The sequence below is a fragment of the Salmonella sp. SAL00670 genome (genome assembly GCF_046552235.1).
GTDB lineage: Bacteria > Pseudomonadota > Gammaproteobacteria > Enterobacterales > Enterobacteriaceae > Salmonella > Salmonella enterica.
Genome location: NZ_JBGDUO010000005.1, coordinates 344,286 through 399,364 on the forward strand (window position 1 = coordinate 344,286; position 55,079 = coordinate 399,364).

General features: G+C 54.0%; 54 protein-coding genes (1 of these 54 only partly in view). 34 read left to right on the plus strand and 20 right to left on the minus strand.

Annotated features, from left to right (window positions below):
* A protein-coding gene (locus tag ACLJRS_RS17850; protein ID WP_000446468.1) for a DUF4153 domain-containing protein crosses the window boundary here: on the plus strand, nucleotides 1-373 show its final stretch. 1,337 nt of this gene lie to the left of the window's left edge; only the last 373 of its 1,710 coding nucleotides appear in the window; its start codon lies off the left edge, out of view; it ends in the stop codon at nucleotides 371-373.
* 110 nt (nucleotides 374-483) lie between these two features.
* On the opposite strand, the gene hslO is transcribed toward ACLJRS_RS17850, so the two are convergent.
* The 4 genes from hslO to igaA form a co-directional block, all read right to left on the minus strand.
* Nucleotides 484-1,362, minus strand: a complete 879-nt coding sequence (hslO, locus tag ACLJRS_RS17855; RefSeq protein WP_001135571.1) for an Hsp33 family molecular chaperone HslO — start codon at nucleotides 1,360-1,362, stop codon at nucleotides 484-486.
* Nucleotides 1,363-1,386: 24 nt separating this feature from the next.
* Nucleotides 1,387-1,788 (minus strand): ribosome-associated heat shock protein Hsp15, encoded by a 402-nt coding sequence (gene hslR, locus ACLJRS_RS17860; RefSeq protein WP_000660721.1) that lies wholly within the window; start codon nucleotides 1,786-1,788, stop codon nucleotides 1,387-1,389.
* A 10-nt stretch (nucleotides 1,789-1,798) separates the two neighbouring features.
* Nucleotides 1,799-2,467 (minus strand): GMP/IMP nucleotidase, encoded by a 669-nt coding sequence (yrfG, locus tag ACLJRS_RS17865; RefSeq protein WP_001520508.1) that lies wholly within the window; start codon nucleotides 2,465-2,467, stop codon nucleotides 1,799-1,801.
* A 64-nt stretch (nucleotides 2,468-2,531) separates the two neighbouring features.
* A complete protein-coding gene (gene igaA, locus ACLJRS_RS17870) occupies nucleotides 2,532-4,664 on the minus strand; it encodes an intracellular growth attenuator protein IgaA (protein WP_410957870.1) in 2,133 nt (710 codons plus the stop codon).
* A 322-nt stretch (nucleotides 4,665-4,986) separates the two neighbouring features.
* Here igaA and nudE point away from each other — a divergent pair, with 322 nt between their 5' ends.
* Nucleotides 4,987-5,550, plus strand: a complete 564-nt coding sequence (gene nudE / locus ACLJRS_RS17875) for an ADP compounds hydrolase NudE (RefSeq protein WP_000045725.1) — start codon at nucleotides 4,987-4,989, stop codon at nucleotides 5,548-5,550.
* A 95-nt stretch (nucleotides 5,551-5,645) separates the two neighbouring features.
* Here nudE and mrcA read toward each other — a convergent pair whose 3' ends face one another.
* A complete protein-coding gene (gene mrcA / locus ACLJRS_RS17880; RefSeq protein WP_000673820.1) occupies nucleotides 5,646-8,198 on the minus strand; it encodes a peptidoglycan glycosyltransferase/peptidoglycan DD-transpeptidase MrcA in 2,553 nt (850 codons plus the stop codon).
* 120 nt (nucleotides 8,199-8,318) lie between these two features.
* Here mrcA and ACLJRS_RS17885 point away from each other — a divergent pair, with 120 nt between their 5' ends.
* The 12 genes from ACLJRS_RS17885 to trpS all read left to right on the plus strand — a co-directional run bounded on the left by ACLJRS_RS17885 (nucleotide 8,319) and on the right by trpS (nucleotide 18,604).
* Nucleotides 8,319-9,098 (plus strand): hypothetical protein, encoded by a 780-nt coding sequence (locus ACLJRS_RS17885; protein ID WP_000874744.1) that lies wholly within the window; start codon nucleotides 8,319-8,321, stop codon nucleotides 9,096-9,098.
* Complete coding sequence (locus ACLJRS_RS17890; RefSeq protein ID WP_000951384.1) at nucleotides 9,098-9,637, plus strand: PilN domain-containing protein; 540 nt, start codon at nucleotides 9,098-9,100, stop codon at nucleotides 9,635-9,637. The genes ACLJRS_RS17885 and ACLJRS_RS17890 overlap by 1 nt, the downstream gene beginning before the upstream one ends.
* Nucleotides 9,621-10,094: a hypothetical protein gene (locus tag ACLJRS_RS17895; protein WP_000992503.1), complete on the plus strand. Its 474-nt coding sequence runs from the start codon at nucleotides 9,621-9,623 to the stop codon at nucleotides 10,092-10,094. Before ACLJRS_RS17890 ends, ACLJRS_RS17895 begins: the two co-directional genes overlap by 17 nt.
* Nucleotides 10,084-10,485 carry a DUF2531 family protein gene (locus ACLJRS_RS17900; protein WP_410957871.1) on the plus strand — a complete coding sequence of 134 codons (402 nt, stop codon included), beginning with the start codon at nucleotides 10,084-10,086 and terminating at the stop codon, nucleotides 10,483-10,485. The genes ACLJRS_RS17895 and ACLJRS_RS17900 overlap by 11 nt, the downstream gene beginning before the upstream one ends.
* Entirely contained in the window at nucleotides 10,400-11,638 is a 1,239-nt protein-coding gene (gene hofQ, locus ACLJRS_RS17905; protein ID WP_410957872.1) for a DNA uptake porin HofQ, read from the plus strand. The genes ACLJRS_RS17900 and hofQ overlap by 86 nt, the downstream gene beginning before the upstream one ends.
* A gap of 464 nt (nucleotides 11,639-12,102) precedes the next feature.
* Nucleotides 12,103-12,624, plus strand: coding sequence for a shikimate kinase AroK (gene aroK / locus ACLJRS_RS17910; protein WP_000818621.1), 522 nt, complete (start codon nucleotides 12,103-12,105; stop codon nucleotides 12,622-12,624).
* 56 nt (nucleotides 12,625-12,680) lie between these two features.
* Nucleotides 12,681-13,769 (plus strand): 3-dehydroquinate synthase, encoded by a 1,089-nt coding sequence (gene aroB / locus ACLJRS_RS17915; RefSeq protein WP_000439824.1) that lies wholly within the window; start codon nucleotides 12,681-12,683, stop codon nucleotides 13,767-13,769.
* A 97-nt stretch (nucleotides 13,770-13,866) separates the two neighbouring features.
* Nucleotides 13,867-15,144 (plus strand): cell division protein DamX, encoded by a 1,278-nt coding sequence (gene damX, locus ACLJRS_RS17920; RefSeq protein ID WP_000343157.1) that lies wholly within the window; start codon nucleotides 13,867-13,869, stop codon nucleotides 15,142-15,144.
* A 180-nt stretch (nucleotides 15,145-15,324) separates the two neighbouring features.
* Entirely contained in the window at nucleotides 15,325-16,161 is an 837-nt protein-coding gene (gene dam / locus ACLJRS_RS17925) for an adenine-specific DNA-methyltransferase (RefSeq protein ID WP_000742132.1), read from the plus strand.
* 17 nt (nucleotides 16,162-16,178) lie between these two features.
* The gene (gene rpe / locus ACLJRS_RS17930; protein WP_000816287.1) at nucleotides 16,179-16,856 is read left to right on the plus strand and encodes a ribulose-phosphate 3-epimerase; all 678 of its coding nucleotides are present in this window, start codon (nucleotides 16,179-16,181) and stop codon (nucleotides 16,854-16,856) included.
* Complete coding sequence (gene gph, locus ACLJRS_RS17935) at nucleotides 16,849-17,607, plus strand: phosphoglycolate phosphatase (protein WP_000359651.1); 759 nt, start codon at nucleotides 16,849-16,851, stop codon at nucleotides 17,605-17,607. The genes rpe and gph overlap by 8 nt, the downstream gene beginning before the upstream one ends.
* Nucleotides 17,600-18,604: a tryptophan--tRNA ligase gene (gene trpS / locus ACLJRS_RS17940; RefSeq protein WP_000165562.1), complete on the plus strand. Its 1,005-nt coding sequence runs from the start codon at nucleotides 17,600-17,602 to the stop codon at nucleotides 18,602-18,604. Before gph ends, trpS begins: the two co-directional genes overlap by 8 nt.
* A gap of 144 nt (nucleotides 18,605-18,748) precedes the next feature.
* On the opposite strand, the gene ACLJRS_RS17945 is transcribed toward trpS, so the two are convergent.
* The 7 genes from ACLJRS_RS17945 to tsgA form a co-directional block, all read right to left on the minus strand.
* The gene (locus tag ACLJRS_RS17945; protein WP_000472323.1) at nucleotides 18,749-18,919 is read right to left on the minus strand and encodes a YhfL family protein; all 171 of its coding nucleotides are present in this window, start codon (nucleotides 18,917-18,919) and stop codon (nucleotides 18,749-18,751) included.
* Between the two features lie 192 nt (nucleotides 18,920-19,111).
* Nucleotides 19,112-24,814: an autotransporter adhesin BigA gene (gene bigA / locus ACLJRS_RS17950; RefSeq protein ID WP_410957873.1), complete on the minus strand. Its 5,703-nt coding sequence runs from the start codon at nucleotides 24,812-24,814 to the stop codon at nucleotides 19,112-19,114.
* Nucleotides 24,815-25,142: 328 nt separating this feature from the next.
* The gene (gene cysG / locus ACLJRS_RS17955; protein ID WP_000349897.1) at nucleotides 25,143-26,516 is read right to left on the minus strand and encodes a siroheme synthase CysG; all 1,374 of its coding nucleotides are present in this window, start codon (nucleotides 26,514-26,516) and stop codon (nucleotides 25,143-25,145) included.
* Nucleotides 26,517-26,527: 11 nt separating this feature from the next.
* Nucleotides 26,528-27,337 (minus strand): nitrite transporter NirC, encoded by an 810-nt coding sequence (nirC, locus tag ACLJRS_RS17960; protein ID WP_000493576.1) that lies wholly within the window; start codon nucleotides 27,335-27,337, stop codon nucleotides 26,528-26,530.
* 265 nt (nucleotides 27,338-27,602) lie between these two features.
* Nucleotides 27,603-27,929, minus strand: a complete 327-nt coding sequence (nirD, locus tag ACLJRS_RS17965) for a nitrite reductase small subunit NirD (protein ID WP_000084814.1) — start codon at nucleotides 27,927-27,929, stop codon at nucleotides 27,603-27,605.
* Nucleotides 27,926-30,469, minus strand: a complete 2,544-nt coding sequence (gene nirB, locus ACLJRS_RS17970) for an NADPH-nitrite reductase large subunit (RefSeq protein ID WP_000049250.1) — start codon at nucleotides 30,467-30,469, stop codon at nucleotides 27,926-27,928. Before nirB ends, nirD begins: the two co-directional genes overlap by 4 nt.
* Nucleotides 30,470-30,730: 261 nt before the next feature.
* The gene (gene tsgA, locus ACLJRS_RS17975; RefSeq protein ID WP_000185212.1) at nucleotides 30,731-31,912 is read right to left on the minus strand and encodes an MFS transporter TsgA; all 1,182 of its coding nucleotides are present in this window, start codon (nucleotides 31,910-31,912) and stop codon (nucleotides 30,731-30,733) included.
* 277 nt (nucleotides 31,913-32,189) lie between these two features.
* On the opposite strand from tsgA, the gene ppiA reads away from it, so the two are divergent.
* The 5 genes from ppiA (at nucleotide 32,190) to ACLJRS_RS18000 (ending at nucleotide 35,528) form a co-directional block, all read left to right on the plus strand.
* Entirely contained in the window at nucleotides 32,190-32,762 is a 573-nt protein-coding gene (ppiA, locus tag ACLJRS_RS17980) for a peptidylprolyl isomerase A (protein ID WP_000920481.1), read from the plus strand.
* Between the two features lie 108 nt (nucleotides 32,763-32,870).
* Nucleotides 32,871-33,038 carry a YhfG family protein gene (locus tag ACLJRS_RS17985; protein ID WP_001620545.1) on the plus strand — a complete coding sequence of 56 codons (168 nt, stop codon included), beginning with the start codon at nucleotides 32,871-32,873 and terminating at the stop codon, nucleotides 33,036-33,038.
* Nucleotides 33,028-33,630 carry a putative adenosine monophosphate-protein transferase Fic gene (locus ACLJRS_RS17990; protein WP_001280669.1) on the plus strand — a complete coding sequence of 201 codons (603 nt, stop codon included), beginning with the start codon at nucleotides 33,028-33,030 and terminating at the stop codon, nucleotides 33,628-33,630. Before ACLJRS_RS17985 ends, ACLJRS_RS17990 begins: the two co-directional genes overlap by 11 nt.
* A 31-nt stretch (nucleotides 33,631-33,661) precedes the next feature.
* A complete protein-coding gene (gene pabA / locus ACLJRS_RS17995) occupies nucleotides 33,662-34,225 on the plus strand; it encodes an aminodeoxychorismate synthase component 2 (protein WP_000601882.1) in 564 nt (187 codons plus the stop codon).
* 85 nt (nucleotides 34,226-34,310) lie between these two features.
* Nucleotides 34,311-35,528, plus strand: a complete 1,218-nt coding sequence (locus tag ACLJRS_RS18000) for an aspartate aminotransferase family protein (RefSeq protein ID WP_000190023.1) — start codon at nucleotides 34,311-34,313, stop codon at nucleotides 35,526-35,528.
* Nucleotides 35,529-35,570: 42 nt separating this feature from the next.
* On the opposite strand, the gene ACLJRS_RS18005 is transcribed toward ACLJRS_RS18000, so the two are convergent.
* Both ACLJRS_RS18005 and crp read right to left on the minus strand, forming a co-directional pair.
* Nucleotides 35,571-37,658: a YccS/YhfK family putative transporter gene (locus tag ACLJRS_RS18005; RefSeq protein WP_000269311.1), complete on the minus strand. Its 2,088-nt coding sequence runs from the start codon at nucleotides 37,656-37,658 to the stop codon at nucleotides 35,571-35,573.
* 48 nt (nucleotides 37,659-37,706) lie between these two features.
* Nucleotides 37,707-38,339, minus strand: coding sequence for a cAMP-activated global transcriptional regulator CRP (crp, locus tag ACLJRS_RS18010; RefSeq protein WP_000242758.1), 633 nt, complete (start codon nucleotides 38,337-38,339; stop codon nucleotides 37,707-37,709).
* Between the two features lie 307 nt (nucleotides 38,340-38,646).
* Between crp and ACLJRS_RS18015 the strand changes: the two genes are divergently transcribed.
* Nucleotides 38,647-39,051, plus strand: a complete 405-nt coding sequence (locus ACLJRS_RS18015) for an OsmC family protein (protein ID WP_001148919.1) — start codon at nucleotides 38,647-38,649, stop codon at nucleotides 39,049-39,051.
* A 95-nt stretch (nucleotides 39,052-39,146) separates the two neighbouring features.
* Here the strand turns inward: ACLJRS_RS18015 and ACLJRS_RS18020 are convergent, their stop codons facing one another.
* From ACLJRS_RS18020 to ACLJRS_RS18030, 3 genes are read right to left on the minus strand one after another with little or no spacing between them, the layout of a single operon-like run.
* Nucleotides 39,147-40,016 carry a phosphoribulokinase gene (locus ACLJRS_RS18020; RefSeq protein ID WP_001274690.1) on the minus strand — a complete coding sequence of 290 codons (870 nt, stop codon included), beginning with the start codon at nucleotides 40,014-40,016 and terminating at the stop codon, nucleotides 39,147-39,149.
* 51 nt (nucleotides 40,017-40,067) lie between these two features.
* Nucleotides 40,068-40,286: a YheU family protein gene (locus tag ACLJRS_RS18025; protein ID WP_000586568.1), complete on the minus strand. Its 219-nt coding sequence runs from the start codon at nucleotides 40,284-40,286 to the stop codon at nucleotides 40,068-40,070.
* Nucleotides 40,283-41,350 carry a hydrolase gene (locus ACLJRS_RS18030; protein WP_001214109.1) on the minus strand — a complete coding sequence of 356 codons (1,068 nt, stop codon included), beginning with the start codon at nucleotides 41,348-41,350 and terminating at the stop codon, nucleotides 40,283-40,285. The genes ACLJRS_RS18025 and ACLJRS_RS18030 overlap by 4 nt, the downstream gene beginning before the upstream one ends.
* A gap of 196 nt (nucleotides 41,351-41,546) precedes the next feature.
* Here ACLJRS_RS18030 and ACLJRS_RS18035 point away from each other — a divergent pair, with 196 nt between their 5' ends.
* Complete coding sequence (locus tag ACLJRS_RS18035) at nucleotides 41,547-41,858, plus strand: monooxygenase (protein WP_000047690.1); 312 nt, start codon at nucleotides 41,547-41,549, stop codon at nucleotides 41,856-41,858.
* A 1-nt stretch (nucleotide 41,859) separates the two neighbouring features.
* Here ACLJRS_RS18035 and ACLJRS_RS18040 read toward each other — a convergent pair whose 3' ends face one another.
* Together ACLJRS_RS18040 and ACLJRS_RS18045 are read right to left on the minus strand one after the other, a co-directional pair.
* A complete protein-coding gene (locus tag ACLJRS_RS18040) occupies nucleotides 41,860-42,081 on the minus strand; it encodes a LysR family transcriptional regulator (RefSeq protein ID WP_001054039.1) in 222 nt (73 codons plus the stop codon).
* Nucleotides 42,082-42,243: 162 nt separating this feature from the next.
* Nucleotides 42,244-44,151 carry an ABC transporter ATP-binding protein gene (locus ACLJRS_RS18045; protein WP_410957874.1) on the minus strand — a complete coding sequence of 636 codons (1,908 nt, stop codon included), beginning with the start codon at nucleotides 44,149-44,151 and terminating at the stop codon, nucleotides 42,244-42,246.
* Between the two features lie 265 nt (nucleotides 44,152-44,416).
* Between ACLJRS_RS18045 and kefG the strand changes: the two genes are divergently transcribed.
* The 4 genes from kefG (at nucleotide 44,417) to slyD (ending at nucleotide 47,669) form a co-directional block, all read left to right on the plus strand.
* A complete protein-coding gene (gene kefG, locus ACLJRS_RS18050) occupies nucleotides 44,417-44,968 on the plus strand; it encodes a glutathione-regulated potassium-efflux system ancillary protein KefG (RefSeq protein ID WP_000081820.1) in 552 nt (183 codons plus the stop codon).
* Entirely contained in the window at nucleotides 44,968-46,773 is a 1,806-nt protein-coding gene (gene kefB, locus ACLJRS_RS18055) for a glutathione-regulated potassium-efflux system protein KefB (protein ID WP_000398139.1), read from the plus strand. Before kefG ends, kefB begins: the two co-directional genes overlap by 1 nt.
* A 10-nt stretch (nucleotides 46,774-46,783) precedes the next feature.
* Nucleotides 46,784-46,984, plus strand: coding sequence for a YheV family putative zinc ribbon protein (locus tag ACLJRS_RS18060; RefSeq protein WP_001007735.1), 201 nt, complete (start codon nucleotides 46,784-46,786; stop codon nucleotides 46,982-46,984).
* A 94-nt stretch (nucleotides 46,985-47,078) separates the two neighbouring features.
* Nucleotides 47,079-47,669 carry a peptidylprolyl isomerase gene (gene slyD / locus ACLJRS_RS18065; protein WP_000861341.1) on the plus strand — a complete coding sequence of 197 codons (591 nt, stop codon included), beginning with the start codon at nucleotides 47,079-47,081 and terminating at the stop codon, nucleotides 47,667-47,669.
* Between the two features lie 188 nt (nucleotides 47,670-47,857).
* On the opposite strand, the gene ACLJRS_RS18070 is transcribed toward slyD, so the two are convergent.
* A complete protein-coding gene (locus ACLJRS_RS18070) occupies nucleotides 47,858-48,076 on the minus strand; it encodes a protein SlyX (protein ID WP_001152701.1) in 219 nt (72 codons plus the stop codon).
* Nucleotides 48,077-48,295: 219 nt separating this feature from the next.
* Between ACLJRS_RS18070 and fkpA the strand changes: the two genes are divergently transcribed.
* The 9 genes from fkpA to ACLJRS_RS18115 form a co-directional block, all read left to right on the plus strand.
* Nucleotides 48,296-49,114 carry an FKBP-type peptidyl-prolyl cis-trans isomerase gene (gene fkpA / locus ACLJRS_RS18075; RefSeq protein WP_000838225.1) on the plus strand — a complete coding sequence of 273 codons (819 nt, stop codon included), beginning with the start codon at nucleotides 48,296-48,298 and terminating at the stop codon, nucleotides 49,112-49,114.
* Nucleotides 49,115-49,390: 276 nt separating this feature from the next.
* Nucleotides 49,391-50,113 carry a transcriptional regulator gene (locus tag ACLJRS_RS18080; RefSeq protein ID WP_000091471.1) on the plus strand — a complete coding sequence of 241 codons (723 nt, stop codon included), beginning with the start codon at nucleotides 49,391-49,393 and terminating at the stop codon, nucleotides 50,111-50,113.
* Nucleotides 50,113-50,499 (plus strand): sulfurtransferase complex subunit TusD, encoded by a 387-nt coding sequence (gene tusD, locus ACLJRS_RS18085; protein WP_001268006.1) that lies wholly within the window; start codon nucleotides 50,113-50,115, stop codon nucleotides 50,497-50,499. The genes ACLJRS_RS18080 and tusD overlap by 1 nt, the downstream gene beginning before the upstream one ends.
* Nucleotides 50,499-50,855, plus strand: a complete 357-nt coding sequence (gene tusC, locus ACLJRS_RS18090; RefSeq protein ID WP_000820705.1) for a sulfurtransferase complex subunit TusC — start codon at nucleotides 50,499-50,501, stop codon at nucleotides 50,853-50,855. The genes tusD and tusC overlap by 1 nt, the downstream gene beginning before the upstream one ends.
* Nucleotides 50,856-50,862: 7 nt before the next feature.
* The gene (tusB, locus tag ACLJRS_RS18095) at nucleotides 50,863-51,150 is read left to right on the plus strand and encodes a sulfurtransferase complex subunit TusB (protein WP_000903400.1); all 288 of its coding nucleotides are present in this window, start codon (nucleotides 50,863-50,865) and stop codon (nucleotides 51,148-51,150) included.
* Nucleotides 51,151-51,275: 125 nt separating this feature from the next.
* On the plus strand, nucleotides 51,276-51,650 hold the full coding sequence (gene rpsL, locus ACLJRS_RS18100) for a 30S ribosomal protein S12 (protein ID WP_000246815.1): 375 nt from the start codon (nucleotides 51,276-51,278) through the stop codon (nucleotides 51,648-51,650).
* 95 nt (nucleotides 51,651-51,745) lie between these two features.
* Complete coding sequence (gene rpsG / locus ACLJRS_RS18105; protein ID WP_001138042.1) at nucleotides 51,746-52,216, plus strand: 30S ribosomal protein S7; 471 nt, start codon at nucleotides 51,746-51,748, stop codon at nucleotides 52,214-52,216.
* A 96-nt stretch (nucleotides 52,217-52,312) separates the two neighbouring features.
* A complete protein-coding gene (fusA, locus tag ACLJRS_RS18110; protein ID WP_000124693.1) occupies nucleotides 52,313-54,427 on the plus strand; it encodes an elongation factor G in 2,115 nt (704 codons plus the stop codon).
* A 71-nt stretch (nucleotides 54,428-54,498) separates the two neighbouring features.
* On the plus strand, nucleotides 54,499-55,079 hold a 581-nt coding region (locus ACLJRS_RS18115), incomplete at its 3' end, for a GTP-binding protein (RefSeq protein ID WP_072194561.1).

The window sequence follows — 55,079 nt, forward strand, 5'->3', positions numbered from 1 at the left end:
TTTAGCGCGGGTGGTGATGATTGCGCCCGGTAGCCAGAAGCCGGATGCCGCATTTTGGGCGTTTGTCAAAGAGCAGAGCTATTCGGACGATTCCTGCCTTGAACCGGATGCCTGCGTGCTGGTGAGTCAGGATCTTAACGGCGACGGTCAGCCTGAGCAGGTGCTGTATAACTTTATTGTTGCCGAGAGCCAGGTCTACGGCTTAAAAGAGGGGAAATGGACGCAGAAAGCGTTCGCCCGATTGCCGGACGGGTTTTCTAAGACGCAACTGTTGCACGCGATTGCCGGGCATCAGTTAGACTCAGCCCCCAAAGCCTGGCGCGATATCATTGTTGATGGTCAGCGGTTGGATGTGGATTACTACAACGAGTAAGCTTTTTGCCGGATGGCGGCATAAATGCCTTATCCGGCCTACGGAGCGGGATGCTGTAGGCCAGATAAGCGCAGCGCCATCAGGCAATGACGTTGCCGACTACGAGGCGATTAATGAACCTGTGGATCGGCAGGAGAGGCGTTGTTACGGATCTCCGCGATATCCATCGCATTGAACAGGTAATGATTGCCGCAGTAATCGCAGTGCATATCGATTTCACCTTCTTCCGCCAGAATGCTGTCCACTTCTTCATCCGGCAATGTTTTCAGCGCGCCCGCGCAACGTTCGCGTGAACAGGTGCATTTGAATTCAACATCTTGCGGATCGTAGAGCGTGACTTCTTCTTCGTGATACAAACGCCACAGCACGTCATTTGCCGGTAACGTCAGCAGCTCTTCGCTTTTAATGGTTTCCGTCAACATGGCCAGATGGTCGAAATCCTCCGCCTGCGCGTTCTGTGCCGGCATCACCTGGAGCAACATTCCACCTGCCGCCGGTTTACCGTCGACATCGCCGGTACGGATAAACAGGCGCGTCGGCAACTGCTCGGAGCGCAGGAAGTAATCTTCCAGGCACGCCGCCAGAGTATCGCCTTCCAGACCCACCACGCCCTGATAGCGTTCACCCTCTTCCGGCGTAATGGTGATCACCAGATAGCCGTTGCCAACCAGCGTTTTGAGATCCGCATTGTCAGGGATATCGCCCTGAACGCGAGCCACGCCGCGCATCTGCTGCTGATTATTGCCATTGATCACCGCCAGGCTTAACGGCCCGTCGCCCTGGAGCTGTACCGTAATGTCACCGGCAAACTTCAGCGTTGCGGTCAGCAGGCTAGTGGCGACCAGCAGTTCGGCCAGTACGGTTTTCACCGGCTGCGGGTAGGTATGATTGTCTAGGATCTGTTGCAAGGTTTCCGAAACGGTCACCAGCTCGCCGCGAACGGCAAAGTTTTCAAACAGATAACGATGTAATTGGTCATGTTGCGGCATAATCATCTCTCTTGCGGGTGACAGTTATTCGCTGTCGCCGTGTTTAAATCGTAACAGGTCGCGGCGCTCTTTCTTGTCCGGTCGCCTGTCCGGATGCGGCATGGTCAGGGCGTTAAGCTTGCGCGCCTGCGCCATTTTTTCGCGTTTTTCCACGCTTTCCGCCGTCTCTTCATACAGAGCGACGGCTTCGCTGGCCGGACGGCGCTGTTCGGTGATGGCTTTAACGATCACCGTCCGTTCGTCATTTCCCTGACGCAGGGTAAGGGTTGCGTTCAGCTCGACGATTTTGCTCGGCTTACTGCGCTGGCCGTTGTAATGCACCTTACCGCCTTCAATCATCTCGCGGGCCAGCGCGCGGGTTTTATAAAAACGCGCGGCCCACAGCCATTTATCCAGTCTGACCTCAACGGAGGACTTTTCTTTCATGGCGTCTCCTTCACATCAGCGAGGGGATCAGACGGCGGTAGTCGTTCAGGGACGGATGGCGCGTATAGTGCTTTTCCGCCAGGCCGGAATCGGGATTCGTCACGCCAAGACAGTAGCGAATACCAAACCGGGCGGCGGCGTCGAGAATCGGTTCGCTGTCATCGATAAACAGCGTTTTCTCTGCGCTTATTCCCGTTTCCTCAGTGACAGCGCGCCATAACCGCTGATCCTCTTTGGGATAACCAAATGTGTGGGTGGAAAGTAATAAATCAAGGTGTGAGGCCAGACCGGTATGCTCCAGCTTCACCGCCAGGTTATGTGGATGCGCATTGGTGAGCAGAATCCGACGTTTTCCGCTGGCTTTTAACGCATTCAGAAACGGTACGGTATCGTCGCGCAAAACGGCGCGCGGCCCTTGCGCCGTCGTCATGGCGCAAATATCCAGACCCAGACGCTCGCTCCAGTAATCCAGACAGTACCAGTTTAGCGTATGCTGTACGGCATGATACTGCTGGCGAATATATTCCTGCGCGTCCTGCGGCGAAATACCCTGCTGCGCGCCGTAGGTTTCCGGTACCAGCTTTTGCCAGAAATAGTTATCGAACGCGAGATCGAGCAGCGTGCCGTCCATATCCAGCAAAACGGTATCCACGTTTTGCCAGTCAATATCAATATGCATGGGGAACTCCAGGGTAACGCAATTTGCGCGACAGGGTAGCATACCCTGTCGCACGGCGGCGCTATCAGATGAGATTTTCCGGAGAGACGGTTAACCTGGGATTGAGGCAGCTTTCATAGTATTCCTGGATGTCCGCCATACGGGTACGGTGGCGTTGATAACGTCTGAACGCCTGAATGCCGTTGTAGACCGCGCTCACTATCATTGCCAACATCAGCAGCGTGGTACCGAGGTAACGCCACCAGCCGGATTTATCGGGGATACGATGCAGGCTGATATGCTGTGTACCGTTGGCATCGGTATACACGCTGGTGACAATGCCCTCGGCGCTAAATGGCGTCTGCATGAGCGTTTGCGCCAGACGCTGGAAGGCGCTCCACTGTTCCTGCGCGGGATAGTCATACAGCGGCGTTGACGGCCAGGCCTGATCAACCAGTTCGCTGCCTTCATCGCTGGCGATCAGGAATCCGCCGGGAGCGGGGCTATTCAGCGACTGGGCGGCACGCGCGGTCTCGCGAGAAATAAACGGCGCCGTTGAGGTCGTGACCAGATTTTCCAGCGACTCTGCGCTTACGGGGCGTAGCAGCACGTTGACGCCGTCCAGTTTGCCGGCGTTCGCGCGTTTCACCAGCGCGTTCCAGTCCTTACTGTTACCGAGATTAACCAGCGCATTTTTCAGGCGCACGCACTCGTCTTCCGCCGCGCACAAATCAGCGGTTTTCAGAACAATATCGCCAAAGTCATCTAATAATACCATGCCCGATTTTTGGATCGCGGAGCGTAAAGATGCGCTTACACGCGAGTCGTCTTCGGGTTTTGGATGGAGCTGACGATTTACCGCCTGGCTTAGCGCCATCGCTTTATTCACCAGGTCTGATTCCGGCAGCGGTAGCGCAGGCGCGTCATTCCAGATGATTTGCGAGCAATCGAACGGCATAAACGGTGAGTTAGACTGGCCGCTCCAGGTCGCGCCGGAATGAATATTACACATTCCTTTACCGCTCAGGTGCAGCGTATCGCCCACCCGCACGCCAGCTTTTTCAAGCTGTTTTACCGTTGTCGCTTTAATGGTTTGCGCGCCTTTCATCCACGATAGCGTGAACTTGATTGGCATATCCAGCGGGATCCAGAACAGCAGCATAAACAACACCAGCAGCGAACCGATAGCAATAACAGTGCTGCGTAACCAGTGCTGCAACGGGAAGTTTTTCACTTCATCATGCAGGGATAAAAACCGGCCCTGGCGCGCGACATGGCGATCAAGGTAAATATCAATATCCGTTTGTTGCCCAAGATCCTGCGTAATGTAGGGTTGCCAGTGGGCAGGGTAAATAAGGTCGATGATGCCCAGCGAAATATTGTTAATCTGCTCCTGATTATTCTCCCCAAACAGTCCCCAGCGGCGGGGCGTTCCCCGCAGACAGTGAATTTCCCGCAGCGCGCTTTTCGACGGCGGCGCAAAAAGCCCCCAAAGTCCGGCTGCCAGCAGCAGGATCGCGCCGCCTATCATCCACGGTACAAAAACGTCTGGCGTTATCAGGCAGAAAAAGAATAACAAAAAGGAGGCGACGATTAACAACGCTTCGCGCAAGCCAGCCGGGCGGCTGAGCGCATATTCTTCGTGGGTCTCCTGACGGATATTCAACAGCTCAATCTGCTCGCTCTCTTCGCCGCGAATCGACGCCTGCGTAGAGGCGGTATTCTGTAGCGCGTAGCCGCGCGACTCCTGCATATACTCTTGCAGCGTATGGCCGTTTAAAGAGATCACCAGCGGCAGCGTATCCGTGAGGATCAGCTCAACGTTGTTTTCATCATTGATGTACTGTTCCCAGAAAGGCGGCAGATGGACTTCGACGGAGTCGAGGTAGTAGCGCCATTTATTAGGATCGTCAGTGGTAATGCCGTAGCGGGTGATGGAGTGGGTCAGTATCACGACACTGTTGCTTTCCGCGTTCAGCGTCAGTGAGATGGGCGCAGCACTGGCGCCTGTCGGCCCCGGAACTTGCTGGATCTGGCTAAGGTTATCGAGATAGTTTTCTACCGCGCTGCGCTCTTCGGGCAACAGTTTACGCGTTTGCGCGTCCTGAAAGGCGCTGATCCACGGTAAGCTTCCTCGTCTGGACTTTACCCGGAACCGCCATATTGCCAGTAGAGAGCAGGCCAGCAAAGCAGCTATAAAAATCAGAATGGTGCTCATGCTTTCCCCATCTTACTAAGTCTGTCAGGCGTGGTCAGTCGCACCCTGTCCAATAAACATTTTTCTGTGGTTGGCTATCGGCAAGCGTGGAGTTGAACTTGAGCATTGTAAAGCGCATCCCAGTGAAGGCAAATCATAGCAATACCACCAAAAACGGAATATCAGCAAATTCCTGGAGTTATTTCAACCTATTGACTTTTAATTTGAAATAAGAATTAATTTTTATTACGTTACATAAATGTAAATAAACGGCAATTCGCATTGCCGAAACCGTGCGGTATGTCGCACAATGACCACAGATTACACTGCAAAGATTCTCACAATGAGCAAATCATTACAAAAACCCACCATTCTGAAAGTGGAAACCGTCGCACAATCCCGACTGTTTAACGTAGAAAGCGTGGATCTGGAGTTCAGCAACGGCGTGCGTCGCGTGTATGAACGTATGCGACCATCAACCCGTGAGGCGGTAATGATTGTGCCGATCGTTGATGAGCATCTGATTCTTATTCGTGAGTATGCGGTGGGAACCGAATCCTATGAGCTGGGCTTCTCGAAAGGATTGATCGACCCGGGTGAGACCGTTTTTGAAGCGGCGAACCGGGAGCTCAAAGAAGAGGTCGGGTTTGGCGCGCATAACCTGACCTTCTTAAAAAAACTCAGCATGGCGCCCTCTTATTTTTCCAGCAAAATGAATATCGTGGTGGCGGAAGATCTCTATCCGGAGTCGCTGGAAGGCGACGAGCCTGAGCCATTGCCGCAGGTTCGCTGGCCGCTGGCGCATTTAATGGATCTGCTGGAAGACCCCGATTTTAACGAGGCCCGCAACGTCAGCGCGCTGTTTCTGGTACGCGAGTGGTTGAAAGCGCAGGGCCGAATTGCCTGATGGCGCGGCGTTGATCAAGCCAACGGAAAGTTTGTCTCCCCGTTCGCCGTCATCCGCTAAACACAATAAAAAAGGCGCCGGAGCGCCTTTTTTGATCAGAACAGTTCGTGTGTTTCACCATTATCAATAATGGTAGTTCCCACCTCGTGTACCGCCTGTTGTGTCGGCTGCGTGCCTTCGATGAAATACTCTTCACGGCTATTACCGCCGCTCGCCAGTTGTCCGGTACTGCGGTCGATATTCACCGTGACGATGCCCGGCGGCGGCGTTAGCGGCTGTTCCGGCACGCCTTCCAGTACGGCTTTCATATAGGCGTCCCATGCAGGTTGCGCGCTCTTCGCGCCGCCCTCATAGCCGGAGATTTGATCTTTGATCGCGCCGGAAGCGGTAGTGCGGCCTAAATCACGGCGGTGATCGTCAAAGCCGATCCATACGGAAGTGACGACGCCAGGGCCATAGCCGGAGAACCATGCGTCTTTCGAGCTGTTGGTTGTACCGGTTTTGCCGCCGATATCGCGACGTTTAAGGTCACGCGCCGCACGCCAGCCGGTACCCATCCAGCCGGGTTCACCGAAGATATTGGTGTTCAGCGCGCTTTTAATCAGAAACGCCAGCGGCGTATTGATCACATGCGGCGCGTACTCCTGCGTGCCGTTTTGCGCGACCAGCGCCTGGTTTGCCTGTTCCAGCTCAGGCATCGGTACGGCGCTGTTTTGCTGCTCTTGCGAAACCGCGACCTCTTCCACATTGGTGTTTTCCAGCACGTCGGATTTCTGCGTATTGCCGTAAATGACCGGGATATCGCACTCCGGGCAGGCGATTTTCGGTTTCGCTTCGAAGATCACGCCGCCCTGATCGTTCTCAATCTTGCTGATGAAATACGGGTCGATCAGGAAACCGCCGTTCGCCATCACCGCATAACCGCGCGCAACCTGCATCGGCGTGAAGGAGGCGGAGCCCAGCGCCAGCGATTCGGTATGCACGATATTCTGCGCCGGGAAGCCGAAGCGTTGCAAATACTCCGCCGCATAGTCGACGCCCATGGCGCGCATGGCGCGTACCATCACCACGTTTTTCGACTGCCCCAGCCCCTGGCGTAAACGAATCGGTCCGGCGTACTGCGGCGGGGAGTTTTTCGGACGCCAGTCTGAACCTGCCCCGGCGTCCCAGCGGGAAATCGGCACATCGTTGAGCATACTGGCGAGCGTCAGCCCTTTATCCATTGCGGCGGTGTAGAGGAACGGTTTGATGTTCGACCCCACCTGACGCAAAGCTTGCGTCGCGCGGTTAAATTTACTCTGATTAAAATCGAAACCGCCGACCAGCGCCATTACCGCGCCTGTTTGCGGGTTAAGCGAAACCAGCGCGGAGTTCACTTCCGGTACCTGCGCCAGCCACCAGTCGTTATCCACCTGACGAACCCAGATTTGCTGACCTGTCTGGACGACATCGGTAACTTTACGCGGCGTCGGCCCCTGCTGTGTATCCGAGCGGTAAGGCCGCGCCCAACGCATTCCTTCCATATGTAGCGAAACGGACGTACCGTCGGCAAGCGCAGCGGTCGCCTCTTGCGGATTAGCGCTGGTGACCACGGCGGGAAGCAGCGGTCCGTAGGTCGGTAACGCTTTCAACGTATCGGTAATTTTTTTACTGTCCCACGCCGTTTCGCCCACTTTCCATAGCACATTCGCCGGGCCGCGATAACCGTGGCGCATGTCATAGTCCAGCACGTTATTACGCACCGCCTGTTGCGCGGCCTGCTGCACTTTGCGGGTGATGGTCGTGTAAATACGATAACCATCTTCGTAGGCGCTTTCGCCATAACGGTTATACATTTCCTGGCGCACCATTTCCGACAGATAAGGCGCGGAGAAGGCGATTTCCGGCGCGTGATAATTTGCGTCGATAGGTTCGCTACGGGCCTGATCGTACTGCGCCTGAGTGATATATCCCTCGCTTAACATTCGCGAGAGCACTACGTTACGGCGCGCCACCGCCCGATCCATCGAGTAGAGCGGGTTAAAGGTAGAAGGCGCTTTCGGTAGCCCGGCGATGACCGCCATTTCGCTTAGACTAAGCTGGTCGACCGTCTTACCAAAGTAGACCTGTGCCGCCGCGCCAACGCCATAGGCGCGGTAGCCGAGATAGATCTTGTTCAGATAGAGTTCGAGGATCTCATTTTTATTCAGCAACTGCTCAATACGAATCGCCAGAAACGCTTCCTTGATCTTGCGCATCAGCGTGCGTTCGGGGCTAAGGAAGAAGTTTCGCGCCAGTTGCTGGGTAATGGTACTTGCTCCCTGCGATGCGTGACCGGAGAAGAGCGCGACGCTGGCCGCACGGAAAATACCTACCGGGTCAATGCCGTGATGCTCATAAAAGCGGCTATCTTCGGTGGCGATAAAGGCGTTGATCATTTCCGGCGGAATTTGATCGAGCGTAACGGGAATACGACGTTTTTCGCCATATTGCGCGATAAGTTCGCCATCCGCGCTGTAAACCTGCATCGGAATTTGCAAACGCACATCTTTCAATGTCGCGACGTCAGGTAGCTGTGGCTCAATATAGCGATAAAGGCCATAAATCGAGCCTGCTCCCAGCAGGATGCAACATACTGCAAGGATCAATAAATACTTTACGAACTTCACTGGAGATTTCCCATTTAGTGTCATTTGGGCAGTTTATAAACAAACGCGCGGTAGTATAAAGGCAAGCCAGACGCATTGATATACCCGTTAACGCGACGGGTGATAAGGAGATCGACCGTTATGGCTTTTAAAACCTGGCAAATAGGATTGCATATTCAGCAGCATGAAGCGCTGGCCATCGCCGTTATTCGCGGCGCATCGGGCTGGTCCCTGCAACGTTGGTGGCGACTGCCGCTGATGAACGCCTCCACGGCAGAGGGTACGATTCCTGACCCGCAATCGCTGGCTCACGTACTGCGACCCTGGAGCCGTGAGCTGCCGCTACGTCACCGTATTTATCTCTCTTTTCCCGCAAATCGGACATTGCAACGCGCTTTTCCACATCCGCCGATGCGTCTGCGGGAACGTGAGCAAGTCGCATGGCTTTCACAAACGATGGCGCGTGAGCTGGATATGGATCCGGACTTATTGCGTTTCGACTTTCAGGACGATGCGCTGAGCCCCGCGTTCAACGTTACCGCCGTGCAAAGCAAAGAAATTTCAGAGCTGTTAACGCTGGCGCAAACGATCAATGTGCGCATCGCTGCTGTAACGCCCGATGCCTGCGCGTTACAGCGCTTGCTGCCGTTTATACCTTCGGGGCGGCAATGTCTGGTCTGGCGCGATGAGAGCCAGTGGCTGTGGGCGACGCGCTATGCGTGGGGGCGTAAATCGGCGCGCGAGGCGACGACGCTGCATGACCTTGCCGCAACATTATCCGTCGTGCCGGAACATATTTCGTTATGCGCCGAGGGCGAATTCGACCCCTGGCGCGCCGTAACCGTCCGCCAACCGCCGGTTCCGCCGGACGGTTATCGCTTTGCGATTGCGCTGGGTTTAGCCATAGGGGAGATACGCTGATGGCGCATTCTGTCAATTTGCTCCCCTGGCGGCGCCAACATTACGTAGCGCGTCTGCGGCTGTGGTGCGTGGTATGGGGCGCGTCCCTGCTGCTGATAGCAAGCCTCGCGACGATCGCCCGGTTGGTTTTTTGGCAGGAGGGGAGGATTAATGAACTGCTACTGACGGCGGAAAACGGACGCACGACGGCGCTTGCGGCGAACATACCGCAGTTGCAGCAGCGTCAGCGACAGCAACAGGCGCGATTACAACGTCAGGCGCAGCGTGAACTGACGCAAGCCTGGAAATCTATCTTGACTGACCTTGCCAACCTGTTGCCAGAACAGGCATGGCTGACAAGCCTCAATTATCAGCAAGAGACGCTAGAGCTGGAAGGGCTGGCGAGAACGTTTGACGCCCTGCTCACGCTTGAGACATCGCTTCGTCACTATGTCAGTTTTCCGCTAAACCGCACGGGCGCCACGCGGCAGGATGCGCAAGGGCGCTGGCAGTTCCATTATCAATTAACGAGGAGCGCCGCCCGTGAACGCGCTCTTTGATCTCTGGTACGGGATGTCGCGCCGTGGTCGGGTTTTTTGTTGGTGTGCAGGCGTGCTGTGCCTGACGCTGACGGTTGCGTTATCTGTGGGCTATCCCGGCTGGAAAACGTTGGATACGCAACAAACGCGGTTAAGCCAGCAGCGCGAGGCCGCCCGGCAACAGTGGCGTCATCTGCGCCGTCTGAGCGTCGCGGCTGAACCGCTTTTCGGGCGCACCGTGGAAAATCCGCGTCCTTTTTCGCCGTTAGATTTCCAGGCGCCTCCCCTGCGTTTGCTGCACTGGCAGCCATCGGCGCAGGGGGGAGAAATGGCGCTGAAAACGTCCTGGGATGCGGTGCCGTCGCTGTTTGTCCGGTTGGCCGAAAGCGAGATGAGCGTAAGTCGGTTTTCATTGCGTAAAGAGGGGGCGGAATTATTGATGACGCTGCAACTGGAGCGCCTGGCGAATGAAAGCTAGCCGCAGTGTATTGCTCTGTTTTTGTTTGCTGATGTTGACAGGAATGCGCGATCCCTTCCGCCCGCCGGAAGATCGCTGCCGGATAGCGGAACTCTCGCAGTGGCGGTATCAGGGCGCGGTGCGTAAAGGCGAGCGATGGACAGGCATTCTTAAAGACAGTCAGCAAAAATGGCGACGAGTGGAAGAAGGGCAGACGCTGGAAAACGGTTGGACGATTGTCCGCCTGACGGCGGAAGCCTTAACGTTAACGACCGGTAAAAATTGTGCGCCGCCGCAGTGGCGGTGGCTACGTCAGGGAGCGGACAATGAAGCGATGGATAGCCATGATACTGATAGCCTTGATGCCCGCCGCGCAGGCGGGAAAAGCGGCGAAAGTGACGCTGGTGGTTGACGACGTCCCTGTGGTGCAGGTTTTGCAGACTTTAGCCGAGCAGGAGCGGCAGAATCTGGTGGTGTCGCCGGACGTCAGCGGGACATTATCGCTACATCTGACGGATGTGCCGTGGAAACAGGCGCTACAGACGGTGGTCAATAGCGCGGGGCTGGTGCTACGTCAGGAGGGGAATATTCTCCATGTTCATTCACAGGCCTGGCAGAAAGAACACAGTGCGCGGCAGGATGCCGAGCGGTTAAGGCTTCAGGCTAATTTACCGCTGGAAAACCGCAGCATTAGCCTGCAATACGCCGATGCCGGCGAACTGGCGAAAGCGGGCGAGAAACTCCTGAGCGCGAAGGGAACCATCATGGTAGATAAGCGCACCAACCGCATGCTGTTGCGCGATAACCGCGCGGCCCTGGCGGAGCTGGAAAAATGGGTATCGCAAATGGATCTGCCGGTGGCGCAGGTGGAACTGGCGGCGCATATCGTCACCATTAACGAAAAGAGTCTACGGGAACTGGGCGTAAAGTGGACGCTGGCTGACGCGACGCAAGCGGGCGCGGTGGGTGACGTGACGACGCTTTCCAGTGATTTATCCGTCGCCGCCGCCACCTCACGCGTCGGGTTTAACATCGGGCGCATTAACGGACGCCTGCTGGATTTAGAGCTGTCAGCGCTGGAACAAAAGCAGCAGTTGGATATTATCGCCAGCCCCCGGCTGCTGGCTTCGCATCTACAGCCAGCCAGTATCAAGCAAGGCAGCGAAATTCCTTATCAGGTTTCCAGCGGCGAAAGCGGCGCGACCTCCGTGGAATTTAAAGAAGCGGTGCTGGGGATGGAGGTGACGCCCACCGTTTTGCAAAAAGGGCGCATCCGCCTGAAGTTACATATCAGCCAGAATGTTCCCGGTCAGGTACTACAACAGGCTGACGGCGAAGTGCTGGCGATAGATAAACAGGAAATTGAAACGCAGGTAGAGGTAAAAAGCGGCGAGACGCTGGCGCTGGGCGGTATTTTTTCGCGAAAAAATAAATCGGGTAGCGATAGCGTGCCGCTGTTGGGGGATATTCCCTGGCTTGGTCAGCTCTTCCGCCATGACGGTAAAGAGGACGAGCGACGCGAATTAGTGGTGTTTATCACCCCCAGACTGGTGGCGACAGAATAATTTATGCATAAAAAAGCGCTGTTTTTGCACTGAACGCATCTGCGGGATTTGACGTGCGGATGTATTTAGCATACAAGGAGTACCGATTTGAGAGTCGTGCTTTTCGTTGCTTACGCATTGATTAATGCGCTTTGCCTTGCCGAAGGTGTGCATAAGACCGATGATAAACGGCTGAATGTCCGCTGATGCAGACGTATTGGTTCTGCGGATTGCGCACAATTGTTTGAAAGTAGAGCAATTTGTAGGCCGGATATGTTGTTCTGGTCGCCATTCGGCAACGCTAACTCGGGTTTTGCAACAATCAGGCTTGGTGATTTATTCAGTTGCCAAACCCGCTTGAGTATTGAGATAATTTTCAGTCTGACTCTCGCAATATCTTATGAGGTTTCAGTTCATGTCCTGCTGCGCTGGGTGTCTGTGAAGCGGGTTTACCATTAACGAATAGTCTTAGTAGTACCGAAAAAATGGCAGAGAAACGCAATATCTTTCTGGTTGGGCCTATGGGTGCCGGAAAAAGCACTATTGGGCGCCAGTTAGCTCAACAACTCAATATGGAATTTTACGATTCTGATCAAGAGATTGAGAAACGAACCGGAGCTGATGTGGGCTGGGTCTTCGATGTTGAAGGTGAAGACGGCTTCCGTAATCGTGAAGAAAAAGTTATCAACGAATTGACGGAAAAACAGGGTATTGTGCTGGCAACCGGCGGTGGCTCTGTAAAATCGCGTGAAACGCGTAACCGTCTCTCCGCGCGTGGCGTCGTGGTCTACCTTGAAACGACCATCGAAAAACAACTGGCGCGCACGCAGCGTGATAAAAAACGCCCGCTGTTGCAGGTTGAAGCACCGCCTCGCGAAGTTCTGGAAGCGCTGGCTAACGAACGCAATCCGCTGTACGAAGAGATTGCCGACGTCACCATTCGCACCGACGATCAAAGCGCTAAGGTTGTGGCAAACCAGATTATTCATATGCTGGAAAGCAACTAATTCAAGCAGAATACGCTGGGTAAGCGGGCACAAGTAACTAAGGTGGATGTCGCGTCATGGAGAGGATTACAGTCACTCTCGGGGAACGTAGTTACCCGATCACCATCGCGGCTGGTTTGTTTAACGAACCAGCTTCATTCTTGCCGCTGAAATCAGGCGATCAGGTCATGTTAGTGACCAACGAAACCCTGGCGCCGCTTTATCTGGACAAGGTTCGCGGCGTACTCGAACGGGCGGGCGTTAACGTAGACAGCGTGATTCTTCCTGACGGCGAGCAGTATAAGAGCCTGACGGTGCTGGATACGGTGTTTACGGCGTTACTGAAAAAACCGCATGGTCGTGATACCACTCTGGTCGCGCTTGGCGGCGGCGTGATTGGCGATCTCACCGGTTTTGCGGCGGCCAGCTACCAGCGAGGCGTACGTTTCATCCAGGTACCAACTACCTTACTGTCGCAGGTTGATTCTTCCGTGGGCGGGAAAACCGCCGTCAACCATCCCCTTGGCAAAAACATGATTGGCGCGTTTTACCAACCCGCTTCTGTGGTTGTCGATCTTGATTGCCTGAAAACGCTTCCCGCACGCGAACTGGCATCGGGGCTGGCAGAGGTGATCAAATACGGCATTATACTCGACGCAGACTTCTTCACCTGGCTTGAGGGTAATCTGGATGCGCTATTGCGTCTGGACGGCCCGGCGATGGCGTACTGTATTCGCCGTTGTTGCGAGCTGAAAGCCGAAGTTGTTGCCGCCGACGAGCGTGAAGCGGGCTTACGTGCTTTACTGAATCTTGGACATACCTTTGGCCACGCCATTGAAGCGGAAATGGGATATGGCAATTGGTTACATGGTGAAGCCGTTGCCGCAGGTATAGTGATGGCTGCGCGCGCATCCGAGCGTTTGGGGCAGTTTAGTTCTGCTGATACGCAGCGCATCATCGCGCTACTCGAACGGGCCGGGTTGCCAGTCAATGGCCCTTGCGAGATGTCCGCGCAGGACTATTTGCCGCACATGCTGCGAGATAAAAAAGTGTTAGCGGGGGAGTTGCGTTTAGTGCTTCCGCTGGCCATAGGGAAAAGTGAAGTGCGCGGCGGAGTGTCGCACGAAGTCGTTCTTAGCGCGATTGCTGACTGTCAGCAGGCGTAACAACAAGAAAGGTCAGACTGATATTGCGTAGCTGTCAGTCTTTTAGCTTCAGGTTATGTGCAATGTCGTAAGCATTAACCTTTGAGTGGGGTGTTAAATGGATGAATTCAAACCAGAAGACGAGCTGAAACCCGATCCCAGCGATCGTCGTACTGGTCGTTCTCGTCAATCTTCAGAACGCGATAGTGAACCGCAGATCAACTTTGATGACGTTGATCTGGATGCCGACGATCGCCGTCCGACGCGTACGCGTAAAGCGCGTAGTGAAGAACCTGAAGTTGAAGAAGAGTACGAATCCGATGAAGACGATACGGTGGACGAAGAGCGTGTTGAACGCCGCCCACGTAAGCGTAAAAAAGCGGCCCATAAGCCAGCCTCTCGTCAGTACATGATGATGGGCGTTGGCGTACTGGTGCTGCTGCTGTTGATTATCGGTATCGGCTCCGCGCTGAAAGCCCCCTCAACGTCTTCCAGCGAGCCGTCGGCCTCTGGCGAAAAGAGTATCGATCTTTCCGGTAACGCCGCCGACCAGGCGAATGCGACCCAGCCTGCGCCGGGCGCCACCTCCGCAGAACAAACCGCGGGCAATACGTCGCAGGATATTTCGTTGCCGCCGATTTCTTCAACGCCGACGCAGGGACAGTCGCCTGTGGTCGCTGACGGTCAGCAGCGCGTGGAAGTGCAGGGCGATCTGAATAATGCGCTGACGCAGAATCCAGAGCAGATGAACAATGTTGCGGTGAACTCTACGTTGCCGACAGAGCCTGCAACCGTCGCGCCAGTTCGCAATGGCAGCACGACGCGTCAGGCGGCGGTTAGCGAACCTGCCGAGCGTCATACCACGCGTCCGGAACGTAAACAGGCCGTCATTGAACCTAAGAAACCGCAGACCACGGCGAAAACCACGACTGCGGAGCCGAAGAAACCGGTCGCGCCAGTGAAACGCACGGAACCGGCAGCGCCAGCCGCGACGCCGAAAGCGACCACCACGACGGCTGCGCCGACAGTGACGGCAAGCGCTGCGCCGGTACAAACCGCGAAGCCAGCGCAAGCCTCGACGACGCCTGTCGCAGGCGGCGGGAAAAGCGCCGGCAACGTTGGCGCCTTAAAGAGCGCGCCATCCAGCCACTACACATTGCAGCTCAGTAGTTCTTCAAATTACGACAACCTGAACGGTTGGGCGAAGAAAGAGAACCTGAAAAATTATGTGGTATACGAGACGACGCGTAATGGACAACCGTGGTATGTGCTGGTAACGGGGATGTATGCTTCGAAAGAAGATGCTAAACGTGCGGTGTCCACCTTACCTGCCGATGTGCAGGCGAAAAACCCGTGGGCAAAACCGTTGCATCAGGTTCAGGCCGATCTGAAATAATCCAGGCTGTGTCCTGCAATTGCCTGTGAGTGTCGCTGACAGCTATTTTTGTTCAGGACAGGCGCGAGGGGCGCATTTGCTACCGTCAAATGCGCCGTAAAGCAACGCGGCACAGCCTAAAGCGCAGGATGCTGTCGGAGCTTTCTCCACAGCCGGAGAAGGTGTAATTAGTTAGTCAGCATGAAAAAAAATCGCGCTTTTTTGAAGTGGGCAGGGGGAAAATACCCTCTGCTTGATGATATCAAACGACATTTGCCAAAAGGCGAGTGCCTTGTCGAACCTTTTGTGGGTGCCGGATCGGTGTTTCTTAACACCGACTTTTCTCGTTATATCCTCGCCGATATCAACAGCGACCTTATTAGCCTCTATAACATCGTGAAGTTACGTACTGACGAGTATGTACAGGCTTCGCGCGAGCTGTTTATGCCTGAAACTAACCAGGCTGAGGTCTATTACCAACTCCGTGAGGAGTTCAACACCTGCCAGGACCCCTTTCGTCGGGCGGTACTGTTTTTATATCTGAATCGCTACGGTTATAACGGACTCTGTCGCTATAACTTGCGCGGGGAATTTAATGTACCGTTTGGTCGTTATAAAAGACCTTACTTCCCGGAAGCGGAGTTGTACCACTTTGCAGAAAAAGCGCAGAATGCGTTCTTTTACTGTGAGTCATACGCAGACAGTATGGCGCGTGCGGACAAGTCGTCGGTGGTCTATTGCGATCCGCCTTATGCGCCGTTGTCCGCCACGGCTAACTTCACAGCGTATCACACCAATAGTTTTAGCCTGACGCAACAAGCGCATCTGGCGGAAATCGCTGAGAATCTGGTCAGTAACCGGATACCGGTGCTCATTTCCAACCATGATACGGCGCTCACACGCGAGTGGTATCAACTCGCAAAATTGCATGTCGTCAAAGTTAGACGCAGTATAAGCAGCAACGGCGGCACACGTAAAAAGGTGGACGAACTGCTGGCTCTGTACCAACCAGGAGTCGCAACGCCTGCAAGAAAATAATTCTCAAGGAGAAGCGGATGAAACAGTATTTGATTGCCCCCTCAATTCTGTCGGCTGATTTTGCTCGCCTGGGTGAAGACACCGCCAAAGCGCTGGCTGCCGGTGCTGATGTTGTACACTTTGACGTCATGGATAATCACTATGTGCCGAACCTGACTATCGGCCCGATGGTGCTGAAATCCCTGCGTCAGTACGGTATTACCGCGCCTATTGATGTCCACCTGATGGTCAAGCCAGTCGACCGTATCGTGCCCGACTTTGCCGCCGCTGGCGCGAGCATCATTACCTTTCACCCGGAAGCCTCCGAACATGTTGACCGCACGCTACAGCTGATTAAAGAACACGGCTGTAAAGCGGGGCTGGTATTCAACCCGGCAACGTCGCTCAGTTATCTCGATTACGTCATGGACAAACTGGATGTGATCCTGCTGATGTCCGTGAACCCAGGCTTCGGCGGCCAGTCTTTTATTCCGCAGACGCTGGATAAACTGCGCGAAGTGCGTCGCCGCATTGATGCGTCCGGTTACGACATTCGCCTGGAAGTGGACGGCGGCGTGAAGGTGAACAATATCGGCGAGATCGCCGCAGCAGGTGCGGACATGTTTGTTGCGGGGTCGGCAATTTTCGATAAACCCGACTATAAAAAAGTGATTGATGAAATGCGCAGTGAGCTGGCAAAGGTAACTCATGGATAAGTTGCAGAATATTCGGGGCGTCGCCTTTGATCTTGACGGCACGCTGGTGGATAGCGCGCCGGGTCTTGCCGCGGCGGTGGATATGGCGCTGTATGCGCTGGAACTGCCGGTCGCGGGCGAGGAGCGCGTGATTACCTGGATTGGTAACGGCGCAGACGTATTGATGGAACGCGCGCTGACCTGGGCTCGCGAGGAGCGCGCCACGCTGCGTAAGACGATGGGTAAACCGCCCGTTGATGAAGATATTCCTGCCGAGGAACAGGTACGTATTCTGCGTAAGCTGTTCGACAGGTATTATGGCGAAGTGGCGGAAGAGGGCACCTTTTTATTTCCGCATGTCGCCGACACGCTGGGCGCGCTGCACGCCAGCGGATTGTCATTAGGTCTGGTGACGAATAAGCCGACGCCGTTCGTCGCGCCGTTGCTGGAATCGCTTGATATCGCCAAATACTTTGGTGTGGTTATCGGCGGCGATGATGTGCAAAATAAGAAGCCGCATCCGGAGCCGCTGTTGCTGGTGGCAAGCCGGCTGGGCATGATGCCGGAGCAGATGCTTTTTGTCGGCGATTCGCGTAATGATATTCAGGCTGCAAAAGCGGCGGGCTGCCCTTCGGTTGGCCTGACATACGGCTACAATTATGGCGAAGCGATCGCCCTTAGCGAGCCGGACGTCATTTATGACAGTTTTAACGACCTTTTGCCCGCACTTGGGCTTCCGCATAGCGATAACCAGGAAATAAAAAATGACTAAGCCCATCGTTTTTAGTGGCGCACAGCCCTCAGGTGAATTGACCATTGGCAACTATATGGGGGCATTGCGTCAGTGGGTAAACATGCAGGATGACTATCATTGCATCTACTGCATCGTAGACCAACATGCTATTACCGTGCGTCAGGACGCGCAGCAGCTACGTAAAGCGACGCTGGATACGCTGGCGCTGTACCTGGCATGCGGTATTGATCCTGAAAAGAGCACTATTTTCGTTCAGTCCCATGTGCCGGAACATGCGCAGCTTGGCTGGGCGCTAAACTGCTATACCTATTTCGGCGAGCTGAGCCGTATGACGCAGTTTAAAGATAAATCTGCGCGCTATGCGGAAAACATTAACGCCGGCCTGTTTGATTACCCGGTGTTGATGGCGGCAGACATCCTGTTGTACCAAACCAATCTGGTGCCGGTAGGCGAAGATCAGAAGCAGCATCTGGAACTGAGCCGCGATATCGCCCAGCGTTTTAACGGGCTGTATGGCGATATTTTCAAAGTACCGGAACCGTTTATTCCCAAATCCGGCGCGCGCGTGATGTCGCTGCTGGAGCCGACGAAGAAAATGTCCAAATCGGACGATAACCGTAATAACGTGATCGGCCTGCTGGAAGATCCGAAATCGGTAGTGAAGAAAATCAAACGTGCGGTCACTGACTCCGACGAGCCGCCGGTAGTACGTTATGATGTGAAAGAGAAAGCGGGTGTCTCTAACCTGCTGGATATTCTTTCCGCCGTGACTGGTCAGAGCATTCCTGAACTGGAAAAACAGTTTGAAGGTAAAATGTATGGCCATTTGAAAGGCGAAGTGGCGGAGGCGGTTTCCGGAATGCTGTCTGAGTTGCAGGAGCGCTATCATCGTTTCCGCAACGACGAAGCGTTCTTGCAGAAGGTGATGAAAGACGGGGCGGAAAAAGCCAGCGCACGTGCGGCCGAAACGCTGAAAGCCGTTTACGAAGCCATTGGCTTTGTGGCGAAACCGTAACGGTAATTGCTTGCCCGATGGCGCTGGCTTATCGGGCCTACCAACGAGCGTAAGTTGGACAAGGCATCTGCGCCGTACCGTTTATCAGACCTGTAAAAAAACCGGGAAAATCCCGGTTTTTTTGTATCTGCGCAGTCGTTTCTATTATTGATCGGCAGCCGGGCCGCAACCGCCAATAATTTTAGAAATAGAAATTGCAGGGTGCAGCAAATAATCGTAGCTGCAGTTATTTTTTTTGTTTTCGATATGACCAGTACAAGCAGTGAGCGTCGCCAGAACCCCTGCCACAACGGCAATTTTTACAAATTTAAACATTTCAAAATCCTTGTTGATAAAACGAGCACTACTGGTGGAATAAATATAAGATCTATTTAGCGTATAGTACGATAGCAATTATTAAACTATACAGGTAGTCCAAATAAGGACTTTATCTTTACCAGGGGATATGATTTAAAAAGGCCGCTTAATAATAAGCGGCCTGTATTAGTGTTATATAATGTCGTTTATTTAACGAAATGTTTTCTTAACGTTAAGCATAAAGCCTTTATCGCTGATACTGTCTTCCTTCCACTGGTATGCATCCAGATGTAGCGCGGTATCATTGCTGCTATATTTCACGCCGATGGTTGCCAGGCCATTAATGCCGCCGCCTTTTTGACCGTCATCCACGCCGAACGATTGACCCGCCGCACCCTGTAATGACGCTGTACGCTGGCTCTTGCTGTAGCTCAGGTTCGGGCCGCCTTCCAGGGTAGCGGTGGCGCTCCAGCCGTCTTTCCCGGCGTAATCCAGCTTCAGGCCGACAATAGAGTCTACCGCCGTTTCGTTGCCAGAGTTCATGGACAGGTTAAAATCTCCGGCGCTGCGCTCTTTGTAGCCTCCTTCCATGGTGTGACGGAATTTCACCCCGGCATACGGCGTGACTTTCAGCGTATCACTCATCATGGTGAAAGTTTTCGCCCCTTCACTGCGAAACTCAAGGTACTGCTGACGCATGTCGGAATCGGCAATTTTGTTGACATCGCCATAAGCGACAGAACGGCTGCTGTCGAGGTTGTGCACGTCATAACGCAGGCTGTTGTTCCACGCCAGACCTTCATCAAACGCCATGCTGTGCTTCAGGCCAAAGAACTGGCTGTAGCCGCCTGTCAGGCCGTTATCGCCCGCAGTTTTCGAACCGTCGCCATCCAGACGCGCAATACCGTACTCCAGCGTCAGATTCTGGCTGGCGGTGAGATCCAACGTCTGGCGTAATGCCAGCATGTCGTACTGGGTGTCGTTGCCCAGCTCCGCACGTGGGTCGCCTTTCGCCACCACGTTGAACGCCAGACCATCTTTAATTTGCGGCGCGGCGTCGGCCAGCATGGTAAAGCGGTTGCTGAGTACACGCGCTTCACGGAATACCGTGGTGGCTTGAGCACCGCTCACCTGCTTGAGTGCGCTGTTCAGCTCGGCGGTAGTCCCCACATTAAGGCTGGTGTACAGCTCGTTGTTGGTGTAACCGGCGTCCAACGCCTGCGCCACGTCGCTTACCGAGCTGTCGGTCGCCACATCGGCATAGGCGTTTTTAGTCATGGTGACGTCAACGTTGCCGTCGGCATCCTGGCTACCCTGGGCGTTCCAGACTACGCTGGTGGAAGTGATGTTGTCCGCGCCCTGGATATTGCTGCCGGTGAAGGCGTTATCCACCACCACGGTGGTATCCGCCGTACCGCTGGTAAAGCCGGTATCCACCTTCACGTTGTCGCCAATCACCAGGTTATTGGCTTTCAGCGTACCGGAGCTACCGTCGGCGTTGGTGCCAACAATATAGTTGGAGAGCTGCTGCGGCGCGTTGGGATCCGCTGGCGGCGTCGGGATGCTGCCCTCGGTCGGGGCGGTAGTCGCATCCGGAATGACGATGTCCGCTGTCCCGTTATGGTCGTTCTGCGTACCCGTAGTACCCGGCGCGTAGATGTCGCAGCCGCTGTCGCACAGCAGGTTGATTTCGCCGTTGTTGATGATGGCTTTGGTCTTGCCGCCAAACGCATACGAGTCATCCGCGTAAACGTTGATCACGCCGTCTGCGGTGTTGTTGATGGTAGTGGCATTACCGTTGCCCTTGATGCCGATAAGCCCGGTGCCATTGGTGCCGTCCTCCTTGCCCTGCTCGGTACCGACGTTGATGGTGCCGCTATTGACCAGGTTAATGACATAACTGCTGGTGCCGCCGCTAATCGCCACGGCGTTATCGCCCTGCACGTTGATAGTGCCCTGGTTGCCGAAGTTATAGCCGCGGCCCAAATTGATTAGCGGCGCATCCGGGTTAATACCGTTAATCACGCCGGTTGCGGTGTTCCAGATCCATTTGGGGTCATTGCTGCCGTTGACCGTGGTGATGGCGCTGTAACCGTTAGTGGCGGTGATGGTGCCGCTGTTCACCTGGGTCAGCGAATCGTTGGCGCGCGTCAGATTGATGATGGTGTTCTCACCGCCTTCCACCGCGCTGCCGCTGTTGGTAAGCGTTGCGTCCTCTTCGTTATAGAAATAGAAGCTGCCGCTGACCAGCGATTTGCCATCTTCCGCCACCGTCATATCGCCAGTATTGACGATCTCCTGCTGGTAGCTGGTGCCCGCTATGGAGCCGGTGAAATCGCCGTTATTGTAAAAAGTGACGTCGCCATTAAGGGTTAACAGATCGGTGGTGATGCTGCCGTCCGCTTCATTAAAGAGGCTGTGCCAGGTGGAAATAGCGTCCGCGTCCAGCGTCCCGTAGTTAGCCAGCGCGTTAGCCCCGCCGTTAATCGTCACGGTGCCGTTGACGGTGAGCGAGGCGCCCGCTTCGTTGTACAGCCAGCCCCCGTTAACGTCCACATCGCCGTTCAGGGTTTCAGTACCGTAGTTGGCCAGCGTACCGGCGGTGAAGAAACCTGTGTCGGAGGTCCTGGTGTCGCTGTCGCCGCTGCCGGGCAGAGACTGAATCCAGATTTTGTCCGTTGGCGTGCCGCCCATGTGTGAATCAGTATCATCCATCGGGCTGCCGTTAAGGTTGATAGAGCCGTTATTGATGATGTAGCTGGAACTGTCGCTCAGAAACGCCTGGCCGTAATCGGCGTCGATGTTAATCACGCCGCTGGTGTCGTTGATGACGACGCCGCCGTTGAGCGCCGCCATCCCGACCAGCTCGTCTGCCTGACCGGTCACGCCGTCATCGGCGGTCAGGGTGATCACGCCCTGGTTAATGGCGGTGCCGCCATTAAGCGCCATCATGCCGAACCCGGCGTTGTTGACGGTAATGTTGCCGGTGTTGATGGCGGTGGCGTCGCCATCGGCATCGGTGGAACCCGCCACCATTCCTGAGCTGGTGAGATAGAGCGATGATGGCTGCCAGTAGCTGGTGCTGGTGATGTTATTTTCATCGTCCAGCGTCGGGACAAGGCCATCCAGATAGATATTGCCTTCGTTTAGTGCTTTACCTCGGCTGGCGGTAACGCCATATACACCTGCCCCCTGCAAATGGATCGTGGCGCCCTCATCGTTAACGACATCGCCATAATCCGAAGCCATCATGGCGTAAAAGGTGTGGGTGTACCATTTCAATGGGTATACTTCAATACCGCCACTGCCCTGCGGCGTCTGATCAGAAATGAGGGTGATATCGCCGCCGGCTTTGTTATGAACAGCCGATCCCTCGCCACTAGCCCTTGTGATGGCTGCACGATCCTCACTACTGTTGCTACTGGTCGCGTAGACCAGAATATCTCCGCTGTTGCTGACTTCCGAGCCGTTATCTGCGCGAATGACGGAATACACGCCATGGCTTGTAATATCGCCTTTATTTTCAATTGATGTGCCTTCGCCATCAGCCATCAGCAACGCGTTGTAGGTGTAATAGCCTGTGGGTATATAACTGACATTAACGTCAACAACTGAGTCATCACCCAGAATCAGGGAGCCGCCGTTGTTGACCCGCGCCAGTACAACGTGCCCCCCCACTACCGTGTTGGTATCAATGGTAGAATGACCGTTTAGCGTAACGGTACTGTTACCGCTGACGCTGATGCCGGTAATGTCTGCAGAGGTTCCATCAAGTGGATCCTCGCTGTGGGTGATATTAATACCGCCGTCAATCTCAACGTCGTTATCATCACCTGTTACGCTCAGGCCAACAACGTCCAGGTATTGTCCGCCGGTGGCGGACAGATCGTTGTCATCAATATTCAGCGCGCCATTAAGGGTAACGGTATTGCCGTTACCGCCGACGACAACGCCGGTTAACGGGGGAGCCCCGGCAGCCAGATCATCCTGCCCGTAGTCGGCGCTGATATTTACGTTGCCGGTGATATCAACGGCGTTGCTGTCGCCGCTCACGCTCACCCCTGTCGCTGAGCTAAACACGCCTTCGCTGTCCTGGACTGAGACAACGTTAATATCGCCATCCAGCGTAACCTGCGACATATCGCCGCTCACCAGCGCGCCGGTGCCGTTAAGGCTGACGTCAATATCCCCTTTGTTTTTGAAGGTGTTTTTTTCGCCTGCAACCACAAAACCCACCGAGTCCGCATCACGTACGGTGGCGTTGCCGGTATTTTTTGCTTCATTTCCGGTGCCATAGGTGATGATGCCCATCGCGCCGTCGGTGACCAGCAGATCGCCCGCCTGGGTCAGGCTGCCGTTGTCGCCGTTGATAATCACGGCGGCAGAGCCCGCGCCATCCACCGCGATATCACCGGTATTGGTGGTATGGGCGTCGTCGCCGTCAATGCGCGTACCGACGGCGCCGCCGGAGATAGTCTGATTACCTTCGTTGATAACGAGCGCGTTGTCGCCTTCGATATACAGCGCCGTGGCGTCTGCGCCGCTGACGGTAGTGCTCCCGGCGTTATCGATAACCACGTTGTCGCCGGTAATGTAGCCGCCGGTGCCGCCGTCGGTGATGGTCATATCACCGTCATTGTTGACGCGGGCGTTATTGCCGTCAATGACGGTGCCGGTGGAGCCTGCGCCGCTGATGTTAGAGGTACCGGTATTCTTAATCGTGGCGTTGTCGCCGTCGATGATGATGGCGGTGCCGCCGCCGCTCACGGCAATGTCACCGGCGAAATTGGTGGTGGTGCCGTTGCCGGAAATCAGCGCGCCGGTGGCGTTGTCCACCGTGGAGTGGCCCGAAATGGTGTTGGTGGTGCCGTCACCGGAGATAACCATGCCGGTGGCACCGTCGGTCACACTGGAGTCCCCGGTGAGCGTGTTGACGGTTCTATCGCCGGAAATAATCACGCCGGTGCGATCCTGGCCGCTGATATCCATGCCGCGATCGGAATTATGCGCCTGGTCATCGCCGCTGATAACGGTGGTGTTATCGTCGGCAATAATCAGATAGCCCCGGCTGTCGTACTTCCAGTAGAGACCGTTTTCCTGGGTGCCTTCAATCACGGCGGCATTGGCGTCGGTCACGTCCCAGCCGGTGACGTTCAGCGTTTTACCGTCCGCGGTGGTGAGCTGCCACTGGTTGTCCTGTTCTGAATAATTCCACACGGCACCCTCAAGAACGCTGCCGTTATCCAGTTTGAAGCTGTCGAAGGTCAGGGTGTCTTTGCCTTTATCGATGGTGACGCCGTTGCTGAAGGTAATAACAGAGTCATCTGGGGGCGTGTCGTCGTCATCGCCGCTATCATCGGGCGGGGTTACATCGTCATCGCCGCTATCATCGGGCGGGGTCACATCGTCATCGCCGCTATCGTCGGGCGGGGTTACATCGTCATCGCCGCTATCGTCAGGCGGGGTCACATCGTCATCGCCGCTATCGTCGGGCGGGGTCACATCGTCATCGCCGCTATCGTCGGGCGGGGTTACATCGTCATCGCCGCTATCGTCGGGCGGGGTGACGTTGCCGCCATCGTCGGGTGGGGTAACGTCGCCGCCATTATCGGGCGTAGGGGGGGTATAAGAATGATTAGAATCTCCGCCACCGTTATTTTCAACGCCAATAGCCACACCTGCGACCAGTGCAGCAACGCCGCCAGCAACCCAGCCCCAGTGATTATCATTTTCAGGTGTAGCAAGGCAGGTCGGTGAGAGTTTTGCGCGTTTTTCTTTAGGCAGGGAGGAGATATTACTGGGACATTCTTTTTCATCATCGTTATTTTCTGCGGCGATGGCCGGAATGTAATAACTTTGTAGCGTTAAAGCGATAGCGATAGAAATAAGTTTTTTCTTTTGCATAGGGTTCATCCTTAATTAATATTTTCCTTGCGTACTAAACATATGCAGAGAGCGGTACAGGCAATGATGAAATGGCCAGAAGAAAAATTATGCTTTAGTGTTTATTTTATCACCCGATAACCAGGTCAGGTCAAATTGAGTGCTTAACGGTGTTATTTATTGTATGAATGAATAAGGGGTGAATTTGACGAGTAAAAGGGTTTTTAGGCAGAATTATTACTATTTAAATTTTTCTGGTGTATTTAAAGTTGATTTCTTAATTCACTTTTAAGTAAAAATAATTTGAGATTACGAGTAGTTGTAAAATAAAGCCCTGTTATTCAGGGCGTTATTTTAATTAATAATTAGAGAACCAATTTAATTTATCGCGTAAGCCAACGACCCGGCCAACGATAATCAGCGCCGGGCTTTCAACCTGTTGCGCTAATTCACCAAGCTGCGTCAGCACACCGTGGACGACGCGTTGCTTCACAGAGGTACCGTTTTCTACCAGCGCAACCGGCATATCGGCCTGCATACCGAATGCGATCAGTTTTTCCTGGATAGTCGCTGCCTGATTCAGCCCCATGTAGAACACCAGCGTCTGTTTTTCTGCCGCCAGGTTTTCCCAGTCCAGCTCGCCGCCGGTTTTCAGGTGACCGGTGACCAGACGTACGCTCTGGGCGTAATCGCGATGGGTTAGCGGAATACCGGAGTAGGCGGAGCAGCCGGAAGCCGCGGTAATCCCCGGCACTACCGAGAAAGGAATACCGGCATGACACAGCGTTTCCAGCTCTTCGCCGCCGCGACCAAAGATAAAGGGATCGCCGCCTTTCAGGCGTACCACGCGTTTACCTTTTTGCGCTTCACGCAGCAGGATCTGGTTGATTTCCTCCTGTGGGACGCAGTGGTAACCCGCGCGTTTCCCCACAAAGACCCGATCGGCATCGCGGCGTACCAGGTTCATAATGTCGTCGGAGACGAGGCGATCGTAAACCACGATATCCGCCTGTTGGATTTGTTGTAACCCTTTCAGCGTCAGCAGTCCGGCATCGCCCGGTCCGGCGCCGACCAGCACGACTTCGCCACGGTGATCCAGCGGTTCGCTAAACAGGCGTTCGGTTGTCGCGTTAACCGCTTTCTCATCGGCATTCGCCAGCGACTGCGCCAGCCGGTCATTGACGAAAAATTTTTCCCAGAAGCGACGACGCTCGCCCATCGTGGCAAACTGCTTTTTCACTCGGGCGCGGAGTTGCCCGGCATAGCGCGCGACCTGCCCCAGATGCTGCGGCAGCAGCGATTCCAGTTTCTCGCGCAGCAGACGCGCCAGCACCGGGGAGGTGCCGCCCGAGGAGACGGCGACCATCAGCGGCGAGCGGTCAATAATGGAGGGCATGATAAAGCTGGCGGCTTTCGGCGCATCCACCACGTTGCAAAAGATACGGCGTGACTCCGCCGCGTCGCTGACGCGCTGGTTGACGGTATCGTCGTCAGTGGCCGCGATCGCCAGCCAACACGAGTCGAGAAGCGTTTCGTCGAACGGTCCCTCAACCAGAGTCAACATGCCTTCATTTGCCCATACGGTGAACTGTGGAATAAAGGTTAGCGCATTGACCGTTAAACGTGCGCCTGCTTCCAGCAGTAACCGTGCTTTGCGTTCTGCGACATCGCCACCGCCGACGATCAGACAGTCGCGGTCGCGTAATTGACAAAATATAGGCAAATGGTCCACGACATTACCCCTTAATGGTTGGCTGTAACCTTAATTTGGTTGGTTTTTTGCGGAACAGGACGCTCCGATTTCGGCGTAGCATACCAATAACCCAATCCCATGAACACGACGCCGGACAAAGTATTACCCAGAGTGACCCATAACAGGTTGTGTCCGATTCCGGACAGGGTATAGGCGTCGCTGTGATGACCAAACCAGGAGAGGGCGAACAGCGTCATATTCGCGACGGAGTGCTCGTAGCCGGAAGCGATAAACGCCAGCAGACACCACCAGATAGCAAGAAATTTTGCCGTGCCTTCGGTGCGGATTGCCATCCAGATTGCCAGACAAACCAGCCAGTTACACAGCGCGCCTTTGAAGAACAGTACCGTGGCGGGCGCGGTGGTTTTCGCCAGCGCGACTGAGTGAACGATGCTGGTATCGACCGGCAACAAACTGCCGCCGCCCCAGCTGTAAAGCAGGGCGACAAAGACGGAACCGACCAGGTTGCCGAGCCAGGTTTGCGGCAGGATAGCCCACATTTGACCGTGGCTGATAGTGCCTGCTTTGACGCCCAGCGTCAGGAACATGGTGTGGCCGGTAAACAGTTCGGAACCGGCGATGATGACCAGCGTTAAGGCGATACCGAAGGTGGCTCCCATCACCAGAGGACGTACGGACGGGTCGAGCAGATTGCCGAGGGTGAAAATAAGAATGATGCCGAGACCGACATAAGCCCCGGCCATTGCCGAACTGACCCAGAAGCCGAGCGGATTATTCGCCGACAGGCGTGCGATGCGCGCAGCGTTAGCCGCACACTTATTGATAGTGTCTGTAAACATTTGATTATCCTTTTCTCACTTCATCCTTTGCACTGCCTCTTTGTTGGCTGCCCTCGCTCACCCCAGTCACATAGTGAACTATGTTCCTGGGGATTAATGAGGGACATCCTTGTCCCTCACCGAAGGCAGCCAGCGGCTGTTCAAATTCGTTCCTGACGAATTTGTTGCTCAGTTGCCGCCGCGATGCAGTACAAATGATTTTGTGATAACAATTAAAATGAAAAAAAATACAAAAAAGGGGAGGCGTTGCGCCTCCCAAAAATAATTAACCGCGCAACTGCACCACGCCGTCTTTCACCCGCGCGTCGTAATGTTTCACAGAAAACTGCTCATCTTCCATGCATAAACCATCGCTCAGGCGGAAGCGCTGCTTTTTCAACGGGCTGGCGACCCACAGTTCGCCCTGGTGTTCCGCAATCAGCCCACGAGACAGCACACTGGCCTCAAAGAACGGGTCGATGTTGCTGATCGCAAACACCTGATCGCTATGGTAAGGACGGAAAATTGCCACCTGCTCGCCGCCTGACAGCGCGCAGACGCCGGTTCCCGGCAGGATGTCATCGATTTTGCAGATGTTTTGCCACTGACTCATGCGTTTTCCTCCACCAGAGTGACCGGGATACGTTCATACGGCGTGGCCGGACGATGCTGTTCACGTTCAGGCACAACCTGGACGTTCGGGTCGCGTTTGTCGCTGTTGATAAAGTGCTTAAAGCGAACCTGTGCGGATGGGGTGTTAACGGTTTCTGTCCACTCGCAGACCACCGCTGCGCGCAGGCGCGCCATCTCTTCTTCCAGATGTTCGTTCAGGCCCAGCTTATCGTCGATGATGACCGATTTCAGATACTCGATGCCGCCTTCCAGATTATCCAGCCACGGCGCGGTACGGGTCAGTTTGTCGGCAGTACGGATGTAGAACATCATAAAGCGGTCGAGGTACTTGATCAGCGTTTCGCGATCGAGATCGGCTGCCAGCAGATCCGCATGACGCGGTTTCATCCCGCCGTTACCACAGACGTACAGGTTCCAGCCTTTCTCAGTGGCGATGATACCCACATCTTTACCCTGCGCTTCCGCACATTCACGGGTACAGCCGGAGACGCCGAACTTCATTTTGTGCGGGGTGCGAATGCCTTTGTAGCGGTTTTCCAGCTCCACGCCGAAACCGACGCTGTCGCCCACGCCGTAGCGGCACCAGGTGCTGCCGACGCAGGTTTTCGCCATCCGCAGCGCTTTGGCGTACGCGTGACCGGTTTCGAAACCGGCTTCAATCAACTGACGCCAGATTTCCGGCAGATCGTCTTTTTGCGCGCCAAACAGACCGATACGCTGAGAACCGGTAATTTTGGTATAGAGGTTAAACTCGCGGGCGATACGCCCCACGGCCACCAGGCCTTCCGGGGTGATTTCACCGCCCGCCGAGCGCGGGATCACCGAGTAGGTGCCGTCTTTCTGGATATTCGCCAGGAAGTTATCGTTAGTATCCTGTAGCGGCGTGTGCTGCGGTTTGAGGATGTATTCGTTCCAGCACGACGCCAGCAGCGAACCGACGGTCGGCTTACACACTTCGCAGCCGTAGCCTTTACCGTGTTTCGCCAGCAGTTCTTCAAAGGTTTTGATACCTTCCACGCGGATTAAGTGGAACAGTTCCTGACGAGAATAAGCAAAGTGCTCGCACAGGTTGTTGTTGACTTCAATACCCTGTTTCGCCAGTTCGGCGTTCAGTACCTGCGTCACCAGCGGGATGCAGCCGCCGCAGCCGGTTCCGGCTTTGGTTTCCGCTTTCAGCGCCGCCACGGTATGGCAGCCTTTATTGATAGCGGCGATCAGATCGCCTTTAGTCACATCGAAGCAGGAGCAGATCTGCGCGCTGTCCGGCAGTTTATCCACGCCGATAGCGGGTTTACCACTGCCCGCGTGCGACGGCAGGATCAGCGAATCCGGGTTTTCCGGCAGTTCGATGGCGTTCAGTACCAGTTGCAGCAAATTGCCGTAATCGCTGGTGTCGCCGACCAGTACTGCGCCGAGCAGCGTTTTGTTATCTTCGCTGACAATTAGACGTTTGTAGACTTCTTTGCTTTCATCGAGGTAAACGTAACTACGCGCGCCCGGCGTGCGGCCATGCGCGTCGCCGATGCCGCCGACGTCCACGCCCAGCAGCTTCAACTTGGCGCTGAGATCCGCCCCTTCAAAGGCGTTTTCACTGCCGAGGATATGGTCAACGGCGACCTGGGCCATTTTATAGCCTGGTGCGACCAGACCGTAAACGCGGTTGTTCCAACTGGCGCACTCGCCGATAGCGTAGATATCTGGGTCAGACGTCTGGCAGGTGTCGTTAATCACGATCCCGCCGCGCTGCGCGACGGCCAGACCGCACTGGGTAGCCAGCTTGTCGCGGGGGCGAATACCGGTAGAGAAGACGATGAAATCGACTTCCAGCTCGCTGCCGTCGGCAAAACGCATAGTCTTACGCGCTTCGTTACCCTGCTGAACAATCTCTTGCGTGTTTTTACTGGTGTGTACACGCACGCCCATGCTTTCGATCTTGCGACGTAGCTGCTCACCGCCCATCTGATCGAGCTGTTCCGCCATCAGCATTGGCGCAAATTCAATGACGTGGGTTTCCACGCCGAGGTTTTTCAGCGCACCGGCGGCTTCCAGCCCCAGCAGACCGCCGCCGACCACCGCCCCGCGCTTGCTGCGACGGGCGCAGGCTTCGATAGCGTTGAGGTCTTCAATGGTACGGTAAACGAAGCAATCCTGGGTTTCGGAGCCTTTAATCGGCGGGATCCACGGATAGGAACCGGTCGCCATGATCAGCTTGTCATAATAAACGGTACGACCCGCGCTGGAGTGAATCACTTTCTCCTGACGGTTAATGGTAATTGCGCGTTCGCCAACCAGTACCTTTACGCCGTGCTTCTCGTAAAATCCTTCACGCACCAGAGAGAGCTCTTCCGCGGTGTGGTGAGAGAAGTAGGATGACAGGTGGACACGGTCATAGGCTTTACGGGGTTCTTCACAGAACACGGTAATGTCGAACAGGCTAGCGTCGGATTTATCAAGGAGATCCTCAATAAAGCGGTGGCCGACCATGCCATTACCGATAATAGCGAGTCTGACTTTGCTCATTTTTGCCTCGATTTCTTTTCTATTACCGCCTACCTTAACGATTCAGCAACCCCGCTTATTGATGTAAATCAAATTCACCTTTATATACCTCTTAATGGGTATATGGCTGATTTGTCAGGATTTTTATAAGTGGCGGAATTGTCAGGCTTTTCAGGTTTGTACAAATAACATACAAAATGAGGGATTTTCAGGCCAACAGGCCTACCCCGTCAGGAGGGGGATAGAGTGCCGGAGGGCGACGTCGCCATCCGGCAAGGATTATCAATGCGTAGCCGGCGCGCTATGCTGACGATGACGGGATACAAAACCGAGCGCAAAGCACATCACAAAGACCACCGCATACAGACCATTCGCGGTGAGTAACGCCGCCTGTGGGCCGCTGTGCGCCACAATCGGGCCGGTGACGACGAAGGTCAGCATCGTTCCGATAGTGCCGCAGGTCAGAATAAAGTTAACCAGCTTAGGCGAGGCCACTTTCGTTTGCTGCGATCCCAGCGTAATGATGGAGGTATAAATGGCGCTGGAGAAGAAGCCCAGCGTCAGTATAAACCACGGCATATGCGCCTGCGTGCCGGTAATAAACAAATACATCAGTACCGCCGCCATACCCGCCAGTACGGTCAGAATGCGTTGCAGATCGAAAAAGCGCAGGATAAAGCTGAACGCCCACATGCCAAACATATAGGACATCCAGAAATCACTCACCAGCGCCCCGGCGTCATTCAGGCTCATGCCGAGGCCTTTGGCGTATTCCGGCACCCAGGAGATAAAGCCTAATTGACCGAGGATATAGCACAGCGCGGCGACGGCCAGAAACAGTACGCCAATGCCCCATTTTTCTTTGACGACAGGCGCCTGAGAGTGCTGCGCATGTTTACCCAGCGCCGGAAATTCACAGCCGAAGGTCAGGATGAAAATCGCCAGGTAGACCAGGCCGATGCAGGCGTAGACCCAGTACCACTCAATACTACGCGCCAGCAGGAAGGCGGCGACCATAGGAAAAATCATCCCCGCCATGCTGAAGAAGGAGTCGGTAAACAGCAGTCGGGAACCGCGCTGACGCCCTTCATACAGTTGCGTAATCAGGAAGGTGCCAATCGACATGGTGATCCCGCTGACCAGCCCCAGCACAAACATCGCCGCTGAGAACAACGCCAGGCTATGGCTGAACATCAGCCCGGCCACCGCCAGCACCATCAGGATAAAACCAAAGCGTAGCTGTGTTTTCAGCGGGATGATTTCCATCAGCCACGCATTGAGGAAGATCGAGATCAAAATCCCGGCGTTCAGAAAAGTAAAGGTGTTACTCATGCTGGAAACGGGCAGATGAAAATAGTCTGCGATATTTCCCATCACCATCCCGGTGACAATCACCAGCGCCCCGGTCAGGGCGTAGGAAAGAAAGCTGATCCATGTGAGCTTGATGCGGTTGCTGTTAGTCATGTCTGGCCTTGAAGAGAAGTGAAGCGCGTGGAGGGCGCGTTAAGCGGGCAGATTTTAGGCGCTTTTGTGATGCATTTAAATAATTATTAGTGATAGTAATGTTCATTGCATTTTTTAATGTGATGTTTGTCACATCCATATTGCAAGAATACGGCGTTGCGTCGTAACGTTACATTTGTTTCATATACGTAAAATTAGGTAAAGGGCTGGCCTGGCCCAGGAAGGCTCTTTAGAATCATTCCACTTGCTTTATTTCTGCTCTCTTTAAGGAAATCTCATGCTCAAATCGACTCTGGCGGCTGTCGCAGCTGTTTTCGCTCTTTCTGCTCTTTCTCCCGTAGCGTTGGCAGCAAAAGGTGATCCTCATGTGCTGTTAACCACCTCCGCCGGGAATATTGAGCTGGAGCTGAACAGCCAGAAAGCGCCGATTTCTGTGAAAAACTTTGTCGATTACGTCAACAGTGGTTTCTATAACAACACTACGTTTCACCGCGTTATTCCTGGCTTTATGATTCAGGGCGGTGGTTTTAACGAGCAGATGCAGCAGAAGAAACCGAATCCGCCGATTAAGAATGAAGCCGACAACGGTCTGCGTAATACTCGCGGCACGATCGCGATGGCGCGCACCGCAGATAAAGACAGCGCCACCAGCCAGTTCTTTATTAACGTCGCGGATAACGCTTTTCTCGACCACGGCCAGCGCGACTTTGGCTATGCGGTATTTGGTAAAGTGGTAAAAGGTATGGATGTCGCCGATAAAATCTCACAGGTACCGACGCACGATGTCGGACCTTATCAGAATGTGCCGACAAAACCAGTCGTTATCCTTTCCGCGAAAGTCCTGCCATAAAACATGCCTGCGCGGGTGCGAGCCGCCCGCGTTTTCTCCCTGTCTCAGCGTAACCTGAAATTGCTGCTTATACTTGTGGTCAAGCACAGACATATTCAGGGAGGCCCGGTGAAGAAACTTACCGATAAACAAAAGTCACGCTTTTGGGAACAGCGGCGCAACGTTAACTTCCAGCAAAGCTGCCGTCTCGAAGGTATTGAGATCCCCTTAGTAACCCTGACCGCCGATGAAGCGCTGGCACGTCTTGACGAGCTTCGGAGGCACTATGAGCGATAAATTTGGCGAAGGACGCGATCCGTACCTCTATCCGGGGCTGAATGTGATGCGTAATCGGCTGGGGATTCATCAGGCCCAGCGACTGGCGCAAGCGGCATACGAAATGACCGCGCTCCGCGCCGCTACGATTGAACTGGGGCCGCTGGTACGCGGCTTGCCTCATCTGTGCGCGATTCATTGCCAGCTCTATCAGGATATTTTCGACTGGGCAGGGCAACTGCGGGAGGTCGATATTTACCAGGGTGATACCCGTTTCTGCCACTTTGCCTATATCGAAAAAGAGGGCAACGCTCTGATGCAGGATCTGGAAGAAGAGGGCTATCTGGTCGGTCTGGCGCACGAGAAGTTTGTCGAGCGGCTGGCGCATTACTACTGTGAAATTAACGTGCTTCATCCGTTTCGTTTGGGGAGCGGGCTGGCGCAGCGCATCTTCTTTGAACAGCTGGCGTTACATGCAGGCTATGCGCTGAGTTGGCAAGGTATTGCGGTTGAAACATGGAAGCAGGCGAACCAGAGCGGCGCGATGGGCGATCTCTCCGCTTTGCAGGCGATTTTTCAGAAAGCGATAAGCGAAGCTCGCGAAACTGAGTAAAATAGGGCGGTTCTACTCACCCGGAGCCGCCATGATCCTGCTTATCGATAACTATGATTCCTTTACCTGGAACCTCTACCAGTATTTTTGTGAACTGGGCGCGGAAGTGCAGGTTCGGCGCAATGATGCGCTGACGCTGGCGCACATTGACGCTTTGAACCCGCAAAAAATCGTTATCTCTCCTGGCCCCTGTACGCCAAATGACGCTGGCATTTCACTGGCGGTCATCCGCCATTATGCCGGACGTATTCCGATGCTGGGCGTTTGCCTTGGGCACCAGGCGATGGCGCAGGCCTTTGGCGCGTCGGTGGTGCGGGCAGCGAAAGTGATGCACGGTAAAACGTCATCTGTTACGCATAATGGACAGGGCGTGTTTCGGGGATTGCCCAGCCCGTTAACCGTGACACGTTACCACTCGCTGATTGTCGACCCTGCCACGTTGCCAGAGTGTTTTGAGATCACCGCCTGGAGCGAAACGCAGGAGATTATGGGCATTCGCCACCGCGAGTGGGATCTGGAAGGCGTGCAGTTCCACCCGGAAAGTATTCTTAGTGAACAGGGACACGCGCTACTGGAAAATTTTCTTCAACGTTGATTAATGGTTGTCATTGAGTGATTTTTTATTCATATTTTGTGAGTATAATTTCACTGAATTTTCTGCTTAACCGGGTGGTAATGATATGGCAACTGAACAAACGGCTATTACGCGCGCAACTTTTGATGAGGTGATTCTGCCTGTTTATGCACCGGCGGACTTTATTCCGGTCAAAGGTAAAGGCAGCCGCGTATGGGATCAGCAGGGCAAAGAGTATATCGATTTCGCCGGCGGGATTGCAGTGACTGCGCTGGGCCATTGCCATCCGGCGCTGGTCGAGGCGCTGAAATCCCAGGGGGAAACCTTGTGGCATACCAGTAACGTTTTTACCAATGAACCGGCGTTGCGTCTGGGACGTAAACTGATCGACGCCACGTTTGCCGAGCGCGTGCTGTTTATGAATTCCGGCACCGAAGCGAACGAAACCGCTTTTAAACTGGCGCGTCATTATGCCTGCGTGCGCCATAGCCCGTTCAAAACGAAAATCATTGCCTTCCATAACGCCTTTCATGGCCGTTCCTTGTTTACTGTCTCTGTCGGCGGGCAGCCAAAATATTCCGACGGCTTTGGGCCGAAACCCGCCGATATTATTCACGTTCCCTTCAACGATCTTCATGCGGTAAAAGCGGTAATGGATGACCACACCTGCGCGGTGGTGGTCGAGCCGATTCAGGGTGAAGGCGGCGTGCAGGCGGCTACACCGGAATTCCTCAAAGGGTTACGCGACCTGTGTGACGAGCATCAGGCGTTGCTGGTATTTGATGAAGTGCAGTGCGGGATGGGGCGCACCGGAGACCTGTTTGCCTATATGCACTACGGCGTCACGCCGGATATCCTCACCAGCGCCAAAGCGTTAGGCGGCGGTTTTCCGGTGAGCGCCATGCTGACCACGCAGGAGATCGCCTCGGCCTTCCATGTTGGTTCGCATGGTTCAACCTATGGCGGCAATCCGCTGGCCTGTGCGGTGGCTGGCGCGGCATTCGATATTATTAATACGCCAGAAGTACTACAAGGCATTCACACTAAGCGGCAACAGTTTGTGCAACATTTGCAGGCGATTGACGAGCAATTTGACATTTTCAGCGATATTCGCGGCATGGGGCTGCTGATTGGCGCGGAACTGAAGCCGAAGTACAAAGGTCGGGCGCGCGATTTTCTGTACGCAGGCGCGGAGGCCGGCGTGATGGTGCTCAATGCCGGAGCCGACGTGATGCGTTTTGCCCCGTCGCTGGTGGTGGAAGAGGCGGATATCCATGAAGGAATGCAGCGCTTTGCGCAGGCGGTAGGGAAGGTGGTGGCCTGATGGCGGATTGCCGGATAAGCGTAGCGCATCCGGCAGTCGGTCTTAACCTTTTGTATCCCGTAGCCGCTTACTCAGCCAGATACCGTGATGCGGACGCTGACGCCAGGCCATCGACGAAATGGTGTGCATGGTGTTCAGATGGCCAATGATGCGCTGTAAATGTTGTTCCAGAGTGCTCAATAAGCCATGTGACGGCATGTCCGGCGACTCCAGAATATTGACATCGCCGGAGCCGCCTGGCCTGTCGTACTCCAGGCGCTGCTGGCAGCGCTGAATTGCAATCTCGCAAGATTCCAGATAGCGCTGCGCCAGATCCGGCGTCAGCATGGTGTGCTCCCGCGCCAGCGTCGTCATGGCGTTGATATGCTCGACAATAAACTGGCTGTGCGTGACCCATAGTTTCATATCCGACAGATAGTGGGTATTGAATCCGGGTTCCTGCATTGCCTGATTTAACGAGTTGAATAACGTGTTATGCGCCTGGTTGACCCGCATTCTTTGATAAGCGAGCGGGGTGGCCTGCGGATCGTTACTGAGGATCAGTCGGATAGCTTCTTGATCGGCTTCCAGCGCATCATGGGCGTTTTTACGTAATAGCCCGCTTTGCCATTGCGGCCACAGCCAGACCATGCCGCCAAAGGCAATTAAACAGCCAATCAGCGTATCGATCAGCCTCGGCACAATAAACTGCTCTCCGTTTAGCGTCAGTAACTGGATGGTGTATACCGCCGTCACCGTAAAGCCGACCGTCGCCCAGCCGTAGTTTTTACGAATAATCAGATAACTTGCCAGCGTGAGTACCAGCATGACCGCCAGCGTAATGCTTTCGGGAATATGTAAGTGCAGCGTGACGCCGGCAATCACCAGGCCGACCAGCGTTCCGACCGAACGGTGCAGAATACGTACGCGCGTCGCGCCATAGCCGTTTTGGGTGACAAACAGCACCGTCATGAGTATCCAGTACGGTTTAGGCAGGTGCAACGCACTGCCCATCAGACTGGCGATGCTCATCATCACGCTGATGCGTCCGGCGTTGCGTAGCGCCGGCGATTTAAGAGACATATAATTTTTCAGCGCCGGAAGTAGCGGCAAACGACGCTGTTTATCGGCCATCAGGTCGCGGGCGTACAGCGGTCGCTGAGTACGCAGCACACGGGCGATTCGACTGAAGTGCCAATAGCAGAACTGGCCTACCGGATTTTCAGGATGCTGATTGGCGATCTTCTCCAGAGCGCCAATCTGTTTTTCCATGGAGAAGCGCGTCGGCAGACGATGATAAAGAATGTCATCCGCCAGCACGCGCAGACGGGCGGCGACCGTTTGCGCATTCCAGCGAATCACCTCTTCCGCATGGCTGCGTTCTACCAGTTTCTGTACCTCTTCCGGCTGATGCAAGCTGACGGAGATGTGCTCCTGCAAATCCATCGCTTCCTGAAAAGCCCGTAGTAGACGCTTGTAATCATTATTGTTGTGCGCCGAAAGCATATGCATCTGTTGGTAACACTGGGTAATGAGATCGACCGCTTTTTGCTGGCGTATCAGCAGGGGAGGCAGCGCTTTTTCCGGATCGATATGTTGGGTGAGCAGGCTGTATTTCGCTTCGCAATAATCGGCCAGTTCACGGTATAACAAACTCAATGACTCGCGCAGCGGCTGTTCGCGCCATAGCCAGAACCAAAACCAGTTAAACACGCCGTACCATAGCGTGCCCAGCGCATAAATGAGCAGCGGCTCCCAGACGGGCATGTATCCCGCAAGGCTCAGGGTAAAGATGGCGGCAATCAGCGATGCTGGCAGTAGCCGCGCGTGAAGCGGGCTAATTTCCGCCGTCACGCCAAGCACCAGCGTGAGGCCGGTCAGGATCAACGGCAGGGGGATGGATTCCGCCAGCAGAAGTTGCGTTACCAGACTGCATCCGGCGAACAGCGACGCGCCGATGATCAGGCGTTTAAAAAAGCGTTTGTGCGGGGTATCCAGACCTGCAATGTTGCAGCAGGCGGGAACGAGAGAGAAAAGCAAGCCCAGGTGTAGCTGGCCTATTAATAAACCAACAGCCACAGGCAGGCACAGCACCAGCGTTTGCCGTAGTGCGTAATTAATCTCTGGGTGATAAATCAGTCTTCGCCACATCGATGCAAACAAAAATGGCGCATGATAAAACGCGCCATTCTGACGGAATTAACGGGTGCCGTAGACGACGATGGTCTTGCCATGCGCGGAGATCAGGTTTTGATCTTCCAGCATTTTCAAAATACGACCAACGGTTTCGCGGGAGCAGCCGACGATCTGGCCGATTTCCTGACGAGTGATTTTGATCTGCATCCCATCCGGGTGCGTCATGGCATCGGGCTGTTTCGCCAGATTCAGCAGCGTCTGAGCGATACGCCCGGTGACGTCAAGGAAGGCGAGGTTACCTACTTTTTCAGAGGTGACTTGTAAGCGACGAGCCATCTGGGAAGAGAGGCGCATCAGAATATCCGGGTTGACCTGGATTAATTGGCGAAATTTTTTGTAGGAAATTTCAGCGACCTCACATGCGGTTTTCGCACGTACCCAGGCGCTGCGTTCCTGGCCTTCTTCAAACAGGCCCAGTTCACCAATAAAATCACCCTGATTCAGATAAGAAAGGATCATTTCTTTCCCTTCTTCATCTTTGATCAGCACTGCCACGGAGCCTTTAACGATGTAGTACAGCGTTTCTGCTTTTTCACCCTGGTGAATCAGCGTGCTCTTTGACGGGTACTTATGAATGTGGCAATGAGACAAGAACCATTCAAGAGTCGGGTCTGTTTGCGGTTTGCCAAGCACCATGCGCGGTTATCCTCTGTTATAAGCTGTCTCCAGAGCCAGAAAACGGCACTGTCTCTGGGGTTGCAAAAATATACTTCCCGCTACCTGGGAAGGGGGCTACGAAAATAGATTGTAGCCTGTAATGTGATGTCCTCTGCATACATGCAGTACGTCAATGTATTACTGTAGCATCTTGTCTGTTTTAGCATAGCTTTCGCCGTGTGTCTCCTGGTGTCTCGCTTCAGCATGACCCAGGTCGCCTTCCATTGCGACTTTTGTTGTATGCGCGTAATCTTTCAGGAAAATTGAAACATTGGAGTTACGAAATATGCAAGCGCGTGTAAAGTGGGTTGAAGGGCTCACGTTCCTCGGAGAGTCCTCCTCCGGCCACCAGATTTTAATGGATGGCAACTCCGGTGACAAAGCGCCGAGTCCGATGGAGATGGTATTAATGGCGGCTGGCGGATGTAGCGCTATTGATGTGGTATCAATCCTGCAAAAGGGCCGTCAGAATGTCACCAACTGCGAAGTGAAGCTGACATCCGAGCGCCGGGAAGACGCGCCGCGCCTGTTTACGCACATTAATCTGCATTTTATCGTTACCGGCAGCGATCTGAAAGAGGCTGCCGTCGCGCGCGCTGTCGATCTCTCCGCGGAAAAATATTGCTCGGTGGCGCTAATGCTGGAAAAAGCGGTCAATATTACCCATTCGTATGAAGTGATTGCGGCGTAACATGTGATGCCGGATGGCGGCGTGGCTTTATCCGGCCTACCCGTTTTTATCTCGTAGGCCCGATAAGCGTAGCGCCATCGGGCATTTCACCGCGGTTATTCGATTTTTTTGCCTTCCATTAATCGCTGCACCAGCGGCAACATAATCAGCTCCATCGCCAGCCCCATTTTGCCGCCCGGCACCACTAATGTATTAATGTGAGAAATGAACGAGCCCTGGAGCATCGCCAGGAGCCAGGGAAAATCGATCCCTTCCAGATTGCGGAAATGGATCACCACAAAACTCTCATCCAGCGAGGGAATACCCTTTGCGGCGAACGGATTGGACGTGTCGACGGTCGGCACGCGCTGGAAGTTAATATGGGTACGCGAGAACTGCGGCGTAATGTAATTGATGTAGTCGTCCATGGAACGCACCACGGAATCCATCACCGCTTCACGGGAGTGCCCGCGCTCGCTGGTGTCGCGAATCAGTTTCTGAATCCACTCGAGGTTGACGATAGGCACCACGCCAACCAACAGATCAACATGACGCGCGACATCATGTTGCGGGGTGACGACGCCGCCGTGCAGTCCTTCATAAAACAGCACATCGGTCGGTTCGGGAAGCGGCTGCCAGGGCGTAAACGTGCCGGGAACCTGATTCCACGGTACGGCTTCATCATAGGTATGCAGATATTTACGCGACTGGCCTTTACCCGTCTGCCCGTACTCAATAAAGGTATGTTCCAGTAGGCTGAAGTCATTGGCTTCAGGCCCGAAATAGCTGATATGCCGCCCGGCGTCACGCGCTTTGCGGATCGCCATATCCATTTCCGGGCGGGTGTAACGATGAAAACTGTCGCCTTCCACCTCGGCGGCGTGCAGATTTAACTGCGCGAAAATTTTACGAAACGCGAGGCTGGTGGTGGTGGTCCCCGCGCCGCTTGACCCTGTTACTGCTATCACCGGATGTTTGGCTGACATGGCAACTCCATGATTGAGCTTTAGTAATAATGTATTGTCGGCAAAGGCGTTTTATTCGCGAAACTGCTTTTTCGGCATAATATTGACCGTTTCATGTAATTCAGACCATACCAGCACGGCCTCGCCGGATTGCAGTTGGCGTTTTACGTCAGCGACTTTTTGTTCAAGCGAACGTTCATGTTCACCATAATCGGTGCCTTCGCGCAACACAAAGCTTTCGATCAGGTTGTCCAGCGTGTCGGGGGCGAGCCCCTGCCAGGGAATGATCATGATGACGCCTCCAGGTACGTTGTCAGCCAGTCAGGAATTCGGCGTTCCAGCCACATTTCAGGGCGCAGCGGCGTACCGCCGATAAATCCTACGTGTCCGCCATGCTCAGTCAGCTGATACTCCACCTGCGGGGGCAGATCTTCCGCTTTAGGGATCACATGATGATCCATAAACGGATCGTCTTTAGCGTGAATAATCAGCGTCGGTTTAGCAATCTGGTTAAGCAACGGCATGGCGCTACACTGACGATAGTAGTCGATGGCGTCGGCAAAGCCGTGAATTTTCGCGGTGATCAGGTCGTCAAACTCGCGAATACGGCGCATTGATTTCAGTTGCGCCAGATTCACCGGCAGCGACCCGGGGTACGCCGCCAGCTTGCGTGACGCATTCGCTTTTAACAGATTAAGCAAATAACGCTGATAGACGCGGGAAAACCCTTTGTCCATGTGGTAGCTACAGGCTTCGAGAACGAAAGGTGCAGAAACAATTACCGCCGCCTCGATGGGAATATCGCGGCCTTCTTTCGCCAGCAGGCACGCCAGCATATTACCGCCGAGCGAATAGCCCACGGCGGCTGTCGGAACGGCGCCGAACTCCCGCTGTAGCCAGCGTAAAAACCAGGCTCCATCCTCCGTTTCACCGGAGTGGTAAATACGATTCAGACGGTTGGGCTCGCCGCTACAGCCGCGAAAGTGCATCACCACGCCCAGCCAGCCGCGCTTTTGCGCCGCCTCAATCAGCCCGTGGGCATAGGGGCTGTTCAGGCTGCCTTCCAGACCGTGAAAGACCACCAGCCGCGGTTTATGCTTTGCCTGTTGCGGATCTTCGCTCCATGCCAGATCGACAAAATCGCCGTCCGGTAGCTCCAGCCGCTGCCAGTGGGCGTTGAACTTCACTTTGCGGCGGATTAAACGCGGCAGCATAGTTTGTAAATGGCGATTACGAATGCCACGCATGGGAATAAATTCATGCGAGTCATTGACAGGCGGGGTCATTTCTGTGGACGTGATCTCAACCATAGCACCAGAACAATTGATAATTGGAAACAATACTATACCGCGCATAAGGTTCACAGATTAGTCAATATGTGATTTTACGTTCAATTGGTCGCTGGGGAAATAAAATTGCGCCTCATTTCACCAGAGAGGGCAGTATGCAAGGCGCGCGCAATACCCCACAGAAATCGCGTGAACCTCTGCATCAGCCGAATTAATCGTGGTAGTGTGGCAACACGATAGTTATGCGACTCAAGGAGAAGGCATGTCGAAGACACTTTTACAGATCCATTTTAACTTTAGCGGCCCTTTTGGCGAGGAGATGACTCAGCAACTGGTCGGGCTGGCGGAGTCTATCAATGAGGAGCCGGGTTTCATCTGGAAAATCTGGACAGAAAGCGAGAAAAACCAGCAAGCTGGCGGTATTTACTTGTTTGAATCCGAAGAAACGGCGCAGGCTTATATTAAAAAACACACTGCGCGTCTGAAAAATCTTGGCGTTGATGAGGTGACGTTTACATTATTTGGCGTGAACGATGCGCTGACGAAAATAAATCACGGCAACCTTTGCCGCTAAATCACATAACGCAGGCTTCTGTTCCGGTGCTGCCGACCGCAACGGTAATCTTTATACCGGGGCGAGTACCTAAGAGGCCTTTATGGACGAACAGCGGACCACGAACGTTCTCTTCCAGCGTGTGCAGCGCCTCGGCGGTGCGGGCGATGTTACCCTTCTCCACAAGCATCATTAAGATGGTGAGCTTGCGGAAGGTAATGTCATCGGTAATTGACAGGTTCATCGTCCGCCCCGTGCGTTAGAGCCTATCCCAGTAGGCGTAATTGTTGAAGCCAGTTTGGGGCCGGACAGCGCGCAGAAACCGGAGCGTACACATAGTACGTGAGGATTTCGAGCACTGCCCGGCCCTAAAATGGCGAATAAAATAGCCTAATGGGATAGGCTCTTAGTCGTTCTGCATCATCTGCTCAAGCTGCTCCTGCGCCTCAAGCCATGCCATTTCACATTCTTCCAGCCCGGATTTGGCGCTGGCCTGCAGTTGCAGACACTCGGTCATCTCCGCTTTACGGCTTGGGTCATACAGGCTGCTGTCGCCAAGCTTCTCTTCCGCCTGCGCCAGTTGGGCGTTGAGCTTTTCCATCTCTTTTTCCAGACGGGTAATCTCTTTACGCAGCGGTTGCGTCAGAGTGCGTAGCCCGGCTTCGCGACGCTTCTGATCTTTGCGTGACTGAGCGCTGTTGGCGTTGTTTTCCTTCGGCGCGTTGTCGGCCTGGTTTTCCTGTTTCTGCACGTCGCTCAGCCATTGCTGATAATCTTCCAGGTCTCCGTCGAACGGTTCGACCTTTTTGTCGTGAACCAGATAGAGGTCGTCAGTGGTGGAGCGAATCAGGTGGCGGTCGTGCGACACGACGACCAATGCGCCTTCGAAATCAATCAGCGCTTCGGTGAGCGCCTGACGCATGTCGAGATCCAGGTGGTTGGTCGGTTCATCGAGCAACAGCAGATTTGGACGCTGCCAGACGATCAGCGCCAGTACCAGGCGCGCTTTCTCGCCGCCGGAGAAACGTTGCGTCTCTTCCGTTACTTTGTCGCCCTGGAAACCGAAGCCGCCGAGATAGTCGCGCAGCTTCTGCTCCAGTTCCTGCGGCGCCAGACGCGCCATATGTTGCAGCGGGGATTCATCGGCGCGCAGGAACTCCAGTTGGTGCTGGGCGAAGTAGCCGAGCTTAATGCCTTTGGCGAGGCCGATTTCACCGTGCAACGGTTCCAGTTCGCCCGCCAGCAGCTTGATCAGCGTCGATTTCCCCGCGCCGTTGCGACCCAGCAGGCCGATACGCGAGCCGGGCACCAGGTTCAGCTTGATGGATTCCAGAATGATGCGATCGCCATAACCTGCGCTGACTTTTTCCATCTTCAGCAGCGGGTTCGGCAGGCTTTCCGGCGCGCGGAAGCTGAAATGGAACGGGTTGTCGACATGAGCCGGCGCAATCAGCTCCATACGCTCCAGCATCTTGATACGGCTTTGCGCCTGCTTGGCCTTGGTCGCTTTAGCGCGGAAACGGTCGATGTAGCTTTGCAGATGCGCCACACGCTCCTGCTGACTCTCATACATCGCCTGCTGTTGCGCCAGGCGCGTGGCGCGCTGAACTTCAAAGGCGCTGTAGTTGCCGGTGTACTCGAACAGAGTCTGTTGTTCGATATGGATAATTTTATCCACTATCGGGTCAAGAAAGTCGCGATCGTGGGAGATCAGAATCAGGGTGCCCGGATAGCTCTTCAGCCATTTTTCCAGCCAGATAACGGCATCCAGATCGAGGTGGTTGGTCGGTTCGTCGAGCAGCAGTAAATCGGAGCGGCAAATCAGCGCCTGAGCCAGGTTAAGGCGCATCCGCCAGCCGCCGGAAAAGTCGCTGACCGGACGTTCCAGCTGATCGTTAGAGAAGCCGAGACCGTGTAGCAGGCTGGCGGCGCGCGAGCGAACGGTCCATGCGTCGATGGCGTCCAGCTTGCCATGTATGGAGGCGATAGCATGTCCGTCGTTACGTTCGTTGGCGTCGTTAAGCTGTGCCTCCAGCTGCCGGTATTCACGGTCGCCGTCAATGACATACTCAATCGCTGGCTGAGGCAACGCAGGTGTTTCCTGATTCACCCACGCTAATTGCCAGGTTCCGGGCAGGGTAAAACTCCCGGCATCGGCGCTGATTTCATTTTTTAGCAATGCCAGCAGGGTAGATTTACCGCAGCCGTTTTTACCCACCAGGCCGACTTTCTGGCCTGGATTAATGGTAGTCGAGGCATTGTCCAGTAGGACGCGCACGCCGCGACGAATTTGTAACGAGGAGAAAACAATCATAAGGCGCCGTATGTTCAGACTATGTTAATTTATCATTATGATAATGTAATATTCGGGCGTACCGCCGCGCTGGAGCGCAATGGTAGCTCAAAACAACAACGATACACAAAATCATTCAGGCCGCCTTTGGTGAGGGACAAGAATATCTCTCATTAATCCCCAGCGGCGGACATAGAGTACGTTCCTGAGTTGAACAAACGCTGTCAACGTAGAAGCGGCCTGAAGAATGGCATGTATCGACCCAAAACAACCGGGAGGGGGATTGATGTCTCAGCCAGCGAAAGTCTTGCTGTTGTATGCCCATCCGGAATCTCAGGACTCGGTTGCTAACCGGGTACTGCTTAAACCGGCCATACAGCACAATAACGTAACCGTGCACGATCTTTATGCGCGTTATCCTGATTTTTTTATCGACACGCCCTATGAACAAGCCCTGTTACGTGAGCACGACGTCATTGTTTTTCAGCATCCCCTTTACACCTATAGCTGTCCGGCTTTACTGAAAGAATGGCTTGATCGCGTTTTGAGTCGGGGGTTCGCCAGCGGACCAGGGGGAAACCAACTGGTGGGAAAGTACTGGCGTAGCGTGATTACGACCGGCGAGCCGGAAAGCGCTTACCGGTATGACGCGCTAAACCGCTATCCAATGAGCGATGTACTCCGCCCCTTTGAACTGACCGCGGCCATGTGCCGGATGCACTGGATGCCGCCCATTATTGTGTACTGGGCGCGCCGCCAGTCGCCGCAGACGCTGGCCAGTCATGCGAAAGCCTATGGCGAGTGGCTGGCGAATCCTGTGAGCGCGGGAGGCTATTGATGGAAGGTGCTGATTTATTGACCGCGGGAGTGTTGTTCCTCTTCGCGGCGGTGGCGGCGGTGCCGTTAGCCGCCAGGCTGGGCATCGGCGCGGTGCTAGGGTATTTGCTGGCGGGAATCGCCATCGGTCCGTGGGGGCTGGGATTTATCAGCGATGTTGACGAGATCCTGCACTTTTCCGAACTGGGCGTCGTGTTTCTGATGTTTATCATTGGTCTCGAACTCAATCCGTCCCGGCTTTGGCAACTGCGGCGCTCTATCTTCGGCGTCGGCGCTGCTCAGGTGCTGTTAAGCGCGGCGGTGCTGGCGGGATTATTGATGCTTGCTGATTTCTTATGGCAGGCGGCGGTCGTCGGCGGGATTGGCCTGGCGATGTCTTCGACGGCGATGGCGCTACAACTGATGCGCGAGAAAGGCATGAATCGTAGCGAGTCCGGGCAGTTAGGGTTTTCCGTCTTACTGTTTCAGGATTTAGCGGTGATCCCCGCGCTGGCGTTGGTGCCTTTATTGGCGGGATCGGCCGACGAGCATTTCGACTGGTTTAAAGTGGCAATGAAGGTACTGGCTTTCGCGGTAATGCTGATTGGCGGTCGTTACCTGCTGCGCCCGGTATTTCGTTTTATTGCTGCGTCTGGCGTGCGGGAGGTCTTCACTGCCGCGACGCTGTTGCTGGTGTTGAGCGCCGCCTTATTTATGGATGCGCTGGGACTGTCGATGGCCCTGGGAACCTTCATTGCCGGCGTTTTACTGGCAGAGAGCGAATACCGGCATGAGCTGGAAAATGCTATCGATCCCTTTAAAGGTTTACTGCTTGGGCTGTTCTTTATCTCCGTCGGTATGTCGCTAAATCTCGGCGTACTTTATACCCATTTACTGTGGGTGGCGGCGAGCGTTGTTATTCTGGTCGTCATAAAAATGCTGACGCTGTATCTGCTGGCGCGGGTATATGGAATAAGAAGTTCTGAACGGATGCAGTTTGCCAGCGTGCTGAGTCAGGGGGGCGAGTTCGCTTTTGTGCTCTTTTCTACCGCCTCTTCTCAGCGCCTGTTTCAGGGCGATCAGATGGCGTTATTATTGGTGACTGTCACATTATCAATGATGACCACGCCGCTACTGATGAAAGGGATTGATAAGTGGTTATCGCGCCGCCTTAATGGCCCGGAAGAGAATGATGAAAAGCCGTGGGTTGAGGATGATAAGCCCCAGGTGATTGTCGTCGGCTTTGGCCGTTTTGGTCAGGTGATCGCTCGCTTATTGATGGCGAATAAGATGCGTATCACCGTGCTGGAACGCGATATCGGCGCCGTTAATCTGATGCGCAAATATGGTTATAAAGTGTATTACGGCGACGCTACACAAGTCGAGCTGCTGCGTTCTGCGGGCGCGGAAGCGGCGGAGTCGATAGTCATCACGTGTAATGAACCGGAAGACACGATGAAGCTGGTGGCGCTGTGTCAGCAGCATTTTCCTCATCTGCATATTCTTGCGCGAGCGCGTGGACGTGTGGAGGCCCATGAGTTATTACAGGCTGGCGTCACGCAGTTTTCCCGTGAAACGTTTTCCAGCGCGCTGGAACTGGGACGTAAAACTCTGGTGTCGTTAGGTATGCATCCGCATCAGGCACAACGCGCGCAGTTGCATTTTCGCCGGCTGGATATGCGAATGTTGCGGGAGCTGATCCCGGAGCATAGCGACATGGTACAGATTTCGCGCGCCAGAGAGGCCCGACGCGAGCTGGAGGAGATTTTTCAGCGCGAAATGCAACAGGAACGGCGCCAGTTGGATGGCTGGGATGAATTTGAGTAGGGGTAAAACAATGGCAATCCGTAAACGTTTTATTGCAGGCGCGAAATGTCCGGCCTGTCAGGCGCAGGACACAATGGCGATGTGGCGTGAAAATAATGTCGATATTGTTGAATGCGTTAAGTGCGGGCATCAAATGCGGGAAGCGGATAAAGACGTTCGCGAGCATGTTCGCAAAGAAGAGCAAGTGATCGGGATTTTTCATCCGGACTAGCGATATGCCGCAGGTTTTTTTAAGCTAAGGGGTACACGGCTGCAGAATTCCGCTACAATCTGCGCCACTATTCTTCCCATGCTCAGGAGATATCATGAAAGTAGCAAAAGACCTGGTGGTCAGCCTGGCCTATCAGGTACGTACAGAAGACGGTGTGTTGGTTGATGAGTCTCCGGTGAGTGCGCCGCTGGATTACCTGCACGGTCACGGCTCCCTGATCTCTGGTCTGGAAACCGCGCTGGAAGGCCATGAAGTTGGCGACAAATTTGATGTCGCTGTTGGCGCGAACGACGCTTACGGCCAGTATGACGAAAATCTGGTGCAGCGTGTGCCTAAAGACGTCTTTATGGGCGTTGATGAACTGCAGGTAGGGATGCGTTTCCTGGCGGAAACCGACCAGGGCCCGGTACCGGTAGAGATTACCGAAGTGGAAGACGATCACGTTGTGGTTGATGGTAACCACATGCTGGCGGGCCAGAATCTGAAATTTAACGTAGAAGTTGTTGCGATTCGTGAAGCGACTGAAGAAGAACTGGCTCACGGTCATGTTCATGGCGCGCACGATCACCACCACGATCACGGTGAAGACGGCTGCTGTGGCGGTCATGGTCATGACCATGGTCACGAGCACGGCGGCGAAGGCTGCTGCGGCGGTGGTGGTAAAGGCGGCTGCGGCTGCCATTAATCCCCGTCGTCTTTCAAGCTACCGCGGTGTTGGCTACGCTTTCAAACCCCGGTCACATAGTTATCTATGCTCCCGGGGAATTTTCAAGCTTGCCGCCTTGCTGTGACTCGAAATCCTTAGGGTATTATCATTGGTTCGATAAATCATCGGGCACAAAAAAAGCGGGTTAACCCCGCTTTTTTTTCGTCTCAATAATGCGGCGGCGGCGTTTCTTCTGCCTGAGAGGCGATATTTGACGGCTGACTGGCTTTTAACTTTTCCGTGAGCAAACGCAGATGATCGCGCAGCTTCGCCATCTCCATTTCATGTGCGGTTACCGTCAGGTTTAGTTCTTCTATGGTAATCTCCTGGAACGCCAGACGGCTTTCCAGTTCAGCCAGACGAGCTTCCATCGTGATATCCTGCATGATGTACCTCTTTATGTTGTCTCCGTCGGCGGATTCTACTTAACTTTACCGGCTTTCACAGCAACCATTACGCGCGCTACGAAACTAATTTAAACAAAAAGAGTCTGAAAAGAAGTGATAATAGGGCGTGTTCGTATGTTGATTTGTTCTGCAACGATTTATAGTACGCTTCTTACGTAAGTTAACATGGGGCGAGATGCCCCGGCCCTGGAGATATGGATGAAATCACTGTTTAAAGCCACGCTGCTGGCAACTACGATGGCCGTTGCTATGCACGCACCGATCACTTTTGCTGCTGATGCGGCGAAACCGGCAGCTACCGCTGATAGCAAAGCAGCATTTAAAAACGACGATCAAAAAGCGGCTTATGCGCTGGGCGCCTCGCTGGGTCGTTACATGGAAAATTCGCTTAAAGAGCAGGAAAAGTTAGGCATCAAACTGGATAAAGATCAGTTGATTGCCGGCGTTCAGGATGCCTTTGCCGATAAGAGCAAACTGTCCGATCAGGAAATTGAGCAAACGCTGCAGACGTTTGAAGCACGCGTGAAGAGCGCTGCTCAGGCGAAGATGGAAAAAGACGCTGCCGATAACGAAGCAAAAGGTAAAACGTTCCGCGACGCTTTTGCTAAAGAGAAAGGCGTGAAAACCTCCTCTACCGGTCTGCTTTACAAAGTAGAGAAAGAAGGCACAGGCGAGGCGCCGAAAGATAGCGATACCGTTGTGGTGAACTACAAAGGTACGCTGATCGACGGTAAAGAGTTTGATAACTCTTACACGCGCGGCGAACCGCTCTCCTTCCGTCTGGACGGCGTTATCCCTGGCTGGACTGAAGGCCTGAAAAATATTAAGAAAGGCGGCAAGATCAAGCTGGTTATCCCACCGGCGCTGGCCTACGGTAAAACGGGCGTTCCGGGTATCCCGGCGAACTCCACCCTGGTATTCGACGTAGAGCTGCTGGATATCAAACCAGCGCCGAAAGCGGATGCTAAACCTGCCGATGCGGCTGACGCTAAAGCCGCAGATGCTGCTAAAAAATAAAAACTGAGAGCCGCCGCTTGTAATAGCGGCGGTTTTTTTTATTCAGGCCGGATATATTACTCACCATAATTTGATTTGCGGATAACGGCGCTTGCGCTGGTCGTTAAGGGCGAGACCGTAGGCTGAATGACCGCCAACGCACACGTAGTCTGAAATAGACGAGCAAATTAGTACTGGAAAGATGAACCCTCACTGTATTAATTTAATCATCCGCGTAAATAATGAGCCTGCCCTGAAAACATAACGACAGGCTCCTGAAAAGGAGTGTTTTTTTTCATGTCCAGGTCGCTTTTAACCAACGAAACCAGTGAACTTGATTTGCTGGATCAGCGTCCCTTCGAGCAAACCGACTTCGATATTCTGAAATCCTACGAAGCGGTAGTGGACGGGTTAGCGATGCTTATAGGTTCCCATTGTGAAATCGTATTGCACTCTTTGCAGGATCTAAAATGTTCAGCCATTCGTATTGCCAATGGCGAACATACGGGCCGTAAAATTGGCTCGCCGATTACCGACCTGGCGTTGCGTATGTTGCACGACATGACAGGGGCGGACAGTAGCGTGTCGAAATGCTATTTTACGCGCGCGAAAAGCGGTGTCTTGATGAAGTCGTTGACGATTGCCATTCGCAACCGCGAGCAGCGCGTCATTGGTCTACTGTGCATCAACATGAATCTTGATGTGCCATTTTCACAGATTATGAATACCTTTATTCCGCCGGAAACGCCGGAAGTCGGCTCAGCGGTTAATTTTGCCTCCTCAGTCGAAGATTTAGTCACCCAGACGCTGGAGTTCACGATCGAAGAAGTGAATGCCGATCGTAATGTCTCTAACAATGCGAAAAATCGTCAGATCGTCCTTAACTTGTACGAAAAAGGCATTTTCGATATTAAAGACGCCATTAACCAGGTAGCCGATCGTCTGAATATCTCAAAACACACGGTTTACCTCTATATTCGCCAGTTCAAAAGCGGCGACTTTCAGGGGCAGGATAAATAATGCGTTATGCCATTATGGTCACCGGGGCGGCATATGGCACCCAGCAGGCCAGCAGCGCATTGCAGTTCGCCCACGCGCTGCTCAATGAGGGGCATGAGTTAGCCAGCGTCTTTTTCTATCGGGAAGGTGTCTATAACGCCAATCTCCTGACCTCGCCGGCGAGCGATGAATATGATCTGGTACGCGCCTGGCAGAAATTGAATACGCAGCATGGCGTAGCGCTGAACATCTGTGTCGCGGCGGCGCTTCGTCGCGGTATTATTGATGAAACTGAAGCCGGCAGACTGGGGTTGCCGTCCGCCAATCTTCAGCCGGGCTTTACGCTAAGCGGACTGGGCGCGCTGGCGGAGGCATCTCTCACCTGCGATCGGGTGGTGCAGTTTTAATGAAACGTATTGCATTTGTCTTTTCCACCGCGCCGCACGGTAGCGCCTCAGGTCGTGAAGGGCTGGATGCGCTGCTGGCGACGTCAGCGCTAACGGAAGCGCTGGGCGTCTTTTTTATCAGCGACGGCGTCTTTCAGTTATTACCAGGACAAAAACCAGACGCTGTGCTGGCGCGTGACTATATTGCTACTTTCAAGCTCTTTGATTTGTACGATATTGATCAATGCTGGATCTGCGCGGCATCGCTGCGCGAGCGTGGTCTGGAGAACGTTAATTTTGTGGTAGACGCCACGCCGCTGGAACCCGTGGCGTTACGCCGCGAGCTTGGCAACTATGATGTCATCCTGAGATTCTGAGGCGTTTATGCTGCATACCTTACCTCATTGCGCTTCGAGCGTTGATTTTCCCGCTTTGCTGCGCCTGCTAAAAGAGGGCGATGCGCTTTTGTTGCTCCAGGATGGCGTTACCGTCGCGATTGAAGGTAACCGCTTCCTTGAAAGTCTGCGCGATGCCCCCATAACGGTCTATGCCTTGAAAGAAGACATTGACGCCCGCGGCCTGGGTGGTCAAATTTCAGACAGTGTCGTCAGGGTTGACTATACTGAGTTTGTCAGACTCACGGTTAAGTATGCCAACCAGATGGCCTGGTGATGGCGGGATCGTTGTATATTTCTTGACACCTTTTCGACACCGCCCTAAAATTCGGCGTCCTCATATTGTGTGAGGGCGTTTTATTACGTGTTTACGAAGCAAAAGCTAAAACCAGGAGCTATTTAATGGCAACAGTTAACCAGCTGGTACGCAAACCACGTGCTCGCAAAGTTGCGAAAAGCAACGTGCCTGCGCTGGAAGCATGCCCGCAAAAACGTGGCGTATGTACTCGTGTATATACTACCACTCCTAAAAAACCGAACTCCGCACTGCGTAAAGTTTGCCGTGTTCGTCTGACTAACGGTTTTGAAGTGACTTCCTACATCGGTGGTGAAGGTCACAACCTGCAGGAGCACTCCGTGATCCTGATCCGTGGCGGTCGTGTTAAAGACCTCCCGGGTGTTCGTTACCACACCGTTCGTGGCGCGCTTGACTGCTCCGGCGTTAAAGACCGTAAGCAAGCTCGTTCTAAGTACGGCGTGAAGCGTCCTAAGGCTTAATGGTTCTCCGTTAAGTAAGGCCAAACGTTTTAAATTAATGTCAAACTAAACTCGTAGAGTTTTGGACAATCCTGAATTAACAACGGAGTATTTCCATGCCACGTCGTCGCGTCATTGGTCAGCGTAAAATTCTGCCGGATCCGAAGTTCGGATCAGAACTGCTGGCTAAATTTGTCAATATCCTGATGGTAGATGGTAAAAAATCTACTGCAGAATCAATCGTATACAGCGCGCTGGAGACCCTGGCTCAGCGTTCTGGTAAATCTGAACTGGAAGCTTTCGAAGTCGCTCTCGAAAACGTTCGCCCGACTGTAGAAGTTAAATCCCGCCGTGTAGGTGGTTCTACTTATCAGGTACCAGTTGAAGTCCGTCCGGTCCGTCGTAATGCTCTGGCAATGCGTTGGATCGTAGAAGCTGCTCGTAAACGCGGTGATAAATCCATGGCTCTGCGCCTGGCGAACGAACTTTCTGACGCTGCAGACAACAAAGGTACTGCAGTTAAGAAACGTGAAGACGTTCACCGTATGGCAGAAGCCAACAAGGCGTTCGCACACTACCGTTGGTAATCCCTTCGGAGTCATAGTCACCAGGCGGGCGCTTCAGGTAAGTCGCCCGTTTTGGATAACTTAACTGAACGCCTAAAGATATCAACGAGGAATCAAATGGCTCGTACAACACCCATCGCACGCTACCGTAATATCGGTATCAGTGCGCACATCGACGCCGGTAAAACCACTACTACCGAACGTATTCTGTTCTACACCGGTGTAAACCACAAAATCGGTGAAGTTCATGACGGCGCAGCTACCATGGACTGGATGGAGCAGGAGCAGGAGCGTGGTATTACTATCACCTCCGCAGCGACTACTGCATTCTGGTCTGGTATGGCTAAGCAGTATGAACCGCATCGCATCAACATCATCGACACCCCGGGGCACGTTGACTTCACTATCGAAGTAGAACGTTCCATGCGTGTTCTCGATGGTGCGGTAATGGTTTACTGCGCAGTTGGTGGTGTTCAGCCGCAGTCTGAAACCGTATGGCGTCAGGCAAACAAATACAAAGTTCCGCGCATTGCGTTCGTTAACAAAATGGACCGCATGGGCGCGAACTTCCTGAAAGTTGTTGGTCAGATCAAAACCCGTCTGGGCGCGAACCCGGTTCCGCTGCAGCTGGCAATTGGTGCTGAAGAAGGTTTCACCGGCGTTGTTGACCTGGTGAAAATGAAAGCCATCAACTGGAACGATGCCGACCAGGGCGTTACCTTCGAATACGAAGATATCCCGGCTGACATGCAGGACCTGGCTAACGAATGGCACCAGAACCTGATCGAGTCCGCCGCAGAAGCTTCTGAAGAGCTGATGGAAAAATACCTAGGTGGTGAAGAACTGACTGAAGAAGAGATCAAACAAGCTCTGCGTCAGCGCGTTCTGAACAACGAAATCATCCTGGTAACCTGTGGTTCTGCATTCAAGAACAAAGGTGTTCAGGCGATGCTGGATGCGGTAATTGATTACCTGCCATCCCCGGTAGACGTACCTGCGATCAACGGCATTCTGGACGACGGTAAAGATACTCCGGCTGAGCGTCACGCAAGCGACGACGAGCCGTTCTCTGCGCTGGCGTTCAAAATCGCTACCGACCCGTTTGTGGGTAACCTGACCTTCTTCCGTGTGTACTCCGGTGTGGTTAACTCTGGTGATACCGTACTGAACTCCGTGAAAACCGCACGTGAGCGTTTCGGTCGTATCGTTCAGATGCACGCCAACAAACGTGAAGAGATCAAAGAAGTTCGCGCGGGCGACATCGCGGCTGCTATCGGCCTGAAAGACGTGACTACCGGTGACACCCTGTGTGATCCGGAAAACCCGATCATTCTGGAACGTATGGAATTCCCTGAGCCGGTAATCTCCATCGCGGTAGAACCGAAAACCAAAGCTGACCAGGAAAAAATGGGTCTGGCTCTGGGCCGTCTGGCGAAAGAAGACCCGTCATTCCGCGTATGGACTGATGAAGAATCTAACCAGACCATCATCGCTGGTATGGGTGAACTTCACCTGGATATCATCGTTGACCGTATGAAGCGTGAATTCAACGTTGAAGCTAACGTGGGTAAACCTCAGGTTGCTTACCGCGAAGCGATTCGCGCGAAAGTTACCGACATCGAAGGTAAACACGCGAAACAGTCTGGTGGTCGCGGTCAGTATGGTCATGTTGTTATCGACATGTACCCGCTGGAGCCGGGCTCTAACCCGAAAGGTTACGAGTTCATCAACGACATCAAAGGTGGTGTAATTCCTGGCGAATACATCCCGGCCGTTGATAAAGGCATCCAGGAGCAGCTGAAATCTGGCCCGCTGGCGGGTTATCCGGTAGTTGATCTCGGTGTGCGTCTGCACTTCGGTTCTTACCATGACGTTGACTCCTCTGAGCTGGCGTTTAAACTGGCTGCGTCTATCGCCTTTAAAGAAGGCTTTAAGAAAGCAAAACCAGTTCTGCTTGAGCCGATCATGAAGGTTGAAGTAGAAACACCTGAAGAGAATACCGGTGACGTTATCGGCGACCTTAGCCGCCGTCGTGGTATGCTCAAAGGTCAGGAATCTGAAGTTACAGGCGTTAAGATCCACGCTGAAGTACCGCTGTCTGAAATGTTCGGATATGCAACTCAGCTGCGTTCTCTGACCAAAGGTCGCGCATCGTACACTATGGAATTCCTGAAGTATGATGATGCGCCGAACAACGTTGCTCAGGCCGTAATCGAAGCCCGTGGTAAATAAGCCGCAGGGTTAAAAACCAAAATCCCGTGCTCTCTCCTGAAGGGGAGAGCGCTATAGTAAGGAATATAGCCGTGTCTAAAGAAAAATTTGAACGTACAAAACCGCACGTTAACGTCGGCACCATCGGCCACGTTGACCACGGTAAAACTACCCTGACCGCTGCAATCACCACCGTACTGGCTAAAACCTACGGCGGTGCTGCTCGTGCATTCGACCAGATCGATAACGCGCCGGAAGAAAAAGCGCGTGGTATCACCATCAACACTTCTCACGTTGAATACGATACCCCGACCCGCCACTACGCACACGTAGACTGCCCGGGGCACGCCGACTATGTTAAAAACATGATCACCGGTGCTGCTCAGATGGACGGCGCGATCCTGGTTGTTGCTGCGACTGACGGCCCGATGCCGCAGACCCGTGAGCACATCCTGCTGGGTCGTCAGGTAGGCGTTCCGTACATCATCGTGTTCCTGAACAAATGCGACATGGTTGATGACGAAGAGCTGCTGGAACTGGTTGAGATGGAAGTTCGCGAACTGCTGTCTCAGTACGACTTCCCGGGCGACGACACTCCGATCGTTCGTGGTTCTGCTCTGAAAGCGCTGGAAGGCGACGCAGAGTGGGAAGCGAAAATCATCGAACTGGCTGG

Excerpts from the sequence above, each read along its gene's own strand:
- dam (WP_000742132.1), top strand. The coding sequence starts at position 15,325 with ATGAAAAAAAATCGCGCTTTTTTGAAGTGGGCAGGGGGAAAATACCCT.
- fusA (WP_000124693.1), top strand. The coding sequence starts at position 52,313 with ATGGCTCGTACAACACCCATCGCACGCTACCGTAATATCGGTATCAGT.
- ACLJRS_RS18000 (WP_000190023.1), top strand. The coding sequence starts at position 34,311 with ATGGCAACTGAACAAACGGCTATTACGCGCGCAACTTTTGATGAGGTG.
- ACLJRS_RS18035 (WP_000047690.1), top strand. The coding sequence starts at position 41,547 with ATGTCGAAGACACTTTTACAGATCCATTTTAACTTTAGCGGCCCTTTT.
- trpS (WP_000165562.1), top strand. The coding sequence starts at position 17,600 with ATGACTAAGCCCATCGTTTTTAGTGGCGCACAGCCCTCAGGTGAATTG.
- kefG (WP_000081820.1), top strand. The coding sequence starts at position 44,417 with ATGTCTCAGCCAGCGAAAGTCTTGCTGTTGTATGCCCATCCGGAATCT.
- tusC (WP_000820705.1), top strand. The coding sequence starts at position 50,499 with ATGAAACGTATTGCATTTGTCTTTTCCACCGCGCCGCACGGTAGCGCC.
- ACLJRS_RS18030 (WP_001214109.1), bottom strand. The coding sequence starts at position 41,350 with ATGCGCGGTATAGTATTGTTTCCAATTATCAATTGTTCTGGTGCTATG.
- nirD (WP_000084814.1), bottom strand. The coding sequence starts at position 27,929 with ATGAGTCAGTGGCAAAACATCTGCAAAATCGATGACATCCTGCCGGGA.
- ACLJRS_RS18025 (WP_000586568.1), bottom strand. The coding sequence starts at position 40,286 with ATGATCATTCCCTGGCAGGGGCTCGCCCCCGACACGCTGGACAACCTG.
- ACLJRS_RS17890 (WP_000951384.1), top strand. The coding sequence starts at position 9,098 with ATGGCGCATTCTGTCAATTTGCTCCCCTGGCGGCGCCAACATTACGTA.
- hofQ (WP_410957872.1), top strand. The coding sequence starts at position 10,400 with ATGAAGCGATGGATAGCCATGATACTGATAGCCTTGATGCCCGCCGCG.
- ACLJRS_RS17945 (WP_000472323.1), bottom strand. The coding sequence starts at position 18,919 with ATGTTTAAATTTGTAAAAATTGCCGTTGTGGCAGGGGTTCTGGCGACG.
- ACLJRS_RS18070 (WP_001152701.1), bottom strand. The coding sequence starts at position 48,076 with ATGCAGGATATCACGATGGAAGCTCGTCTGGCTGAACTGGAAAGCCGT.
- fkpA (WP_000838225.1), top strand. The coding sequence starts at position 48,296 with ATGAAATCACTGTTTAAAGCCACGCTGCTGGCAACTACGATGGCCGTT.
- tusB (WP_000903400.1), top strand. The coding sequence starts at position 50,863 with ATGCTGCATACCTTACCTCATTGCGCTTCGAGCGTTGATTTTCCCGCT.
- rpsG (WP_001138042.1), top strand. The coding sequence starts at position 51,746 with ATGCCACGTCGTCGCGTCATTGGTCAGCGTAAAATTCTGCCGGATCCG.
- aroK (WP_000818621.1), top strand. The coding sequence starts at position 12,103 with ATGGCAGAGAAACGCAATATCTTTCTGGTTGGGCCTATGGGTGCCGGA.
- ACLJRS_RS18060 (WP_001007735.1), top strand. The coding sequence starts at position 46,784 with ATGGCAATCCGTAAACGTTTTATTGCAGGCGCGAAATGTCCGGCCTGT.
- ACLJRS_RS18020 (WP_001274690.1), bottom strand. The coding sequence starts at position 40,016 with ATGTCAGCCAAACATCCGGTGATAGCAGTAACAGGGTCAAGCGGCGCG.
- tsgA (WP_000185212.1), bottom strand. The coding sequence starts at position 31,912 with ATGACTAACAGCAACCGCATCAAGCTCACATGGATCAGCTTTCTTTCC.
- damX (WP_000343157.1), top strand. The coding sequence starts at position 13,867 with ATGGATGAATTCAAACCAGAAGACGAGCTGAAACCCGATCCCAGCGAT.
- pabA (WP_000601882.1), top strand. The coding sequence starts at position 33,662 with ATGATCCTGCTTATCGATAACTATGATTCCTTTACCTGGAACCTCTAC.
- ACLJRS_RS18080 (WP_000091471.1), top strand. The coding sequence starts at position 49,391 with ATGTCCAGGTCGCTTTTAACCAACGAAACCAGTGAACTTGATTTGCTG.
- ACLJRS_RS17900 (WP_410957871.1), top strand. The coding sequence starts at position 10,084 with ATGAAAGCTAGCCGCAGTGTATTGCTCTGTTTTTGTTTGCTGATGTTG.
- gph (WP_000359651.1), top strand. The coding sequence starts at position 16,849 with ATGGATAAGTTGCAGAATATTCGGGGCGTCGCCTTTGATCTTGACGGC.
- aroB (WP_000439824.1), top strand. The coding sequence starts at position 12,681 with ATGGAGAGGATTACAGTCACTCTCGGGGAACGTAGTTACCCGATCACC.
- ACLJRS_RS17990 (WP_001280669.1), top strand. The coding sequence starts at position 33,028 with ATGAGCGATAAATTTGGCGAAGGACGCGATCCGTACCTCTATCCGGGG.
- yrfG (WP_001520508.1), bottom strand. The coding sequence starts at position 2,467 with ATGCATATTGATATTGACTGGCAAAACGTGGATACCGTTTTGCTGGAT.
- ACLJRS_RS18015 (WP_001148919.1), top strand. The coding sequence starts at position 38,647 with ATGCAAGCGCGTGTAAAGTGGGTTGAAGGGCTCACGTTCCTCGGAGAG.
- crp (WP_000242758.1), bottom strand. The coding sequence starts at position 38,339 with ATGGTGCTTGGCAAACCGCAAACAGACCCGACTCTTGAATGGTTCTTG.
- hslO (WP_001135571.1), bottom strand. The coding sequence starts at position 1,362 with ATGCCGCAACATGACCAATTACATCGTTATCTGTTTGAAAACTTTGCC.
- ACLJRS_RS18045 (WP_410957874.1), bottom strand. The coding sequence starts at position 44,151 with ATGATTGTTTTCTCCTCGTTACAAATTCGTCGCGGCGTGCGCGTCCTA.
- ACLJRS_RS18005 (WP_000269311.1), bottom strand. The coding sequence starts at position 37,658 with ATGTGGCGAAGACTGATTTATCACCCAGAGATTAATTACGCACTACGG.
- kefB (WP_000398139.1), top strand. The coding sequence starts at position 44,968 with ATGGAAGGTGCTGATTTATTGACCGCGGGAGTGTTGTTCCTCTTCGCG.
- ppiA (WP_000920481.1), top strand. The coding sequence starts at position 32,190 with ATGCTCAAATCGACTCTGGCGGCTGTCGCAGCTGTTTTCGCTCTTTCT.
- nirC (WP_000493576.1), bottom strand. The coding sequence starts at position 27,337 with ATGTTTACAGACACTATCAATAAGTGTGCGGCTAACGCTGCGCGCATC.
- slyD (WP_000861341.1), top strand. The coding sequence starts at position 47,079 with ATGAAAGTAGCAAAAGACCTGGTGGTCAGCCTGGCCTATCAGGTACGT.
- igaA (WP_410957870.1), bottom strand. The coding sequence starts at position 4,664 with ATGAGCACCATTCTGATTTTTATAGCTGCTTTGCTGGCCTGCTCTCTA.
- nudE (WP_000045725.1), top strand. The coding sequence starts at position 4,987 with ATGAGCAAATCATTACAAAAACCCACCATTCTGAAAGTGGAAACCGTC.
- ACLJRS_RS18040 (WP_001054039.1), bottom strand. The coding sequence starts at position 42,081 with ATGAACCTGTCAATTACCGATGACATTACCTTCCGCAAGCTCACCATC.
- nirB (WP_000049250.1), bottom strand. The coding sequence starts at position 30,469 with ATGAGCAAAGTCAGACTCGCTATTATCGGTAATGGCATGGTCGGCCAC.
- rpe (WP_000816287.1), top strand. The coding sequence starts at position 16,179 with ATGAAACAGTATTTGATTGCCCCCTCAATTCTGTCGGCTGATTTTGCT.
- bigA (WP_410957873.1), bottom strand. The coding sequence starts at position 24,814 with ATGAACCCTATGCAAAAGAAAAAACTTATTTCTATCGCTATCGCTTTA.
- rpsL (WP_000246815.1), top strand. The coding sequence starts at position 51,276 with ATGGCAACAGTTAACCAGCTGGTACGCAAACCACGTGCTCGCAAAGTT.
- ACLJRS_RS17885 (WP_000874744.1), top strand. The coding sequence starts at position 8,319 with ATGGCTTTTAAAACCTGGCAAATAGGATTGCATATTCAGCAGCATGAA.
- hslR (WP_000660721.1), bottom strand. The coding sequence starts at position 1,788 with ATGAAAGAAAAGTCCTCCGTTGAGGTCAGACTGGATAAATGGCTGTGG.
- tusD (WP_001268006.1), top strand. The coding sequence starts at position 50,113 with ATGCGTTATGCCATTATGGTCACCGGGGCGGCATATGGCACCCAGCAG.